General features: G+C 66.9%; 49 protein-coding genes (1 of these 49 cut by a window edge). 15 read left to right on the top strand and 34 right to left on the bottom strand.

The genetic code is table 11. The features are described 5' to 3' along the window. Positions 1-334, top strand: a 334-nt coding sequence (locus C5F46_RS04765) for an aminotransferase class I/II-fold pyridoxal phosphate-dependent enzyme (RefSeq protein ID WP_146160214.1), incomplete at its 5' end; no start/stop codon positions are given. 19 nt (positions 335-353) lie between these two features. On the opposite strand, the gene C5F46_RS04760 is transcribed toward C5F46_RS04765, so the two are convergent. After that, positions 354-1,727: an MATE family efflux transporter gene (locus C5F46_RS04760; RefSeq protein ID WP_107324212.1), complete on the bottom strand. Its 1,374-nt coding sequence runs from the start codon at positions 1,725-1,727 to the stop codon at positions 354-356. 73 nt (positions 1,728-1,800) lie between these two features. Next, complete coding sequence (locus C5F46_RS04755; RefSeq protein ID WP_107324211.1) at positions 1,801-2,403, bottom strand: SAM-dependent methyltransferase; 603 nt, start codon at positions 2,401-2,403, stop codon at positions 1,801-1,803. 120 nt (positions 2,404-2,523) lie between these two features. On the opposite strand from C5F46_RS04755, the gene C5F46_RS04750 reads away from it, so the two are divergent. The 3 genes from C5F46_RS04750 to parE all read left to right on the top strand — a co-directional run bounded on the left by C5F46_RS04750 (position 2,524) and on the right by parE (position 5,616). Then, complete coding sequence (locus C5F46_RS04750; RefSeq protein WP_107324223.1) at positions 2,524-3,183, top strand: glutathione S-transferase family protein; 660 nt, start codon at positions 2,524-2,526, stop codon at positions 3,181-3,183. A 68-nt stretch (positions 3,184-3,251) separates the two neighbouring features. Then, the gene (locus C5F46_RS04745) at positions 3,252-3,587 is read left to right on the top strand and encodes a transporter (RefSeq protein ID WP_107324210.1); all 336 of its coding nucleotides are present in this window, start codon (positions 3,252-3,254) and stop codon (positions 3,585-3,587) included. Between the two features lie 73 nt (positions 3,588-3,660). Then, the gene (gene parE / locus C5F46_RS04740) at positions 3,661-5,616 is read left to right on the top strand and encodes a DNA topoisomerase IV subunit B (RefSeq protein WP_107324209.1); all 1,956 of its coding nucleotides are present in this window, start codon (positions 3,661-3,663) and stop codon (positions 5,614-5,616) included. 93 nt (positions 5,617-5,709) lie between these two features. Here the strand turns inward: parE and C5F46_RS04735 are convergent, their stop codons facing one another. The 5 genes from C5F46_RS04735 to C5F46_RS04715 form a co-directional block, all read right to left on the bottom strand. Further along, positions 5,710-6,111: a c-type cytochrome gene (locus C5F46_RS04735; RefSeq protein ID WP_107324208.1), complete on the bottom strand. Its 402-nt coding sequence runs from the start codon at positions 6,109-6,111 to the stop codon at positions 5,710-5,712. Positions 6,112-6,172: 61 nt separating this feature from the next. Continuing rightward, positions 6,173-6,847 carry an ABC transporter ATP-binding protein gene (locus C5F46_RS04730; RefSeq protein WP_107324207.1) on the bottom strand — a complete coding sequence of 225 codons (675 nt, stop codon included), beginning with the start codon at positions 6,845-6,847 and terminating at the stop codon, positions 6,173-6,175. Continuing rightward, entirely contained in the window at positions 6,840-8,123 is a 1,284-nt protein-coding gene (locus tag C5F46_RS04725; protein WP_107324222.1) for a lipoprotein-releasing ABC transporter permease subunit, read from the bottom strand. Before C5F46_RS04725 ends, C5F46_RS04730 begins: the two co-directional genes overlap by 8 nt. A gap of 250 nt (positions 8,124-8,373) precedes the next feature. Then, positions 8,374-8,826, bottom strand: a complete 453-nt coding sequence (locus C5F46_RS04720) for a hypothetical protein (protein WP_107324206.1) — start codon at positions 8,824-8,826, stop codon at positions 8,374-8,376. Next, on the bottom strand, positions 8,823-9,011 hold the full coding sequence (locus tag C5F46_RS04715) for a hypothetical protein (protein ID WP_107324205.1): 189 nt from the start codon (positions 9,009-9,011) through the stop codon (positions 8,823-8,825). The genes C5F46_RS04720 and C5F46_RS04715 overlap by 4 nt, the downstream gene beginning before the upstream one ends. A 408-nt stretch (positions 9,012-9,419) precedes the next feature. On the opposite strand from C5F46_RS04715, the gene C5F46_RS04710 reads away from it, so the two are divergent. Further along, positions 9,420-9,974 carry a helix-turn-helix domain-containing protein gene (locus tag C5F46_RS04710; RefSeq protein WP_107324204.1) on the top strand — a complete coding sequence of 185 codons (555 nt, stop codon included), beginning with the start codon at positions 9,420-9,422 and terminating at the stop codon, positions 9,972-9,974. Between the two features lie 218 nt (positions 9,975-10,192). Here C5F46_RS04710 and C5F46_RS04705 read toward each other — a convergent pair whose 3' ends face one another. From C5F46_RS04705 to C5F46_RS04695, 3 genes are read right to left on the bottom strand one after another with little or no spacing between them, the layout of a single operon-like run. Continuing rightward, entirely contained in the window at positions 10,193-11,500 is a 1,308-nt protein-coding gene (locus tag C5F46_RS04705; protein WP_107324203.1) for an MATE family efflux transporter, read from the bottom strand. Next, positions 11,493-12,008: a PaaI family thioesterase gene (locus tag C5F46_RS04700; RefSeq protein WP_107324202.1), complete on the bottom strand. Its 516-nt coding sequence runs from the start codon at positions 12,006-12,008 to the stop codon at positions 11,493-11,495. Before C5F46_RS04700 ends, C5F46_RS04705 begins: the two co-directional genes overlap by 8 nt. Next, on the bottom strand, positions 12,008-12,451 hold the full coding sequence (locus tag C5F46_RS04695; RefSeq protein ID WP_107324221.1) for a PaaI family thioesterase: 444 nt from the start codon (positions 12,449-12,451) through the stop codon (positions 12,008-12,010). The genes C5F46_RS04700 and C5F46_RS04695 overlap by 1 nt, the downstream gene beginning before the upstream one ends. A 144-nt stretch (positions 12,452-12,595) precedes the next feature. Here C5F46_RS04695 and C5F46_RS04690 point away from each other — a divergent pair, with 144 nt between their 5' ends. The 7 genes from C5F46_RS04690 (at position 12,596) to C5F46_RS04660 (ending at position 19,718) form a co-directional block, all read left to right on the top strand. Continuing rightward, a complete protein-coding gene (locus C5F46_RS04690) occupies positions 12,596-12,985 on the top strand; it encodes a MerR family transcriptional regulator (protein ID WP_107324201.1) in 390 nt (129 codons plus the stop codon). Positions 12,986-13,186: 201 nt separating this feature from the next. Beyond that, on the top strand, positions 13,187-13,600 hold the full coding sequence (locus C5F46_RS04685; protein ID WP_107324200.1) for a MerR family transcriptional regulator: 414 nt from the start codon (positions 13,187-13,189) through the stop codon (positions 13,598-13,600). Positions 13,601-13,624: 24 nt separating this feature from the next. Beyond that, positions 13,625-15,403 (top strand): acyl-CoA dehydrogenase C-terminal domain-containing protein, encoded by a 1,779-nt coding sequence (locus C5F46_RS04680; RefSeq protein WP_107324199.1) that lies wholly within the window; start codon positions 13,625-13,627, stop codon positions 15,401-15,403. Between the two features lie 32 nt (positions 15,404-15,435). After that, positions 15,436-15,648: a hypothetical protein gene (locus C5F46_RS04675; protein WP_107324198.1), complete on the top strand. Its 213-nt coding sequence runs from the start codon at positions 15,436-15,438 to the stop codon at positions 15,646-15,648. Beyond that, positions 15,645-16,286, top strand: a complete 642-nt coding sequence (locus tag C5F46_RS04670; RefSeq protein WP_107324197.1) for a glutathione S-transferase family protein — start codon at positions 15,645-15,647, stop codon at positions 16,284-16,286. The genes C5F46_RS04675 and C5F46_RS04670 overlap by 4 nt, the downstream gene beginning before the upstream one ends. Positions 16,287-16,305: 19 nt before the next feature. Continuing rightward, positions 16,306-17,517, top strand: a complete 1,212-nt coding sequence (locus C5F46_RS04665; protein WP_107324196.1) for an acetyl-CoA C-acetyltransferase — start codon at positions 16,306-16,308, stop codon at positions 17,515-17,517. A gap of 11 nt (positions 17,518-17,528) precedes the next feature. Continuing rightward, the gene (locus C5F46_RS04660) at positions 17,529-19,718 is read left to right on the top strand and encodes a 3-hydroxyacyl-CoA dehydrogenase NAD-binding domain-containing protein (RefSeq protein WP_107324195.1); all 2,190 of its coding nucleotides are present in this window, start codon (positions 17,529-17,531) and stop codon (positions 19,716-19,718) included. Positions 19,719-19,735: 17 nt separating this feature from the next. Here C5F46_RS04660 and C5F46_RS04655 read toward each other — a convergent pair whose 3' ends face one another. The 5 genes from C5F46_RS04655 to C5F46_RS04635 form a co-directional block, all read right to left on the bottom strand. Further along, positions 19,736-20,662, bottom strand: coding sequence for a DMT family transporter (locus C5F46_RS04655; RefSeq protein WP_107324194.1), 927 nt, complete (start codon positions 20,660-20,662; stop codon positions 19,736-19,738). A 106-nt stretch (positions 20,663-20,768) separates the two neighbouring features. Further along, positions 20,769-22,055, bottom strand: coding sequence for a DUF3422 family protein (locus tag C5F46_RS04650; RefSeq protein WP_107324220.1), 1,287 nt, complete (start codon positions 22,053-22,055; stop codon positions 20,769-20,771). A gap of 191 nt (positions 22,056-22,246) precedes the next feature. After that, positions 22,247-23,680 (bottom strand): NAD(P)(+) transhydrogenase (Re/Si-specific) subunit beta, encoded by a 1,434-nt coding sequence (locus tag C5F46_RS04645; protein ID WP_107324193.1) that lies wholly within the window; start codon positions 23,678-23,680, stop codon positions 22,247-22,249. A 15-nt stretch (positions 23,681-23,695) separates the two neighbouring features. Beyond that, positions 23,696-25,267: a Re/Si-specific NAD(P)(+) transhydrogenase subunit alpha gene (locus C5F46_RS04640; protein ID WP_107324192.1), complete on the bottom strand. Its 1,572-nt coding sequence runs from the start codon at positions 25,265-25,267 to the stop codon at positions 23,696-23,698. A gap of 136 nt (positions 25,268-25,403) precedes the next feature. Then, positions 25,404-25,886 carry a methyltransferase family protein gene (locus C5F46_RS04635; RefSeq protein WP_107324191.1) on the bottom strand — a complete coding sequence of 161 codons (483 nt, stop codon included), beginning with the start codon at positions 25,884-25,886 and terminating at the stop codon, positions 25,404-25,406. A gap of 146 nt (positions 25,887-26,032) precedes the next feature. Here C5F46_RS04635 and kynU point away from each other — a divergent pair, with 146 nt between their 5' ends. Continuing rightward, positions 26,033-27,229, top strand: a complete 1,197-nt coding sequence (gene kynU / locus C5F46_RS04630) for a kynureninase (RefSeq protein ID WP_107324219.1) — start codon at positions 26,033-26,035, stop codon at positions 27,227-27,229. A 6-nt stretch (positions 27,230-27,235) separates the two neighbouring features. Here kynU and recN read toward each other — a convergent pair whose 3' ends face one another. The 12 genes from recN to C5F46_RS04570 all read right to left on the bottom strand — a co-directional run bounded on the left by recN (position 27,236) and on the right by C5F46_RS04570 (position 41,699). Then, positions 27,236-28,885: a DNA repair protein RecN gene (gene recN, locus C5F46_RS04625; RefSeq protein ID WP_107324190.1), complete on the bottom strand. Its 1,650-nt coding sequence runs from the start codon at positions 28,883-28,885 to the stop codon at positions 27,236-27,238. A 40-nt stretch (positions 28,886-28,925) separates the two neighbouring features. Beyond that, complete coding sequence (locus tag C5F46_RS04620; protein WP_107324218.1) at positions 28,926-29,771, bottom strand: outer membrane protein assembly factor BamD; 846 nt, start codon at positions 29,769-29,771, stop codon at positions 28,926-28,928. A gap of 114 nt (positions 29,772-29,885) precedes the next feature. After that, on the bottom strand, positions 29,886-30,854 hold the full coding sequence (gene lpxC / locus C5F46_RS04615) for a UDP-3-O-acyl-N-acetylglucosamine deacetylase (protein ID WP_107324189.1): 969 nt from the start codon (positions 30,852-30,854) through the stop codon (positions 29,886-29,888). Positions 30,855-31,118: 264 nt separating this feature from the next. After that, positions 31,119-32,759: a cell division protein FtsZ gene (gene ftsZ / locus C5F46_RS04610; protein WP_107324188.1), complete on the bottom strand. Its 1,641-nt coding sequence runs from the start codon at positions 32,757-32,759 to the stop codon at positions 31,119-31,121. A 190-nt stretch (positions 32,760-32,949) separates the two neighbouring features. Further along, the gene (gene ftsA, locus C5F46_RS04605; protein ID WP_107324187.1) at positions 32,950-34,284 is read right to left on the bottom strand and encodes a cell division protein FtsA; all 1,335 of its coding nucleotides are present in this window, start codon (positions 34,282-34,284) and stop codon (positions 32,950-32,952) included. Positions 34,285-34,300: 16 nt separating this feature from the next. Then, positions 34,301-35,734 carry a cell division protein FtsQ/DivIB gene (locus C5F46_RS04600; RefSeq protein ID WP_235820082.1) on the bottom strand — a complete coding sequence of 478 codons (1,434 nt, stop codon included), beginning with the start codon at positions 35,732-35,734 and terminating at the stop codon, positions 34,301-34,303. After that, the gene (locus tag C5F46_RS04595; RefSeq protein ID WP_107324186.1) at positions 35,722-36,645 is read right to left on the bottom strand and encodes a D-alanine--D-alanine ligase; all 924 of its coding nucleotides are present in this window, start codon (positions 36,643-36,645) and stop codon (positions 35,722-35,724) included. Before C5F46_RS04595 ends, C5F46_RS04600 begins: the two co-directional genes overlap by 13 nt. 45 nt (positions 36,646-36,690) lie before the next feature. Then, positions 36,691-37,641, bottom strand: coding sequence for a UDP-N-acetylmuramate dehydrogenase (murB, locus tag C5F46_RS04590; RefSeq protein ID WP_107324185.1), 951 nt, complete (start codon positions 37,639-37,641; stop codon positions 36,691-36,693). A 52-nt stretch (positions 37,642-37,693) separates the two neighbouring features. Further along, entirely contained in the window at positions 37,694-37,933 is a 240-nt protein-coding gene (locus C5F46_RS04585; protein WP_107324184.1) for a DUF2484 family protein, read from the bottom strand. Positions 37,934-38,014: 81 nt separating this feature from the next. Further along, the gene (murC, locus tag C5F46_RS04580; RefSeq protein WP_107324183.1) at positions 38,015-39,427 is read right to left on the bottom strand and encodes a UDP-N-acetylmuramate--L-alanine ligase; all 1,413 of its coding nucleotides are present in this window, start codon (positions 39,425-39,427) and stop codon (positions 38,015-38,017) included. Further along, positions 39,424-40,533: a UDP-N-acetylglucosamine--N-acetylmuramyl-(pentapeptide) pyrophosphoryl-undecaprenol N-acetylglucosamine transferase gene (locus C5F46_RS04575; RefSeq protein WP_107324182.1), complete on the bottom strand. Its 1,110-nt coding sequence runs from the start codon at positions 40,531-40,533 to the stop codon at positions 39,424-39,426. The genes murC and C5F46_RS04575 overlap by 4 nt, the downstream gene beginning before the upstream one ends. After that, entirely contained in the window at positions 40,533-41,699 is a 1,167-nt protein-coding gene (locus C5F46_RS04570) for a peptidoglycan glycosyltransferase FtsW (RefSeq protein ID WP_107324181.1), read from the bottom strand. The genes C5F46_RS04575 and C5F46_RS04570 overlap by 1 nt, the downstream gene beginning before the upstream one ends. A gap of 228 nt (positions 41,700-41,927) precedes the next feature. Between C5F46_RS04570 and C5F46_RS17045 the strand changes: the two genes are divergently transcribed. Together C5F46_RS17045 and chrA are read left to right on the top strand one after the other, a co-directional pair. Next, positions 41,928-42,860: an L-lactate dehydrogenase gene (locus C5F46_RS17045; protein WP_107324180.1), complete on the top strand. Its 933-nt coding sequence runs from the start codon at positions 41,928-41,930 to the stop codon at positions 42,858-42,860. After that, entirely contained in the window at positions 42,857-44,041 is a 1,185-nt protein-coding gene (gene chrA / locus C5F46_RS04560) for a chromate efflux transporter (RefSeq protein WP_107324179.1), read from the top strand. Before C5F46_RS17045 ends, chrA begins: the two co-directional genes overlap by 4 nt. A gap of 9 nt (positions 44,042-44,050) precedes the next feature. Here chrA and murD read toward each other — a convergent pair whose 3' ends face one another. From murD to rsmH, 7 genes are all read right to left on the bottom strand, one after another. Next, the gene (gene murD / locus C5F46_RS04555) at positions 44,051-45,460 is read right to left on the bottom strand and encodes a UDP-N-acetylmuramoyl-L-alanine--D-glutamate ligase (protein WP_107324178.1); all 1,410 of its coding nucleotides are present in this window, start codon (positions 45,458-45,460) and stop codon (positions 44,051-44,053) included. A gap of 113 nt (positions 45,461-45,573) precedes the next feature. Next, positions 45,574-46,656 (bottom strand): phospho-N-acetylmuramoyl-pentapeptide-transferase, encoded by a 1,083-nt coding sequence (gene mraY / locus C5F46_RS04550; protein ID WP_107324177.1) that lies wholly within the window; start codon positions 46,654-46,656, stop codon positions 45,574-45,576. A 36-nt stretch (positions 46,657-46,692) separates the two neighbouring features. Further along, positions 46,693-48,114 carry a UDP-N-acetylmuramoyl-tripeptide--D-alanyl-D-alanine ligase gene (locus C5F46_RS04545; protein WP_107324176.1) on the bottom strand — a complete coding sequence of 474 codons (1,422 nt, stop codon included), beginning with the start codon at positions 48,112-48,114 and terminating at the stop codon, positions 46,693-46,695. Continuing rightward, positions 48,114-49,595, bottom strand: coding sequence for a UDP-N-acetylmuramoyl-L-alanyl-D-glutamate--2,6-diaminopimelate ligase (locus C5F46_RS04540; protein WP_107324175.1), 1,482 nt, complete (start codon positions 49,593-49,595; stop codon positions 48,114-48,116). Before C5F46_RS04540 ends, C5F46_RS04545 begins: the two co-directional genes overlap by 1 nt. Positions 49,596-49,643: 48 nt before the next feature. Further along, positions 49,644-51,425, bottom strand: a complete 1,782-nt coding sequence (locus tag C5F46_RS04535) for a peptidoglycan D,D-transpeptidase FtsI family protein (RefSeq protein ID WP_107324174.1) — start codon at positions 51,423-51,425, stop codon at positions 49,644-49,646. Next, positions 51,422-51,769 (bottom strand): cell division protein FtsL, encoded by a 348-nt coding sequence (gene ftsL, locus C5F46_RS04530; RefSeq protein ID WP_107324173.1) that lies wholly within the window; start codon positions 51,767-51,769, stop codon positions 51,422-51,424. Before ftsL ends, C5F46_RS04535 begins: the two co-directional genes overlap by 4 nt. Further along, a protein-coding gene (rsmH, locus tag C5F46_RS04525; protein ID WP_107324172.1) for a 16S rRNA (cytosine(1402)-N(4))-methyltransferase RsmH crosses the window boundary here: on the bottom strand, positions 51,769-52,603 show its 3' portion. 143 nt of this gene lie beyond the right edge of the window; only the last 835 of its 978 coding nucleotides appear in the window; its start codon lies beyond the right edge, outside the window — the gene reads right to left on this strand; the stop codon is at positions 51,769-51,771. The genes ftsL and rsmH overlap by 1 nt, the downstream gene beginning before the upstream one ends.

Here is a 52,603-nt window from a genome sequence, read left to right as displayed (position 1 = left end):
TATCACAGAAAGCCGCGCGGCGTTTGAGCGGCGCCGCGATCTGGTGGTGGCGGCGCTGAACGACTGCCCCGGCATCACCTGCCCCACCCCGGAAGGCGCGTTCTACGTCTACCCTTCGATTGCCGGGCTGATCGGCAAGACCTCGACCGCGGGCGTCACGATCACCGATGACGAAACCTTCGCCACCGCCCTGCTGGAAGAGGCGGGCGTGGCGGTGGTGTTCGGCGCGGCCTTTGGCCTCTCGCCCAACTTCCGCATCAGCTATGCCACCTCGGATGCGGCGCTGACCGCGGCCTGCGCCCGGATCAAGACCTTCTGCGAAGGTCTGCGGTAAGGCCCGGCGTCGCCGGGGGTCAGACCTCTGGCGGCACCTGCACCAGCCGCCCGCGCCAGAACCGCGCCATCAACAGGACCGAGGCGCACATCAGCCCGATCACCAGCCCCAGCCACAGCCCCTGCGGGCCAAGGCCCAACGGGAACGCCAGCACATAGCTGGTCGGTATCCCCACCAGCCAATAGCTGAACGAGGCCAGCCACATCGGCACCGTGGTATCCTGCACCCCGCGCAGCAGGCCCAGCGCCATCACCTGCATCGCGTCGAACAGCTGAAACAGCGCCGCTACCGCCAGCAGACTTGCCCCCAGCGCCACGATTCCAGGCGCCTCGGGCAGGCTCAGGTCCAGAAACAAGGCCACCATCGGCTCGGGCAGGGCCAGAAACAGCACCACCACAGCCGCCGCAACCGCAACCGACAGCCCGATCGCCACGATCGCGCCATCGCGCAACGCCTGCGCATCGCCTGCGCCATCGGCTCGGCCCGCGCGCACGGTGGCCGCATTCGACAGCCCGACATGCACCATGAACGCCAGTGCCGTGATTTCCAGCGCGATGCCATGGGCCGCCAATGCCTCGGTGCCGATCCAGCCCATCATCAGCGCGGCGGCCTGAAACAGCCCGGCCTCGGCCAGCCCCGTCAGCCCGATCGGAAAGCCGATCCGCGCGACATTGGCAAAGGCCGGCCAGTCAGGCCGCCAGAACCGCTGAAACAGATGAAACCGGCGCAGCGCGGGCAGCCAGCCCGCATAGATCGCCAGCAGCGCCGCCCCCGACGCCTGCACCGCAAGGCTGGCCAGCGCCGCGCCGCGCACACCCAGTTCCGGCGCGCCAAGATTGCCGAAGATCAGTATCCAGTTCAGCCCGATATTCAGCCCGACCCCGGCCAGCGTCACCCACAGCACGACCTGCGTGCGTTCGTTCGCCGCCAGATAGCTTTTCAACACCATGATCAGCAGCGCCGGGATCATGCCCCAGCCTGCAATGCGCAGATAGTCCTGCGCCAGCGCGGCCAGCTTGGGGTCTTGCCCCGCCGCCAGCAGGATCGGCCCCGACCACCACATGACCGGCATCACCGCCGCACCATAGAGAATCGACAGCCACATCCCCATCCGCGTGGCGCGCCGGACCTGGGTTTCATCGCCCGACCCCAGCGCACCGGCGACCATGCCCATCACCCCGATCCCGAAGCCCGAGCCGAGGATGAACACCAGAAAGAAGCCCGCCGCCCCCAGCACCACCGCCGCCAGTTCGGCCACGCCATACCAGCCCAGCATCACCGTATCGGTGACATGCAGCGCCATCTGCGCCAGATGGCTGCCGATCAGCGGCACCCCCAACGCAAGGGTGGCGCGGGCGTGGGCGGGCCAGGACAGGCGGGGATGTGTGGTCATGGCTCAGCCATAGCCCCGCCCGCGCGGGCGGGCAAGATGGGCAGGCATGGGCGCAGAGCGCGGGGCTGGCGGCTCAGGGCTTGCGTGCGACAAAGTCGATCAGCGCGGCGCGGCCGCGGTGGCCCTCGCCTTCGTCCAGATCGGCGTCGTAATCGGCCTGATGCAGCACCACCCAACGGGGAAACGCCGCGTGCAACAGGTCAAGCGTGTAAAGCTGATCCAGCTGCCCCGGCCCGCCGGTGCCATAGCCGGGCTGGCGCGTCGCAAAACCATGCACCAGCAGCAGCCCGCCGGGCCGCAGCGCCTGCGCCATGCCCGCAAAGATTGCAGCGCGCAGCGCGGGCGGTGCAAACTGGATGAACACCGCCAGAACCGCGTCATATTCCGCCTGCGGCCAGCGCCATTGCGCCAGATCGGCCAGTTCGGTGGCAATCGTCACGCCGCGCGCCGTGGCCAGATCGCGCGCCTTGGCCAGCGCCACGGCAGAGCCATCCACCGCTGTCACGCGCGCGCCCTGCCCGGCCAGACAGACCGCATTGCGCCCCTCGCCCTCGGCCACCGACAAAACCCGCGCGCCAGGCGCGATCCGCCACAGGCTGCGCGCGACGAAAGCCGCCGGTTCCGTGCCGTAATGATACTGCGCCCCGGCAAAGCGCGCGTCCCAGGCGTTGGCCATCGCTGTCTCCCCTTCATGCCCCGGCAGGATGGCGCGGCGGGGCGGCGGGGGCAAGCGCGCGCCCCCTTCCCTTCGCGCCCGCACTCCGTCAGGATGGCGGCAGGCAACGGGGAGGCTGCGATGCTGAAGGTTTACGGGCTCTATCGGTCGCGGGCCACGCGGCCGCTGTGGTTGCTGGGCGAACTGGGCGTGCCGTTTGCCCATGTGCCGGTTACTCAGGCCTACAAGCTGGCTGATCCGCTGGCCGCGGATGCACCGCTGAACACACTGTCCCCCGCGTTTCGGGCGCTGTCGCCCGCGGGCGCCATTCCGGTGATCGAGGATGCGGGCTTCGTGCTGGCGGAATCGCTCGCCATCACCCTCTATCTGGCGAAAAAGCACGGCGGGCCGCTGGCCCCGGCCGATCCGCAGGAAGAGGCGCTGATGCTGCAATGGGCACTCTATGGCACCACCGCGATCGAGGAACCCGCGCTGGAGATCTCGTTCGCCTATGCACGGGGCGAGGCGGAAACTGAGGCGGGCCGCGCCAGGATCGCCGCCGCCGAGGGAAAACTGCTGCGCCCGCTGGCGGTGCTGGAGGCGCATCTGGCCACCACCGGGCAGATCGTGGGCGACCGTTTCACCGTGGCCGACCTGAACATGGCCGAGATCGTGCGCTACGCCCAACCCGACACCGCGCTGATGGCCCGATTTCCCGGCGTGACGCGCTGGCTTGAGGCGGCGCAGGCCCGGCCTGCGTTTCAGGCGATGTGGGCGGCCCGAACCGCCGAACCGGCCTGAACGCCCCTTCGCAGCGCCGCCGAGGCGTGGCACGATCCCACCCACAGGTTGAAGCATTGGGGGGTATCATGGGGGCGTTTCTGGGCTATGGCCTGTGCTTTGCGGCAACGCTGGTTGTCATTCTGGGCGATTATTTCATCAAGCTGGCCGCCGACCGCGACCTTGCGCTGACCTCGCCGCAGTTTCTGGCGGGCTGCGCGCTTTATGCGCTATCGGCGGTGGGCTGGTATCTGGCGATGCAGCAGATTTCGTTGTCACAGGTGGGGGTGGCGTTTTCCATGTTCACACTGCTGGCGCTGTGCGCGCTGGGGGTGGTCGTCTTTGGCGAAACGCTGCGCCCGCGCGAACTGCTGGGCATCGCAATGGCGCTGGGGGCACTGGTGCTGATGGCGCGCTTTGTCTGACCGGTTGTCCGGCTTGCCCCGCCTGCCTTGCATGGGCTATCCCTGAGGGAACCAAGAACAACGAGGCAGATGCATGGCGAACGACCTTCTCTCCGGCGCGGCCGAAACCTATAACGCCTCGTCAATCGAGGTGCTTGAGGGGCTGGAGCCGGTGCGCAAGCGGCCCGGCATGTATATCGGCGGCACCGACGAACGCGCGCTGCACCATCTGGTCGCCGAGATCCTCGACAATGCGATGGACGAGGCGGTGGCAGGCCATGCCAGCCGCATCGAGGTTGAACTGACCGCCGATTACAGCGTGATCGTGCGCGACAATGGCCGCGGCATCCCGATTGACCCACACCCCAAATTCCCCGGCAAATCGGCGCTGGAGGTGATCCTTTGCACGCTGCACGCGGGCGGCAAGTTTTCGGGCGATGCGTATCAGACCTCGGGCGGGTTGCATGGCGTCGGCGCCAGCGTGGTGAACGCGCTGTCGGATACGATGGTGGTGCAGGTCGCACGCAACAAGGAACTTTATGAACAGCGGTTTTCCCGCGGGGTGCCACAAGGCCCGGTGGAAAAGATCGGCGCCGCCCCGAACCGGCGCGGCACCACCGTCACCTTCCACGCCGACGACCAGATATTCGGCCACCACCGTTTCAAACCCGCCCGCATGATGAAGATGGTGCGATCCAAGGCCTATCTGTTCTCGGGCGTGGAAATCCGCTGGAAAACCGCCATCGACGACGGCGAAACCCCGGCCGAGGCGGTGTTTCACTTTCCCGGAGGTCTGGCCGACTATCTGACCGAAACGCTGGGCAAGGCCGCGACCTATGCCGACCGTCCCTTTGCCGGAAAGGTCGGTTTTCAGGAAAAATTCGGCGTACCCGGCAGCGTGGAATGGGCGATCAACTGGACGCCTGCGCGCGACGGCTTCATTCAAAGCTATTGCAACACCGTGCCCACGCCCGAGGGCGGCACGCATGAGGCAGGTTTCTGGGCCGCGATCCTGAAGGGCATCCGCGCCTATGGCGAGTTGGTGAAAAACCGCAAGGCCGACCAGATCACCCGCGACGACCTGATCGCCGGGGGCTGTGCGCTGGTGTCCACCTTCATCCGCGAACCCGAATTCGTGGGCCAGACCAAGGACCGGCTGGCCACCACCGAGGCCGCCCGTCTGGTCGAGGGCGCGGTGCGCGACCATTTTGACAACTGGCTGGCGGCCGACAACAAATCGGCCGGGGCGATCCTTGATTTTCTGGTGCTGCGCGCCGAAGAACGGCTGAAACGCCGGGCCGAAAAGGAAACCCAGCGCAAATCGGCGACCAAGAAGCTGCGGCTTCCCGGCAAGCTGGTGGATTGTTCCGCCTCCAGCCGCGAGGGAACCGAGTTGTTCATCGTCGAGGGCGACAGCGCGGGCGGCAGCGCCAAGATGGCGCGCGAACGCACCACGCAGGGCCTGCTGCCGCTGCGCGGCAAGATCCTGAACGTGCTGGGCGCGGCCAGCGCCAAGATGGGCGCCAACGAAGAAATCAACAACCTCTGTCAGGCTCTGGGCGTGGGCATGGGCAGCAAGTTCAACATCGACGACCTGCGCTATGAAAAGGTCATCATCATGACCGACGCCGACGTGGACGGCGCCCATATCGCCAGCCTTCTGATGACCTTCTTCTTCACCCAGATGCGGCCGCTGATCGACAAGGGGCACCTCTACCTCGCCTGCCCGCCGCTCTACCGGCTGACGCAGGGCGCGCGGCGAATGTATGTGTCGGATGACGCCGAAAAGGAACTGTGGCTGCAAAAGGGCATCGGCGGCAAGGGCAAGATCGACGTGCAACGCTTCAAGGGTCTGGGCGAAATGGACGCCAAAGACCTGAAAGACACCACGATGAACCCCGCCACCCGCAAACTGATCCGCGTCAGCATCGACGAGGACGCGCCTGGCGAAACCGGCGATCTGGTGGAACGGCTGATGGGCAAGAAACCAGAGCTGCGGTTTCAGTACATCACCGAAAACGCGCGCTTCGTGGAGGAACTGGATGTGTGAGGGCGCCCGCCGTCCCCGCGCCCGCTTCCCCGACCAGCGGCGGCTGAAGCGGGGGCGCCGGGAAAGAACCGAGTGACGGGCGGCGCAGCCCCCCTACCGCTGCAACCCCTCGATATATTCCTGTAACTGCACCAGCCGCAGCGGGGTAGGCGTGGCGATGCCGTCGCCGCTGTCATACAGCACCGTATCGCCTGCCAGCAGGCCGTCGAAGGCGGGCATCTGCGGGTGGCCGGTCTGGCCCTTGGCATAGCCCCAGATCTTGGTCATCACCTCGGCACGCGGGTAGCGGCCGCCGTTACGGGCCGCAATGCGGGTCAGGTCGGCGGGGCGGGCGGTCAGCATTTCGGCACCGGCGCCGTCGCCCTTGCCACTGGTGCCATGGCAGGCCACGCAGAACGTCTCAAAATCCTGCCGGGCGGTCGGCTCGGGCTCCAGCATCGCGCAGCCCCCGATCAGGGCTGCGGCAAACGGGGCGATCAGGATCAGCCTGCGCATCGGAAAACCTCCTTCATGGGCATGACGCAAACCTCGCATGGCGGCGGGGCGGCTGCAAGGCTCAGGCCAGCCGCCCCGCTGCAAGCCGCACCACCCGGTCCATCCGCGCAGCCAGATCAAGGTTGTGGGTGGCGATCAGCGCCGACAGGCCGGTTTCGCGCACCACCTCCATCAGCATCGAAAACACCTGATCCGAAGTGCCGGGGTCAAGGTTGCCGGTGGGCTCGTCAGCCAGCATCAGTTTGGGGCCGTTGGCCAGCGCCCGGCAAAACGCCACGCGTTGCTGTTCGCCACCCGACATTTCGCTGGGCCGGTGGCGGGTGCGGTCGGCCAGCCCCACCCGCGCCAGCAGCGCCTCGGCCCGCCGCGCGGCCTCGGCACGGGCAATGCCATTGGCCAGTTGCGGCAAGATGATGTTTTCAGCCGCCGAAAACTCGGGCAGCAGATGGTGGAACTGATAGACAAAGCCCAGATCGCGGCGCCGTGCCTCGGTCCGGCGCCGGTCCGACAGACCCGTCATATCCTGCCCCGCAATCGTGACACGGCCCACGTCGGGCGTATCCAGCAACCCGGCGATATGCAGCAGCGTCGATTTGCCGGCCCCTGACGGTGCCACCAGCGCCACCACCTCGCCGCGTGCCACGCTCAGGCTGACGCCTTGCAGCACCCGCACCTCGCCCGGCTTGCCCAGCATGTAGGATTTCTCGATCCCCGTCAGGCTCAGCACATCACTCATAACGCAGCGCCTCCACCGGGTTCATCCGGGCCGCCCGCCGCGCGGGAAAGATGGTCACGATGAACGACAGCCCCAGCGACAGCCCCACCGCCTTGAGAACGTCATTCATCCGCAGATCGGCGGGCAGTTCGTAAATGCCGCGGATCGACGGATCCCACACCCCGCCACCGCCAAACCAGTTCACGAAAGCCATGATCTGGTCGATGTAGATGGCAAACAGGCAGCCCAGCGCCACCCCCGCCGCGGTGCCGATCACTCCGGTAAACGCGCCGCACAGAAAGAACACCCGCAGGATCGAGCCTTCGGTCAGCCCCATCGTGCGCAAGATGCCGATGTCGCGGCCCTTGTTCTTGACCAGCATGATCAGCCCCGAGGTGATGTTCATCGCCGCGATCAGCACCAGAATCGACAGGATCACGAACATCACGTTGTCCTCGATATCCAGCGCCCGCAAAAATCCGCCCGAGGCATCGCGCCACGACCACAACAGCGTGTTTTCGCCAGTTCCCAGCAGCGATAGCGCCCAGTCGTCCACCCGTTCGGGGTCGGCCACATAAACCTCGATCTCGTCGGCGCCACCCTCGCGGTTGAAATAGCCCTGCGCCTCGGCAAAGGGCATGTAAACGCGGGTGCGGTCGATATCCCATCGCCCGGCGCTGAAGATATAGACGACCTCATAGGCATTGATCCGGGGGCTGGTGCCAAAGGCCGTGCGCACGCCGTTGGGCGAAATCATGCGCACCTTGTCGCCCACCATCACGCCCAGTTCGCGCGCGATACCCGAGCCGATGGCGATGCCGTCGCCAAACCGCGCGATATCGCCCTGCGCCTCGGCAGAGCCTGCCACGCGGGGGATCGTCTTCAGATCCTCCAGCGCGATGCCATAGACTTCGGCCACATTCGACCGCTCGCCCATCGTCAGCATCACCTGCCCGCGCACCAGCGGAGCCGCGCGCGTCACGCCCGCAATCGCGCGGATCGCCTCGGCCCGCGCCTCGTAATCGGTCATCAGCCGCGACATCTGCCCCGTCTCGGAAATAGTGCCCGAGGTATAGACGGTGACATGCGCGTTGGAGCCGAGGATGGTATCGACAAACTCGGCCCGGAACCCGGCGCGCACGGCCAAAGTGGCAATCAGCGCCATCACCCCCAGCGTGATGCCGATCAGGCTGATCCAGGTCATCACGCTGACCCCGCCCTCGGCGCGCCGCGCGCGCAGGTAGCGCCAGGCGATCATGAATTCGAAACGCGAAAACGGGGGGGTGCGGCTGGCCATCTGGTCCTTCCCTGAAAGCGCGCGCACCGTGGCGGGGCGCGCGCAAAAGGTCAAGGGCACCAAAGACACCGTCCACCAGCGACCGCCGCGCATCCGCCCGGCTGCGGACCCAGCCCCACCTGCGGAAGCCTCCGGCGGGGATATTTGAGCCAAGATGAAAGCGTGTTCTCTCATCTTGGAAAAAATATCCCGGGGGGTGAGGCGCGGCACGCGCCGAGGGGGGGCAGCGCCCCCCGGTGTCACTGTTCAACTAGTCTGTCCATAACAGGTCAGAAGGTTTGACCACAGCCGATGAATATCGGGAATATCTGGTGACAGCCGATATCAGCCGGTTGAGGGAAGCGACTTCTTGCCCCTTCGGTGCCACCAACGGTGGATACTGGACGTTGTGACGCGGCGTTCCGGGGGGGAAGTTCGCGGCGACTTGGGCGGCGACCTCGGGGAAGGTCAGGGTCAGGCAGCGGGCGCGGATGAAGGCTTGCAACTCGGGGTCTTGTTCGATCTTGCCGCGCTGGTGGGTGCGGATGGCCGCGTTTGGAAGGGCGTTGAACACCCCGTTAAACGGCCCTTCAAGCCCCTCCTGAATGATGCCTTCAAGGGCTTCCACGGCCCGGTTCAAGCCGTCCAGCGCGTCGGCCCCGGCGCGGGCTTGCGCGCGGATTTGCGCGAGGACGGCAAGGGCGGTTCCGGGCTGGTCTGTCATAGGGCGTCGGCATCTTCGGGAGTTGCGCCGTTCAAGGCGAGGGTCAGCCCTTCCCAAAGCAAGGGGAACATGTGCCGGTCTTCGGGCGAGGCCTCTGCCTCAAGGGCTTCCATAGCGGCTTCCGGGTCGGGGTGCGAAGCGGCCTGATTGATCAGGGCGCGGGCGCGGTCAAATACGTCGCTCATCCCTTCCTGTCCCTCAGCATGTTGCGAACCGATGTGTCTGATACCCGCAAGGTGCGGGCGATATGGGCGGTGGAATGGCCCTGCCAATGCAGCATGGCGGCAAGCCATGCCTTTGCCAAGGGGACGCGCCTTCCGGCCCCGCATGTTCCCGGCGGGAAGCAGGTGCACCCATTCGGGGGCCGTGCCACCGGGCGGCAGGGCGTTGTCACAGGTGGCGAGGGTCAGGCCGGACATGGGCGCGCCTTACAGGTAGGGGGTGACGATCAGTTGGGCGGTGCCCTTCCAGATGCCCAACGAAACCGGCGCGGACGCGCATATGGCGCTTCTCTAGGTTCTCTGTTACCTTCATGTCATCAACTATTTTCCACCCTTTAAGGTGGATATTGGCGCCTAATACGGTGGTCATCAATGGCTAAATCATTCGTAGCGACAGACCTCGCCGCGCGCCTTCGGACGTTGCAAGGCTCGCAAGATTGGACTGTTCAAGAGATGGCTGCGCTTGCAGGATTACCCAAGCGATCACTCGAAAACTACATGCGCAAGACTGGCCCGCAGATACCCAGTGCCGAAGTTCTAGCTAAGATGGCCGAAGCCTACGGCGTTCCTGTGGACTGGCTCCTATTCGGCGCTGAATCTGTCGCTCTGAATCAGGCTCGGCTTGTGCGCTTGTGTGCGCGTTCGGCATCTGTCGTCTTCACTGAAGCCTTTCAACGTGCGGCAGAAAGCCTATGCGCGGACCCAGCCAATGCATCGCTGTTAATGCCTGAGGGCAAGCTTCTCGGTATGACCCCTGAGGAATGGGCCATGGAAATTGCAACCGAAGCTGGAAAGCGGGCAGAGGGCATTGTCTCTATGCCCAACTTTATGAACCATCTTAAAGTCGGTGAGAGAGTGGTCAACGACCAAGCTGCGGTGATGAAAAAGCCACTGGCGCAGTCTTCCAAACCGCAAAGCGACCTGTAGCGTGTAGCGGAAAATCGCTATACCTCCAGATTTTGGCCTTTGATTTCATTAGATAATTTTTAGGCCATCGACCACTCCGGGCCAAATCCCCGCAAATGTGGTCAAACCATCTGAACAGCACCCACCGATAACCCTTTGAAAACGCTAGACTCGCCGCTCGTTGCGTGGTCAAACCTTTTGAGCCGCCTCACGCGCCGAGAGGGGGCAGCGCCCCCTCGCTACCCCCGAGCCAGCCGCTCGGCCCGCGGGTAAAGCGTGGCCATGGTCAGGCCGCGGGTGGCATTCAGCACCATCAGCGCGGCCCACAGCCCGTGATTGCCGAAGGCGGGCAGCAACAGCCAAAGCGCCGCGGCATAGACCGCGACCGAGATCAGCATGGCGTTGCGCATCTCACGCGTCAGTGTGGCGCCGATGAAAATGCCGTCGAACATCCAGCTTGCCACCCCGATCAGCGGCGCCGCCACCAGCCAGGGGAGGTAGTCGCGCGCGGTGGCGCGCACTTCCGGGGCGGTGCTCATCAGGTCGATGATCGCAGGGCCCGCCAGCGCGAAGATAAAGGCCAGCGCAACCGCACCGCCCGCGCCCCATTGCCCGGTCACCACCGCCGCGCGGCGCACCGCGGCCCGGTTACGCGCACCCACCGCCTGCCCCACCAGCGCCTCGGCGGCAAAGGCGAAACCGTCCAGCGCATAGGCGGTGATCTCCAGAAACTGCAACAACACCTGATTGGCCGCCAGCCGCACATCGCCCTGCCCGGCGCCCAGAAACAGGAATGTGGTGAAACAGGCCTGCAAAAGCACCGACCGGATCATGATGTCGCCATTCACCCGCGCCATCCGCAGCAGCGGCGCGCGGGCAAACACCCGCGCCCGGTCGCGCCAGTAGCCGCCCGCGAACGCGTCGCGCGCCAGCCAAAGGCCCAGCACCAGGCCCGTGGCCTCGGCGATCAGCGTGGCCGCCGCCACCCCCGGCACGCCCCAGCCCAGGCCCAGAACGAACCACAGATCAAGCCCGATGTTCAGCCCGTTCATCCACAGTTGCAGCAGCAGAACGCCCCGCGTGCGTTCCATCGCAATCAGCCATCCGGTCAGCGCGAAAAGCCCGATGGTGGCGGGCGCGCCCCAGATGCGGATCGACAGATAGGCGCGCGCCATCGCCTCGACCTCGACCGAGGCCGGGGCGATGAGGAACGCCGCCGCGATCAGCGGCGCTTGCGCCATGATCAGCCCCAGCCCCGCCGCAGCCGCCACCATCAGCGCGCGCATCAGATGCGCCGAAACCTCGGCTGCGTCGCCCGCACCACGCGCCTGCGCCACCATCCCCGAGGTGCCCATCCGCAGAAAGCCGAATACCCAATAAAGCGTGGCCAGCACGATTGCCCCGATCCCCACCGCCCCGATCGGCGCGGCGGCCCCCATCTGGCCCACCACGCCGGTATCGACCGCGCCCAGGATCGGCACCGTGGCGTTCGACAGAACGATCGGCCCCGCGATCTTGAGAACGCGGGCGTTGCTGATCCTAGTCATCAGTGCCGGGCGGCGGCGGCATCAGGAAATGGCCCGTGGCCTGCGCAAACAGGCGCGTGCGATTGTCTTGCCAGGCCTCGACGTGAACGCTGGCATAGCGCCGCCCCGACCGGTTCACCCGTGCCCGCGCATAGGCATCGCGCGGCAGACCTGATCGCAGGTAATCCACGGTGAAATCAATGGTCTTTGGCAGACGCGGCAGGTGCAGCGGATCAAGCGTGGCCAGATCAATCCGCCCCGCTTCCATATCTTCCCACAGCAGGCTCCATGACAGTTCGATGATCGCCGTCACCTCAAGAAACGCCGCCGTCACGCCGCCGTGGATCGCGGGCAAGAGCGGGTTGCCGATCAGCTTGTCATCAAACGGCAGCACCGCGGTCAGTTCATCGCCGCGGCGGTCAAATTCGATACCCAGAAACTGGATATAGGGCACCCCCGACACCAGCGCGCGCAGCGCGGCATCGCGGCGGGTTTTCACGACCTGAACGGGTTCCAGCGGCTTGCGCATCAGACCTGCCCCCCCTTCGGGCGTTCCACGGTGAAGGCGCCGGTCGCAGTGGCCACCGGGCGGGCGGTGTCGTCGTCATGGGCGGTGGCGCGCAGAAAGGCCACGGTGCGGGTGATGTGATAGACCTCGGCCCGCGCCACGATCCGCTGGCCGGGCGTGGCGGCACGCATGTAGTCGATGCGCAGGTCGATGGTGGCGGTGCCCGCAGCCGAGCCGGGATGGCTCATCACCGCGGCCCCACAGCAGGTATCCATCAGCGCCGACACCGCGCCGCCATGAATGACCCCGGTGCGCGGATCGCCCACCAGCCGCAGGTCATAGGGCATCGAGATTTCGGCGGCCCCTTCGCCCAGCGCATCAAGCCGCATTCCCAGTGCGCGCGAATGCGGGATCGCCTCGATGAATTGGCGGGCAAGCTGCAATTTGGCGTCAGGGTCGGTCATCGGCACCTCCATCGGGCTGGGCTGACTATCGGGCCAAGCCCCGCCCCCCGCAAGCCCCCCACCCAGTCGAGCCAAGCTGTTAAGCCAACCCCGTTGAGATTGCGCGGGCCGCGCGCTAGCCTGCGCCATGCGAAGGGGGCTGGGATGACCGAACGGCTGAGTTTCAAGGATATGTGCGCGCGGTTTGACGTCACACCGCGGACGCTGCGCTATTATGAATACATCGAACTTCTCAGCCCGATGAAAGACGGTCGCGCGCGCTATTACGGCCCGCGCGAACTGGCGCGAATGAAACTGATCCTGCGCGGTCGCCGCTTTGGCTTCAGCCTTGAGGAAATCCGCCAATGGCTTTTGCTGTATGACCAGAAAGGCACGCGCGAGCAGTATCAGGTCTGGGTCGATATGGCCGACCGCCAGCTTGAGGTGTTGGCCCGCCAGCGCGTCGAACTGGACGCCTCGATCGCCGATCTGCGCGCCCTGCGTGACGAAACCGCCGAGTCGCTGCGCCACGGCAGCCTGCCCGACACGGACTGATCGCCCCGCTTTTGTCACCGCTGGGCCGTGCCTCCGCGTCACGATGTTGCGCTGACGCTGCGGCAGGCTTTTTGGACATTACGTCACCATTTTCGTGACGCCACGTCACACTGACGCCCGCGTCAACTTGGCTTGTATGTTGAACTCAGCGGTTCGATTTGCCTGTGCATGACGCAACGACAGGCACTCGAAAGGCTGACGATGAGTGACGAGATGATGACCATCCGCGAGATGTGCGAAGCGTTCGATGTGACGCCCCGCACCCTGCGGTTCTACGAGGCGAAAGAGCTATTGTTCCCGATCCGTCGGGGCCAGAAGCGGCTGTTTACCCGGCGTGATCGCGCCCGGCTGAAGCTGATCCTGCGCGGCAAGCGCTTTGGTTTCAGTCTGGAAAGCATCCGCCAGTTGCTGGACCTGTACGACATGGCCGGCCAGCAGCATCTGCAACTGCCGCGCACGCTGGACGTGGCGCGCGAGCGGCTGGCCGAGATGACGCGCCAGCGTGATGATCTGGCGCAGGCGATTGCCGAGCTTGCCGAACAGATTGCCCAGGGCGAGAGGGAGCTTGCCCAGGCCGAGACGACCGAAGGGGAGAGGGTGCAATCCGCCGCCTGATCCCGCAACCACCGGGGGAGAACCATGCCTGCCTATACCGCGCCGATCCGTGACATGCAGTTCCTGCTGCACGAGGTTCTGAACATCGCCACCGCCGGGGTGCCCGGCTATGACGAGCTTGAACCCGATTTCACCGGCGCGGTGCTGGAGGCCGCAGGCAAGGTCGCCTCCGAGGTGCTGGCGCCGCTGAACCGCAGCGGCGATGCCGAAGGCTGCCGGCTGGAAAACGGCATCGTGCGCACGCCCAAAGGCTTCAAGGCGGCCTTTGCGGCGATGAAAGAGGGCGGCTGGACGGCACTGGACAGCGACCCCGAGTTTGGCGGTCAGGGCATGCCCTATCTGATGGGCACGGCGGTGGGCGAAATCTTTGTGTCCGCCAACATGGCCTTCAACATGTATCAGGGCCTGACCCATGGCGCGGTGTCGGCGATCGAGGCGCACGGCAGCCCCGAGCAGAAGGCCACCTACCTGCCCCCGATGATCGCCTGCGACTGGACCGGCACCATGAACCTGACCGAGCCGCATTGCGGCACCGATCTGGGGCTGATGCGCACCCGGGCCGAGCCGCAGCCCGATGGCAGCTATCGCATCACGGGCGAAAAGATCTTCATCTCGGCGGGCGAGCATGATCTGGCCGAAAACATCATCCATCTGGTTTTGGCCAAGGCACCGGGCGGGGGCGAGGGCACCAGGGGCGTGTCGCTGTTCATCGTGCCGAAGTTTCTGGTCAACCCCGACGGCAGCCTTGGCCCACGCAACGCGGTCAGCGCGGGCAAGATCGAACACAAGATGGGCATTCATGGCAATGCCACCTGCGTGATGAACTATGACGGCGCGACGGGCTATCTGCTGGGCGATCTGCACAAGGGCATGCGCGCCATGTTCACCATGATGAACGAGGCACGGCTGGGCGTGGGCCTGCAAGGCTATGCCGTGGCCGAGGCCGCCTATCAGAACGCGGTGATCTATGCCAAGGACCGGCTTCAGGGCCGCGCGGTGACCGGTGCGGCCAACCCCACCGGCCCCGCCGATCCGCTGATCGTGCATCCCGACATCCGCCGCACGCTGATGGACCAGAAAAGTTTTGTCGAGGGGGCGCGCGCCTTCACCTTCTGGGGCGCCAGCCTGATCGACCGCTCGCGCCGCCAGGGCGATGCCGGGGCCGAGGCGCTGATCAGCCTGCTGACCCCGGTGCTGAAAGGGTTTCTGACCGACAAGGGCTTTGAAACGGCGGTTTCGGCGCAGCAGGTCTGGGGCGGGCACGGCTATATCGAAGACAACGGCATGGCGCAGTTTGTGCGCGATGCACGCATCGCCATGATCTACGAAGGCGCCAACGGCGTGCAGGCGCTGGATCTGGTCGGGCGCAAGCTGGCGGCCGATGGCGGCAAGCCGGTGATGGCCTTCTTCGATCTGGTCAAGAGCTTTGTGAAGGAACACGAGGCCGACGCGGGCCTGAAGGCCGAGTTCCTCGGCCCGCTGAAGGCCGCCTCGAAAGACCTGCAAGCCGCCGCCATGATCTTTCTGGAGAAAGCCGCGACCGACCCCAACGGCGCGTTGTCGGGGGCCAGCGATTTCCTGCACATGTTCGGCCACACCTGCCTGGGCCTGATGTGGGCGCAGATGGCGGTGGCCGCGCAAACGGCGCTGACCGAGGGGCGCGGCGACCCGGCCTTTCTGAACGCCAAGATCGTGACGGGGCGGCATTACATGGCCCGCCACCTGCCCGCCACCGCGCTGCATCTGGCGCGCATCCAGGCGGGCGGCGACACCGTGATGGCGCTGGCGCCCGAGGCGTTCTAACCTTCTGCCCACAGGGATCGAAGGAGAACAGAATGCCCAAACGCCTGCGCCTGACGCGCCGCTTTCCCGTTGCGATGACGAACGATGCCCACCGCCGCCTCACCGGCTTTGCCGATGAGGCGGGGATCAGCGTCGATGAGGCGCTGACCTTCATCTTCGAGAATTTCACCTCGGTGATGAACCACGACAATCTGGCGCATCGGCTGCGACTGTTCCGCGCCGAGCTTGAGGATCGCAAGGCATGAAACCGCGGCTCTACTGCTTCCCGGAATCGGGCAATGCCTACAAGGCCGCGCTGACCATGCAGCTTGCGGGCTACGACTATGACCCCGTCTTCGTCGATTTCTTTGGCGGCGGCACACGCGCACCCGCCTTTCTAGCGCTGAACCCGATGGGCGAGGTTCCGCTGCTGGTCGAGGGCACGCGCCACCTCAGCCAGTCGGGCGCGATTCAGGTGCATGTCGCCGAACGCACCCGCCGCTTTCTGGGCGACACCCCCGAGGACCGCGACGAGGTTCTGCGCTGGCTGTTCTGGGACAATCACAAGATGTCGGCGCAGGCGGGCAGCCTGCGGTTCCTGATGAACTTTGCGCCCGCCGACCGCCGCCCCGCCGAGGTGATCGGCTGGATGACCGGGCGGCTGCGGCTGGCGCTGAAGACGCTGAACGCGCATCTGGAGACGCGCGACTGGATCGTGGGCACCGGACCGACGCTCGCCGATTTCGCCTGTTGCAGCTACCTTTACTACCCCGAGCCTTTCACCTTCGCCCGCCCCGACTGGCCCGCCATCGACCGCTGGCTGACCCGCATCGCCGCCCTGCCCGGCTGGCGCCCCCCCTATGATCTGATACCCGGCCCGCGCTTTGCGCCCGCCGCCCCCTGAACGAACCCCGGAGGAGAGCATGACCGAAGCCTACATCTATGACACCGCCCGAACGCCGCGTGGCAAGGGCCGCCCCGATGGCGCGCTGCACGAGGTGACGTCGGTCGCGCTGTCGGCGCGCCTGCTCGATACGGTGGCAGAGCGCAACGGGCTGCAAGGCCCGGTCATCGAGGATGTGATCTGGGGCAATGCAACCCAGGTGGGCGAACAGGGCGGTTGCCTTGCACGGTCGGCGGTGCTGGCCTCGAACCTTGATCAGGCGATTCCCGGCCTGTCGATCAACCGCTTCTGCGCCTCGGGGCTTGAAGCGCTGAACCTTGCCGCCAACCAGATCAAGGGCGGCGCAGGCGCGGCCTATATCGCCGGCGGAGTGGAAATGATGAGCCGCGTGGCGATGGGCAGCGACGGGGCGGCGATCGCCGTTGACCCGTCGCTGGCGATGAAGGCGGGCTTTGTGCCGCAGGGTATTTCGGCCGACCTGATCGCCACACTTTACGGCTTTACCCGCGATCAGGCCGACGCGCTGGCCGTCGAAAGCCAGCGCCGCGCGGCGGTGGCGATTGCCGAGGGCCGCTTTGCCCGCTCGCTCGTGCCGGTGCGCGACCAGAACGGGCTTGTGATCCTTGACCACGACCAGCACCCCCGCCCCGAAACCACCGCCGAAACGCTGGCCGCGCTGAAACCCGCCTTCAAGGACATGGGCGAGGTGATGCCCGGCTTCGACAAGGTGGCGCTGATGAAATATCCGCAGCTTGAACGGATCGAGCATATCCACCACGCGGGCAATTCCTCGGGCATCGTCGATGGCGCGGCAGCCGTGCTGATCGGCACCCGCGAATTCGGTCAGGCGCACGGGCTGACGCCGCGCGCGCGCATCCGCGCCAGCGCCCGCATCGGCACCGAACCCACGATCATGCTGACCGGCCCGGTGCCGGTGACAGAACGGGTGCTGGCTGCCGCAGGCATGGCCATTTCCGACATCGACCTGTTCGAGGTGAACGAGGCCTTCGCCGCCGTCGTGCTGCGCTTTTTGCAAGCGTTTGCGGTGGACCCGGCCAAGGTCAACCCGAACGGCGGCGCCATCGCGCTGGGCCACCCCTTGGGCGCCACCGGGGCGATCCTGATCGGCACCCTGCTGGATGAACTGGAACGCACCGGCAAGGGCGTGGGCCTTGCCACGCTCTGTGTCGCCTCCGGCATGGGCGCCGCCACCATCATCGAGCGGATCTGAGGGAGAACGCGATGACCGATTTCACCTGCACCACCGACGCCCAGGGCGTGGCCACCATCACCTGGGACGTGCCGGGCAAGTCGATGAACGTCATGTCGCTGGCCGGCTTTGCCGAACTTGACGCGCTGATCGACGCCTGTCTGGCCGACACCGCCGTCAAGGGCATCGTCATCACCTCGGGCAAGCCCGATTTCGCCGGCGGGATGGACCTGAACGTGATAGCCCGGATGAAGGCCGAGGCCGGCGACGACCCGGCCCGCGGCCTGTTCGACGGCGTGATGGCCATGCACGCCGTGCTGCGCAAGATCGAACGCGCGGGCATGGACCCCAAAACGCTGAAAGGCGGCAAGCCCATCGCCGCCGCCCTGCCCGGCACCGCACTCGGCATCGGCTATGAGTTGCCGCTGGCCTGCCACCGCATCTTTGCCGCGCCAAACCCAAAGGCCAAGATCGGCCTGCCCGAGATCATGGTGGGCATTTTTCCCGGTGCGGGTGGCACCACGCGGCTGGTGCGCAAGCTGGGCGCGATGATGGCGGCACCGTTCCTGCTGGAGGGCAAGCTGAACGACCCGGCCACGGCGCAGGCCATGGGCCTGATCGACGAACTGGCCGAAGACCCGGTGGCCGCGGCCCGCGCCTGGGTGCTGGCGGCGAAAGATGCCGATCTGGTCAAGCCCTGGGACCAGAAGAGCTACAAGATGCCGGGCGGCGCGCCCTATCACCCTGCGGGCTTCATGACCTTTACCGGCGCCAATGCCATGGTGACGGGCAAGACGATGGGCGTCTATCCGGCGGCCAAGGCGCTGCTCGCGGCGGTTTACGAAGGCGCGCTGGTGCCCTTTGACACCGCGCTGAAGATCGAGGCGCGCTGGTTCACCCATGTGCTGATGACCCCGTCGTCGGGCGCGATGATCCGCAGCCTGTTCATCAACAAGGAGGCGCTGGAAAAGGGCGCGAACCGCCCCGCCGTGGCCGATCAGAAGGTGCGCAAGCTGGGCATCCTGGGGGCGGGCATGATGGGGGCGGGCATTGCCTATGTCAGCGCCAATGCGGGTATCGAGGTGGTGCTGATCGACGCCGCCCAAGACGCCGCCGACCGCGGCAAGGCCCATGCCGAGGCGCTGCTGGACAAGGGTGTGCAGCGCGGCAAGGTGACGGCGGCGAAAAAGGCCGAGGTGCTGGCCCGGATCACCGCCACCACCGATTACGTCGCCCTTGCGGGCTGCGATCTGCTGGTCGAGGCGGTGTTCGAAGACCCCAAGGTCAAGGCCGAGGTGACGGCGCGCGCCGAGGCGGTGCTGCCCGACACCGCGATCTTTGCCACCAACACCTCGACCCTGCCCATTTCCAGCCTCGCCAAGGCGAGCAAGCGCCCAGCGCAGTTCATCGGCATCCACTTTTTCAGCCCGGTGGACAAGATGATGCTGGTCGAGATCATCAAGGGCCGCGACACCGGCCCCGAGGCGGTGGCCAAGGCGCTCGACTTCGTGCGGCAGATCCGCAAGACGCCGATCGTGGTGAACGATGCGCGCTTTTTCTACGCCAACCGCTGCATCATCCCCTACATCAACGAGGGCATCCGCATGGTGGCCGAGGGCGTGGCCCCCGCGCTGGTCGAGAATGCCGCGAAACTGGTGGGAATGCCGCTGGGACCGCTGCAACTGGTCGATGAAACCTCGATCGACCTGGGCGTCAAGATCGCCAAGGCAACCCGCGCCGCGATGGGCGCGGCCTATCCCGACGGCGCGGTCGATGACGTGCTGTTCTGGATGGCCGATCAGGGACGGCTGGGCAAAAAGGCCGATGCGGGCTTTTACACCTATGCGGGCGGCAAGCGGCAGGGCCTTTGGCAGGGGCTTGCCGCCCGCTTTCCCTTGGCCGAGGCGCAGCCCGATCTGACGCAGGTCCAGCACCGGCTGCTGATGGCGCAGGTGCTGGAGGCGGTGCGCGCGCTGGAGGATGGTGTGCTGACCGACATCCGCGAAGGCGATGTGGGCGCGATCTTGGGCTGGGGCTTTGCGCCGTGGTCGGGCGGGCCGTTCTCGTGGCTCGACATTATCAGCGCAACCCAGGCGGTGGACATCTGCGACCGGCTGGCCGCCAGCCACGGCGCCCGCTTTGCCGCCCCCGCACTGCTGCGCGACATGGCGGACAAGGACCAGACGTTCTACACCCGCTTTGCCCCGGCCAAAGCCGCCTGAAATCACCCGCGGGGGCGTCAGCGCCCCCGTGCCGCGATCATCAGACCAGCGGCAAAGATCAGCCCCATTCCCGCCAGCGCCGCAGGCCCCGGCACCTCGGACCAGATCAGCCAGCCCCACAGCGCCGCCGCGGGCAGCACGATATATTCGAAAACCGAGGCGCGGCTGGCCTCGGTCATCTGATACCCCTTCACCATCAGCCCGACACCCACCAGCGACCCCAGCGCCTGCACGAACACCCAAAACAGCACCGTGCCCGAAGGCCAGACCGGCCCGCGCAGAATAAACCCCGCGCCTCCCGGCGGAACCGGCTGCGGAAACAGGCTCAGCAGCGCCAGCCCGATCAGCCCGAATACCCCCAGCATCAGGAAAAAGCCGGTGGTCAGCGTCTCGGCACTTTCGCGGCCGCACCACTGGCGGGTGGCAAGGTTGCCAAGCGCGTAAAAGAACCCCGCCAGAACCGGCAGAACCGAAGCCGGGCCAAGCCCCGCCCCGGCTGCCGGACCCAGCACCAGCACGATGCCCGCAAACCCCGTGGCCACCGCCACGATCTGTAGCGGGCTGATCGGCTGACCATAGACCGCCCAGCCGATCAGCAGCACAAACAACGGCGCCGTGAACAGCCCCGCCGCCACCTGCGCCACCGGCAAAAAGCCCAGCGCGCCGAAATAGATCACCATCGCCGTGGCATGAACCGCCGACCGCGCCAGCACCGCGCCGGGCGACACCGGGCGCAGCCGCAGCCCGAACAACGGCACCGCAACCAGCAAGATCGCCACCACAAAGGCCGTGCGCGTGGCGTGAAACTGCCATAACCCGATTTCGGCTGCGATCACGCGCACATAATTGTCGGTAAAGCCGATGATCAGCGCATAGCCCGCAATCGCCGCCGCTGCCGCGGCGGTCTGGTCGCGCCGCACCGGCGCCTGATCTAGAACCGACATGATGCCCCCAAGGTCTCCCAAGCGTCAGGAGACCCGGTTTCCGGCGACCGTCGCGCCGGGAAACGACATGGTTTGCGACATTGTGCCCGGTGCGGGCAGCAGGCCGCTAATGCCCCATGCCGCGGCGGATTGCGCGCACCATCGCCCAGACCGACAGCACCACAAACGGCACCAGCGCCGCAGTCAGCATATCCTTGCCGATACCCAGAACCGTGGTCAGCGGATAGGCCAGATAAGCGGCCAGATTCAGCGCGTAATAGCTGATCGCCACCACCGACAGCCCCTCGACCGTGTTTTGCAACCGCAGTTGCAAATCGGCGCGACGGTCCATGCTTTCCAGCAGCTTCTGGTTCTGCGCCTGTCGCTCCACATCGACGCGGGTGCGCAGCAATTCGCCCGCCCGCGCCGCGCGTTCCAGCATCGCATTCAGCCGCGCCTCGGCCGATTTCACCGTCCGCATCGCGGGATCGTAGCGGCGCAGCATGAATTCAGCGAATTTCTGGCGCCCCTCGAACCGGATTTCACGCATCAGTTCTACCCGGTCATGCACGATCGCCTCATAGGCCGCCGTTGCGCTGAACCGGAAGGAATGCTGCATCGCCAGCGCCTCCAGCTCTGCCGAGATGCTCAGCAGTTCCTGCAATGTCGATTCGGCATCCGAGATTTCGGCAGTCATCGCCTCAACCAGATGCGACAGCTTCGGGTCCAACGCATTCAGCCGGTCAGCCAGCAAACGCGCCCGCCCCAGCCCCAGCATCGACATGGCGCGATAGGTTTCAATCTCGCACAGCCGCTGCACGATGCGCCCGATCCGGCCCTGCCCGGTGCCGGGGCGGGCAAAGACGGCAAAGCGCATCTGCCCCGCCGGGTCGATACGGAAATCGCCCGCCACCACCGCGGCCCCGTCCAGCACCTCGGCACAGACAAGGCTTTCGGGCACCAGCCAGTCGTCGATCTGCGGCAGGATCGCGGCAGGATCGGCGGGCAGTTCTTCGATGCGGATCGACACCGCCGCCAGCCGCTTGCCCTGCGCCGCCTCAATCCAGGAGGCCGGAAAAACCTCGGCTTCGGCCGGGTCAAAAGGCCGCGACGACACCCCCGGCGCAAAGGCCAGATAGGTGACAAACTCGGTATGGCTTTCCCATTTCAGCGCATGGCGGCCAATCTGGCCGCTGTAATGGGTGCTTCCCGGCTGCGGCAGCGGCGCGCCGTGACGCTCCAGCAGCGCGCAAAGATGGTCATGATCGGCCGAGTGATCGCGGTTGGCGGCATCGCGTGGCTCCTTGATCGCCAGATAGACCGCGTGGCTTGGCACGCTCAGCGTCGGAAAAGGGCGGGCGTGAAGCTCGTTCACAAGCGCGTAGCGCAAGGGGTGGTCGTCGATCGGGGGCATGATGATATCCGGGCGCATCGCGCAAATCCGCGCGCCCATATCATCTAATGCCGCAGGGCGGAAAAACAGCCCCCCATTCTTCGGGCGTGACAGCACACCGCAGCATACTGGCTTTTGTGCAACGCCCCGCCCCGGCAGCAAAAAGCCCCGTCGCGGGAACGGGGCTTTCAGAGGTTTGTCAGATGGCCGGATCAGTCGATCATCGGCAACAGGCTGTCGAGCGACTTCTTGGCGTCGCCATAGAACATCCGCGTGTTTTCCTTGTAGAACAGCGGGTTCTCGATGCCCGAATAGCCGGTGCCCTGCCCGCGCTTGGACACGAACACCTGTTTGGCCTTCCACACTTCCAGAACCGGCATCCCGGCGATCGGGCTGTTCGGGTCTTCCTGCGCGGCGGGGTTCACGATGTCGTTCGAGCCGATGACGATGGCCACGTCGGTCGAGGGGAAATCCTCGTTGATCTCGTCCATCTCCAGAACGATGTCATAGGGCACCTTGGCCTCGGCCAAAAGCACGTTCATGTGCCCCGGCAGACGCCCCGCAACCGGGTGGATGGCAAAGCGCACGGTCTTGCCCTTGGCGCGCAGCCGTTTGGTCAGTTCCGAAACCGACTGCTGCGCCTGCGCCACCGCCATGCCGTAGCCCGGAACGATGATGACCGAATCCGCATCGTTCAGCGCCGCGGCCACGCCTTCGGCGTCGATCGCGATCTGTTCGCCCGTCACTTCCATCGCCGGGCCGGTGGTGCCGCCGAAACCGCCCAGGATCACGCTGACAAAGCTGCGGTTCATCGCCTTGCACATGATGTAGCTCAGGATTGCGCCCGAGCTGCCCACCAGCGCGCCCACCACGATCAGCAAGTCATTGCCAAGGCTGAAGCCGATCGCCGCCGCCGCCCAGCCGGAATAGCTGTTCAGCATCGACACCACCACCGGCATGTCGGCGCCGCCGATGCCCATGATCAGGTGATAGCCGATGAACAGCGCGGCCAGCGTCATCACGATCAGCGCCAGCGTGCTGCCCGATTGCAGGTAAACCACCAGCAGCCCGACCGACAACAGCGCCGCACCCGCGTTCAGCACATGCCCGCCGGGCAGCTTTTTCGCCGCCGAGGTCACCTTGCCCGCCAGTTTGCCGAACGCGATGACAGACCCGGTGAAGGTGACAGCCCCGATGAATACGCCCAGGAAGGTCTCGACCCGCAGGATCGACAGCTCGACCGGCGACTTTTCCGCCAAGATCCCGGCGAACCCCATCAACGTGGAACGCAGGTTCTGATCCATCGCGAAAACCCGCGCCAGTTCCGCATGGGTGCTGAAGCCCACGAAAACCGCCGCCAGACCGACAAGGCTGTGCATCGCCGCCACAAGCTGCGGCATTTCGGTCATCTGGACCTTCTTGGCGACGATCCAGCCGATGATGCCACCGCCCAGAATCAGCAGAAGCGACAGCACCCAAAGCCCCTTGCCGGGGCCGGCGAGCGTTGCCGCCACCGCCAGCGCCATGCCGACGATGCCATACCAGACCGCGCGTTTCGCGCTTTCCTGCCCCGAAAGGCCACCCAGCGACAGGATGAACAGAACAGCCGCAACCACATAGGCTGCGGTGGTGAATCCGAATTCCATGTTCCGGCCCTCCCTTTACGACTTCTGGAACATGGCGAGCATGCGACGCGTCACCATGAATCCGCCGAAGATGTTGATACCAGCCATGAACACCGACAGCGCCGCCAGCACCAGAGCCAGGAAGCCGCCCGAGCCGATCTGCATCAGAGCGCCCAGGATGATGATCGAGGAAATCGCGTTGGTGACCGCCATCAACGGCGTGTGCAGGCTGTGGCTGACGTTCCAGATCACCTGGAAGCCCACAAAGACCGACAGCACAAAGACTATGAAATGCTGCATGAAGCTGGCCGGGGCCACCAGCCCCGCCGCCAGCAGCAGCCCCCCGCCGATCACCAGCAGCGCCACCTGATCGCGGGTCTGCTTGCGGAAGGCGGCCTTTTCGGCGGCCTTCTTTTCCTCGGGGGTCAGCTCTTTCGGCTTTTCCTTGGGCTTGGCGGCGGAGATTGCGGCCACCTTGGGCGGCGGCGGCGGGAAGGTGATCGCGCCGTCATGCGTCACGGTGGCGCCGCGGATCACGTCGTCTTCCATGTTGTGCACGATCACGCCGTCTTTTTTCGGCGTGAGGTCGGCCATCATGTGGCGGATGTTGGTCGAATACAGGGTCGAAGCCTGCGCCGCCATCCGGCTGGGGAAGTCGGTATAGCCGATGATGGTCACGCCATTGTCGCTGACCACCTTCTGGTCGGGCACGGTCAGGTCGCAGTTGCCGCCCCGCTCGGCGGCAAGGTCAACCACGACCGAGCCGGGCTTCATGGCTTTTACCATGTCATCCAGCCACAGCTTGGGCGCGTCGCGGCCGGGGATCAACGCCGTGGTGATGACGATGTCCATCTCGGGCGCCAGTTCGCGGAACTTGGCCAGTTGCTTTTCGCGGAACTCGGGGCTTGAAGGCGCGGCATAGCCGCCGGTGGCGGCACCGTCTTGCGCCTCTTCGAACTCCAGATAGACGAAATTCGCGCCCATCGATTCGATCTGTTCGGCCACTTCGGGCCGCACGTCAAAAGCGTAGGTGATGGCGCCCAGCGAGGTCGCGGTGCCGATCGCGGCCAGACCGGCGACACCAGCCCCCACAACCAGAACCTTGGCCGGGGGCACCTTGCCCGCCGCCGTCACCTGCCCGGTGAAGAAACGGCCAAAGTTGTTGCCCGCCTCGATCACCGCGCGATAGCCCGCGATATTGGCCATCGACGACAACGCGTCCATCTTCTGCGCGCGGGAAATCCGCGGCACCATGTCCATCGCCACGACGGTTGCCCCGCGCGCCTTGGCGCGCTCCAGCAATTCGGCGTTCTGGGCGGGCCAGAAGAACGAAATCAGCGTCTGACCCTTGCGCATCAGATCCACCTCGGCAGCGACAGGCGGGCGCACCTTGGCCACCACATCGACCGCGCCGAACAGCGCCGCCGCATCGGGCAGCACCGTGACACCGGCCGCGGCATAGGCCGCATCGGCAAAACCGGCCTTCGCACCGGCGCCGGATTCCACGAAACACTCATGCCCCAGCTTTTGCAGCTGAAGGGCCGAGTCGGGCGTCATGGCAACGCGTGCCTCACCCTCGAAAATCTCCTTCGGAGCCCCGATTTTCACTGTTTCTCCCCCTCGTTGCGGGCCAGCGGCCCGTAGCGACCAGTCATGACCGCAACGTCATAGCAGAGCGCAAGATTGTTTCACAAGCAAAACGCGGCAGTGCAGAAAGGATGCCTGCCTGCTGTGATCGCGCGGCCTAAAGCCAGCGCCGGGTGCGGGCCGCGTAGGCCGCCCATTGATCGCCAAAGGCGGCAGCGATGCGCGCCTCTTCTGGCTTGATGAAGCGATGCGTGATCAGCGCCATGAAGGCCAGCACCAGAGGCAGCGCGATCAGCGCATCGGCCCCAATCAAAATACCTGTCAGAACAAGCACATCACCCACATAAATCGGATTGCGCGACAGCCGGAACGCACCATTTGTGACCAGCGCGCCGGGCGCGCAATGGGGGATGAATGTGGTCTTGCAGGCGATCATCTGCAAGGCGGCCACCCCCATCACCGCCAGCCCCGCCACGACCAGCGCGCCGCCGATTGCCGCCCCGCCCGGCACCGCAATCGGCCACAACCGGCTGACCACCCAGCCCAGCGCGGCAAAAAGCATCATCCAGACAGGCGGCAGGTCGATGAAATGGCGCGTCGTCAGGTCGCGGGTTATGTCGCGGATGTAATCTTTCAGCATGAAGCACCCTGTTGGCCTGATCGCACCCCGCCGTTATCCGGGGTGCATGGACCAAAGGCAAGTCAACTGGCTGCGACGTGGCGGCGCTGGCCTTGCCCTTGGCCCGGCGTGCAGGCAGTCTGCGCCGAAACCAGCCGGAGCCCCCGATGACCACCGATTTTGCCACCACCCGCGCGATGTTCCATCTGCCCGAAGGCGTGATCTATCTTGACGGCAACTCGCTGGGGCCGATGCCCCGCGCCGCGGCCGCCCGCGTCGCGCGCACGATCGAGGCCGAATGGGGCGAGATGCTGATCACCGGCTGGAACAAGGCGGGCTGGATGGACCTGCCCAGCCGGCTGGGCGACCGGATCGCGCGGCTGATCGGGGCCGAACCGGGCCATGTGGTGCTGGGCGACACGTTGTCGATCAAGGTCTATCAGGCGATCGCCTCGGCGCTGGAAATGAACCCCTCCCGCCGGGTGATCCTGTCGGACTCGGGCAACTTCCCCTCCGATCTCTATATGGCCGAGGGGCTGTGCCGCACGCTGGGCGCGGGGTATGAATTGCGCGTGGTCGCACCCGAGGCGGTGGAATCCGCCATCGACGACAGCATCGCGGTGACGATGATCACCGAGGTTGATTATCGCACCGGCCGCCGCCACGACATGGCCCGCCTGACCGCCAAGGCGCATCAGATGGGCGCGCTGACGGTCTGGGATCTGGCGCATTCGGCGGGTGCTGTGCCGGTTGATCTGGCCGGTGCGGGCGCCGATTTCGCAGTGGGCTGCACCTACAAATACCTCAACTCCGGCCCCGGCGGCCCGGCCTTCATCTATGTCGCGCCGCGCCATGCCGAGATTGCGCGGCCCGCGCTGTCGGGCTGGCTGGGCCATGACGCACCCTTTGCATTCGAGCCCAGCTATCGCCCCGCTCGCGGGATCGAGCGGATGCGCGTGGGCACGCCGCCGGTGCTGCAACTGGCCGCGCTGGAGGCCGCGCTGGATATCTGGGACATGGCCGATATGGCCGATGTGCGCGCCCGCTCGCTGGCGCTGAGCGATCAGTTCATCGCAGGCGTCGAGGCCGCCTGCCCCGATCTGGCGCTGGCCACGCCCCGCGACCACGCCGCGCGCGGCAGTCAGGTGTCGTTCCGCCACGCCGAAGGCTATGCGATCATGCAGGCGCTGATCGCCCGTGGTGTGGTGGGCGATTTCCGCGCCCCCGACATCTTGCGCTTTGGCTTTACGCCGCTGTTCATCGGTGCCGACGATGTGGCGCGCGCGGTGGCGATCATCGCCGAGGTGATGGCCGGGCGGCTTTGGGACCGGCCCGAATACCGGCTTCGCGCGCGGGTGACCTGAGCCGCGCTAACCCGTGATCAGTTCCCGCGCAGCGGCGCGCGCGGCCTCGGTCACGCTTTCGCCCGCCAGCATCCGCGCGATTTCATCGACCCGCGCCGCGGGAGCCAGCGCGGTGACGGTCGATGTGGTGGCCCCCGCCTCTTGCCGTTTTTCCACCCGCCAGTGGTGGTCACCGCGCGCCGCAACCTGCGGGCTGTGGGTCACGACCAGAACCTGCGCCGTCTCGGCCAGACGGGCCAGACGGCGGCCGACGGCATCGGCGGTGGCACCGCCCACGCCGCGGTCGATCTCGTCGAAGATCATCACCAGCGCCTCGGCGCCCTGAGAGAGGCAGACCTTAAGCGCCAGCAGAAACCGCGACAATTCCCCGCCCGACGCGATCCGGTTCAGCGCCCCCGCCGGGGCACCGGGGTTGGTGGCGACCAGGAAGGTGACACTGTCCTGCCCCTCGGCGCCGGGTTCGGCGGGGGTAACTTCGGTGGTGAAGATTGCGCGTTCCATCTTCAGCGGCGCCAGTTCCGTGGCCATCGCGGCATCCAGCCGCCCCGCGGCCGCGCGCCGGGCAGCGCCCAGCCGATCTGCCACGGCGCCATAGCGGGCCTGCGCTGCGACGGTGGCGGCGGCCAGCGCGCGCAACTGCCCCTCGCCCCCGTCCAGCGCCGCCAGTCGCGCCCGCAGGCCACTCGCGTGATCGCCCAGATCATCGGGCAAAACCCCATGCTTGCGCGCCAGCGCCCGGATTGCGAACAGCCGTTCTTCCACCGCCTCCAACTCGCGCGGGTCATGCGCAAGGCTGTCCAGCGCGCGGTCTACCCCGTCAGCAGCCTCGCCCAATTCGATCCGCGCGCGATTCAGCGCGGCCATCGGCGCCTCCAGCGCGCCCTCTGCGCGGTCGGCCACACCCTCCAGCCAGCGCGCGGCATCGCGTAGCAGCGCCTCGGCGCCGTCAAGACCCAGTGCCTGCGCCGCGCGCGCCACATCGCCCCGGATCCGCTCGGCGGCCTGCATCTGGCGGCGGCGCGTGTCCAGGTCTGCCTCTTCGCCGGGAAGCGGGTCCAGCCGGTCCAACTCGGCCACGGCATGGCGCAGAAACGCCTCCTCGCCCCGCACGGCCGCCAAGGCCGCCGCCGCCTCGGCCTCGGCCCGGCGGGCCGCCGCAAGCGCACCCCACGCCGCGCGCAGATCGGCCAGCAACGCCTCATGCCCGCCGAACGCATCCAGCAGCGCCCGGTGCCCGCGCGGGTTCAACAAACCACGGTCATCGTGCTGGCCATGCAGTTCCACCAGCGTCTCGGCCAGCGCGCGCAGCACCTCGGCCGAGGCCCGGCGGTCATTGACAAAGGCGGTCTTGCGGCCCTCGGGCGTGACCTGACGGCGCAGGATCAATTCTGCCCCCCCAGGCAGCCCCGCCTCCGCCAGCAGCCGATGCGCGCCATGGTCGGGGGGCAGGTCGAACACCGCCACCACCTCGCCCTGCGCCGCACCCTGACGCACCAGATCGGCGCGGCCGCGCCAGCCCAGCACAAAGCCCAGACAATCCAGCAGGATCGACTTGCCCGCCCCGGTTTCCCCGGTAAGCACATTCAGCCCCGCCCGAAACTCCAGTTCGAGCCGGTCGATCAGCAGCATATCCCGGATTTCGAGGCTTCGAAGCATCACCTGCCCCCGTAGGGTGGGCGATCCGCCCACCGCCGACTTACAGCCATGCGCCTCGGATCACCTGCCGATAGACCTTGCTCAGCCAGTTGTCGCCCTTGGCCTCCGGTGCCAGCCCGCGGCCTTTCAGCAGCGCGAAACTGTCGGCGTAGAACTGCGAGCCCTGGAAGTTGTGGCCCAAAATCGCGCCTGCCGTCTGCGCCTCGTCGGTCAGGCCCAGCGCCAGATAGGATTCGACCAGCCGGTGCAGCGCCTCGGGGGTGTGGGTGGTGGTCTGGAAATCTTCGACCACCACGCGGAAACGGTTGATCGCGGCGGTGTAATGACCCTGCTTCAGATAATACCGCCCGATCTCCATTTCCTTCGCCGCCAGATGGTCGAAGGCCAGATCGAATTTCAGCATCGCCGACCGCGCATATTCGCTTTCGGGATATTCCTCGATCACCGCGCGCAGCGCCTGCAACGCCTGGAATGTCAGGCCCTGATCGCGACCCACCTCGTCGATCTGGTCATAGTAGGACAGCGCCAGCAGGTATTTGGCATAGGCCGCGTCTTCGTCACCGGGATAGGTGTCGATGAACCGCTGCGCGGTGCCGCGCGCCTCTTCGTATTGCTTGGCCTTGTGCTGGCTGAAGGCCTGCATGATCAACGCGCGCTTGGCCCATTCCGAATAGGGATAAAGCCGCTCCACCTCGGAAAAATAGCGGATCGCGGTTTCCGGCTTGCGCGGGTTACCCACCTCAAGCTCGTATTCGCCCCGCTTGTAGATTTCCTCGGCGGTGAAACTGTCCAGCGGCGGTTCCTTGGTGCCCCCGCCGCAGGCGGTCAAAGCCGCGACCAGCACGAGGCCGCCGACAAGTTGAGCCGCTGTTTTGCCGCGCGCCATGTCCTGCCCCATCCCGTCTTCGTTGATCTTCCCCTGCCCCGATCAGGGCTGTTTCGCCCGTCCTAGCACAGAAAAATCCGGGGCGCAAAATGCCTTTCGCAGATATCCAAAGGCTTAGGCAAAGGCGCGGCGGGCAGCAACAGGGGCACGCCCCGAGGCGCGCGGCGCGGTGCCGGGGCGCTGCGTCTTGCCCAGCCCGGCACCGGGCAGCGCATGCAGGCCACTGGGTGTCAGGTCTTCCCAGCGCCAGGCGCTGCGGTCAGCAAACAGAGCGCGCAGCAGTCGGTTGGTCAGTGCATGACCCGCGCGGCGCCCCCGGTAGCGGCCCAAAATCGGCGCCCCCGCCAGCGCCAGATCACCCATCGCATCCAGCATCTTGTGGCGCACCGCCTCGTCGGCGTGACGCAGGCCGCCGGGGCTGAGCACCCGGTCACCTTCGACCACCACGGCGTTTTCATAGCTGCCGCCCAGCGCCAGCCCGTTGGCGCGCATCGCCTCGACATCGGATTGACGGCAGAAAGTGCGGCTGTCCATCAACTCGCGTACAAAGGCGCCGTTGGCCATGTTCAGCGTCTTCTTCTGCTGGCCGATGGCCCGGTCGTCAAAGTCGATGGCAAAGTCGATTTCGAAACTGTCCGCGGGTTCCAGACGCGCCACCGCGGCGCCGTCCTGCACCTCGACCGGGGCCAGAATGCGGATCGCGCGCAGCGGCGCCGACATCTCGCGCAGGCCGCTGGCCAGAATCCCCTCGACAAAAGGTGCGGACGAGCCGTCAAGGATCGGCACTTCGGGGCCGTCGATCTCGATCAGGGCGTTGTGCACCCCCGCACCCGCCAGCGCAGCCATCACATGTTCGATGGTCGATACGCTGACGCGATCGGCGTTCTCGATCAACGTGCACAGCCGCGACGGCACCACCACATCCCAGCGGGCCGCGATATCGGGGGATACGCCCGTCACATCGGTGCGGCGAAACCGGATGCCGGTGCCCGCGGCGGCGGGGTGAATGGTCAGCCGCACCGGAGCGCCCGAATGCAAGCCCACGCCCTCAAAGCTGGTCGATGATGCGATTGTCGTCTGCACTGCCCGTCTCCTCATGGCCTTGCCGTCCTTGCTGGCGGCGGCTGTGGCGGCAAAGGCCCAAAGGCACTTTGTCGCAGCATCAGCTAAGCAAAGCTGCCACGGTTAACAATTCACAGATTGTAACGGGTTGAAACAATCCTGCCGCAGCGCGGCGCAATCCCGCCGAACAGGCATCAACGCATTGATTATAAAATCAAAAGAGCCGGGACAAACCGGCTCTTTCGCAAGACTTGTGAACGCTTTGTTACACTGCGTTCGCTGCGATCAGTTGGCCTGACGGCGCAGGAAGGCCGGAATTTCGATCCGGTCCTGTTCGGGGTCTGCCTCGGGTTCGTCATCATAGGCCGCTGCCAGCGACTGATTGCGCGCCACCGGCGCGGGCCGGTCAAGCGGGCGGTCGGGCTGCGCCTGATCGGCATGGCCGGTCATGCGGTTGATCAGCGAGTTGATCCCGAAGCGCGGCTTTTCGGCGCCGCGGGCAGCGCCGATGCCGCCCAGAGGCTGGCCTGCGGGCCGGGTTGCCGACATCGGCTGCGCTGCGGCACGGGGCTGCTGGGCAGAGGGAACCTTGGCCGCCGCCGCTTGCAGACGGGCCATCGTTTCGGGCGCGGGCGCGCCTGCCGCGCGCGGACGGGGCGCCACAAAGGCCCCTGCGTCGTCATCGGCATAAAGATCGCGCTGCGCCTGCGGCGCGGCCGGTTGCGGCCGATAGGCGGGCGGGGGCAGATCGCCCTCGCCCTCGAACCGGGCCGCCGGGGCGGCGGGTTCAGCGGGCTGGTCGAACAGACCGCGCTCTTCGGCGCGTGCGGGCTGCTGCTGATAAGTCATGTCCTGCACGGGGGGCTGCGCCGCTGCGGGTTGGGCCTGCGGTGCGGCATGGGGCTGGTGCAGCGGCTCGGCCAGACGGCGGCGGGCCACCGGCACCTCCGCCTGTGCGGGCGCGGCGTCGATCCCGGTCGCCACGACCGACACGCGCATCTGCCCTTCCATCGACGGATCGAGGGTAGAACCGACGATGATATTGGCCTCGGGGTCCACTTCTTCGCGGATGCGATTGGCCGCCTCATCCAGTTCGAACAGCGTCAGATCATAGCCGCCGGTGATATTGATCAGCACGCCCTTGGCCCCGCGCAGGCTGATTTCATCCAGCAGCGGGTTGGCGATCGCCTTTTCGGCGGCCTGCACCGCGCGGTCATCGCCCGAGGCTTCGCCGGTGCCCATCATGGCTTTGCCCATTTCGTCCATCACCGCGCGCACGTCGGCAAAGTCGAGGTTGATCAGGCCGGGCCGCACCATCAGGTCGGTCACGCCCTTGACGCCCTGATACAGCACATCATCGGCCATCGCGAAGGCTTCGGTGAAGGTGGTCTTTTCGTTGGCCAGACGGAACAGGTTCTGGTTCGGAATGACGATCAGCGTATCGACGACCTTTTGCAGCGCCTCGATGCCATCATCCGCCTGACGCATCCGTTTGGAGCCTTCGAACTGGAACGGCTTGGTCACCACGCCCACGGTCAACACGCCCAGCTCCCGTGCCGCCTGCGCGATGATCGGGGCCGCCCCGGTGCCGGTGCCGCCCCCCATGCCTGCGGTGATGAAACACATATGCGCGCCCGCCAGATGATCGACGATCTCTTCGATCGTTTCTTCGGCCGCCGCCGCACCGACCGAGGGCCGCGCCCCCGCGCCCAGACCTTCGGTGACCTTCACCCCCATCTGGATGCGCGCGGTTGACCGCGACTGTTGCAGCGCCTGAGCATCGGTGTTCGCCACGACGAACTCGACCCCCTCAAGCTGCTTGTCGATCATGTTGTTGACAGCGTTGCCGCCTGCCCCGCCCACGCCGAAAACCGTGATCCGCGGCTTAAGCTCTTCACGCTCGGACATCATCAGATTCAATGCCATTACCGTTTCCGCCTGTGTTTGTCCGGGCCTGAATGGCCGGTTTCCCCGATATTCCAGTAAATTTACCTGCGAACAGGCGATCCGTCACCTAAAAAACACAGGCCCGCCACAAAATCTGGCGCGCGGATTCAAAGCGTCGGCGGTATCTCGCGCATGGCGCAGCATCTGGTGGAAATCGAAACGCGACCCTTCACCAGTTGTCCTTGAACCAGCGCATCGCGCGTTTCAGCGACCGCGCCGGATAGCGCTCTGCGGGCACCTCGAAATCCCACCATTCGTCTTGCGGATGGGCGGCAAACAGCGCCAGCCCCACCGCGCTGGCGAATGCCGGGCCGGTGGCCGCCTGCGGCAGACCCTGCACCCGCAGCGGGCGCCCCAGCCGCACGTTCTGCCCCAAAATCCTGGCCGCCAGCATGTCAAGACCGGGGATCTGGCTTGCCCCCCCCGTCAGCACGATCTGTTGGCTGGGCAGATGATCAAACCCCGCCGCATCCAGCAGCGCGCGCACATCCTCCAGAATTTCCTCGACCCGCGGACGCATGATCCCGATCAGTTCGGTCCGGCTGATCCGGCGGCGGTCTTTTTCCCAGTCGCCACTGTCGCCGCCGATCTCGATCATCTCGCGGTCGTCCATGCCGGTGGCATGAACCCCACCGTGGATCGTCTTGATGCGCTCGGCCACGGCCATCGGCACCTGCAACCCCTTCGAGATGTCGGCGCTGACATGGTCGCCCCCCATCCGCACCGCATCGGCAAAGATCATGTGCTTCTTGATAAAGATCGAAACCCCGGTGGCCCCGCCGCCCATGTCGATGCAGGCCGCGCCCAGTTCCTGTTCGTCCTCAACGAGGCTCGCGATCCCGGCGACATAGGCTGACGAGGCGATCCCCGCCAGTTCCAGATCGCAGCGGTTGATGCAATAGATCAGGTTCTGCACCGCCGCGGCATCGACGGTCAGCAGGTGCATATCCACCGCCAGCCGGTTGCCGACATGGCCGCGCGGATCACCCAGCCCGGTGCGGTGATCCAGCGCGAAATTCACCGGCTGGGCGTGCAGCACCTCGCGGCCCGGCCCGAAATCGGGCAGGTCGCAGGCCGCCAGAACGCGCGCCACGTCCTGTTCGGACACTTGCCCCCCGGCCAGTTCAATCTCGCCCGCCAGCCCATAGCTGCGCGGCCCGGCGCCCGCGAAACAGGCGATCACATGGTCAACCCGGACATTGGCCATTTTCTGTGCCGCCTGCACCGCGGTGCGGATCGCACGTTCGGTCTCGGCCATCGCGTCAACCTCGCCAAAGCGCACACCGCGCGCCCGCGTCGTGGCCGCACCAATCACACGGAACGCCGACTGCCCCGCCATCGGGCCCACGCCGTCGGCTTCGCACAACCGCTCGGGTCCGTCAAAGCGCAGCACAAGACAGCCGATCTTCGAGGTGCCTACATCCAGAATGGCCACCACCCCGCGCTGCATCGCAGCCTGACGCATGGCTCGCATCGCGCGTTGCGACTGGTAAAAATCGGTCATCGCTGCACCTGCACGTTCATTGAACCACCCTCGTTTCCCGGATCTTGATCTGCCGGTATTGTTCCAACGCCGCCGCGCCAAGGCGCAGGGTCGGCCGGTCTTCGTTGCGCATGTCGAGATGCGTGAAATCGCGGGCGAGAATTTCTTCGGCCCGATCCAGCGCCACCACGCGTTGCAGCGCCGCCACTGCCCCCGTCTCGGGCAGCAGGATACGCTGGCCCCGATCCAGCACCATGTCCCAGCGCCGCTCGCCCACCCGCACCAGACCGCGTGTGCGTGCCAGCATCGGTTCGGCTGCCGCCAGCAGCGCCAGCGCCTCGGGCACCGCCCTGTCGGCGCCCGCCCCCGCGATCAGTGGCAGGTCGGCGCGCCCCTCGCGCGCAACCAGCGTGGCAACGCGGTGGCCGGTCGCATCCAGCATCTCGATGCCGGCCGCGCGGCGCCACAGCACCGCGGGTACACGTTCGGTGACCGCCACCTCCAACTGCCCCGCGCGGATCACCAGATCGACCCCTGCCACCGCATCCAGCCGCAGGATCATGTCGCGCAGCCCGTCGAGATCCAGCGCGAAGGACGACGCGGGCAGCTTGACCGGCATCATCGACCGGATCGCGGCATCGACCGGCGCACTCGCCCCTTCGATCCGCAGCAGGCTGACCCGGAATTCGGGGCGGTTCTGAAAATCATCCCGTAGCGTTTCATATTGCGCAACAATCGCAGCGCGGCGGCCCTCGTCGCCCAGCCACAGAGCCAGCGCCGCCACAACCGCCAGAACCGGCAGTCCCACATGCGCCAGACCGCGCACCGCAGGCGTCAGCCACAGCCGGTGCAGCCGATAGGCCAACCGCGAGGGGGCCGGATCACGCCGCACCGCGCGCACTGCCGGGGCACGCCGCGCAAACCACCGGCGCCGTGCGGCGGCAGCGGGCGGCGTCGGGGCCGGATCGGGCCGCGCAACCGACACCGCGTCAAAATCGGACATTATGGCCCCGAACCGCTCGAACAAGGCCGCTTCGGTCTGGTCGGGGTCGAAATCGACCTTGGCAGCATCCGCGGCGGCATGGTCGGCGGTCTCGCCAAAGATCCAACGCTCGGCATCCTCGGCGACCGAAAAGCCGGGCGCATCGGCGCCGTCGGCATCCCAGTGCCAGACCGGCTCTGGCTGCGGCACCGCCCGGCGCGGCTCATGCTGCACCACGGGTTCCGGCCCCACATCGGGCGCCACCTGCACAAAAGATTCGGCCCGCAGCACAGGCACCGCCCGAACGACAGGCTCGGCCCGCGGCACCGGCTCGGGGCGCGTGCCAGCCCCAAGGCCCAGCTTCTGCCACAGCCCGGCGCCGTGCCCGGCTGTCTCTGCGGCCTTCAGCGTGATCTGCGCGGCGGCGTGGCGCGGCTCGGCGCGCAGCACCGGGCGGCGGGCGCCACCCTCGGGCGTCATCGGCTGCATGAGGCATCCTCCACAATCCAGCGGCACAGATCGGGAAATGCAATGCCCGCGTGGGCGGCCTGCTCGGGCGAGAGCGAGGTGGGCGTCATCCCCGGCTGGGTGTTGGTTTCCAGCCAGATCAGCCCGTCGGCCCCCCGCGCCTCATCCCATCGGAAATCGCTGCGCGACAGGCCCCGGCACCCCAGCGCGCGATGCGCCGTGGCCGCATGGGCCAGACAGGCGGCGGTGATATCTGCGGGCAGATCCGCAGGCAGCACATGGCGCGACCCGCCGGGGGCATATTTCGCGGTGTAGTCATACCACCCTGCCGTGACGATCTCGGTCACGCACAGCGCACGGTCGCCCAGCACCGAAACCGTCAGTTCGCGCCCCGGCACATAGGTTTCGACCAGAACCGTCTCGGGCATGTCGTCGGACAGTTGCGGCGGCGAATTGGCCGCCTCGCGCACGATATAAACGCCGACCGAAGACCCTTCGTTATTGGGTTTCACCACATATGGGGCAGGCAGCACATGGCGGGCCATCACCTCGGCCCTTTGGGCCAGAACACCCGCCGCCACCGGCACACCATAGGCGGCAACCGCCGCCTTGGCGCGCATCTTGTCCATCGCCAGTGCCGAAGCCAGAACGCCGGAATGGGTATAGGGCAGGCGCAACCATTCCAGCAGGCCCTGCACACAGCCATCCTCGCCCCACCGGCCATGCAGCGCGTTAAAGACCACATCGGGGCCAATATCGAACAGACGTTCGCACAGGTCGGGGCCTGCATCGACCTCGACCACCTGATACCCCGCCGCCCGCAGCGCCGCGGCGCATTCGCGCCCCGATGACAAAGACACCTCCCGCTCGGCGGAAGGGCCACCCATCAATACCGCCACAAGGGGGGTTGCCCTGCTCGACACACCCGCCACGCCTGCCTCTCCCGGGGTTTGCCCCCGTGGACTGTTCTTGTCTGACTATTCGCCTGTTCCTGCCGCCGGTTCACCGACGCGCATGATTTCCCACTCTAACGAAATTCCGCTGTGCTGCAAAACCTTTTTGCGCACCGATTCGCCCAAAGCCTCCAGATCGGCAGCGGTGGCGGTGCCGGTGTTGATCAGAAAATTCGGATGCTTGGGCGACATCTGCGCGCCGCCCAGCGTGGCCCCCCGCAGCCCCGCCGCGTCGATCACCGCCCAGGCCTTCAACTCGTGGCTGTCATCCGCGCGTCCCGTCGAGGACGCCCCCGAGGGGTTGCGGAAGGTGGAGCCGGCGCTGCGGTCTTTGGTGGGCTGGCTGGCATCGCGCCGGGCGATCTGATCGGCCATCCGCGCGGCTAGTGCGGCCGGATCGCCCGCCTGCGCCTCGAACGTGGCTGAAATCAGCACCCAGCCCTCGGGCAAGTCGCTGTGACGATAGCCAAATTTCAGATCGGCAGGGGTCAGCACCACGCGACGACCCTCCCGTGTGACCACCTCGGCCTGCACCAGATGGTCAGCCACATAGGCGCCATAGCAGCCCGCATTCATCCGCACGGCGCCACCAATACTGCCCGGAATGGTGCGCAGGAAGGTCAGGTCCAGCCCCGCCTCGGCCGCGCGCCGCGCCACATGCGCATCCAGCGCCGCCGCCCCCGCGATGACCCGGTTGCCCACAACCTCGATCGCGTTGAAGCCCCGCCCCAGCCGGATCACCACCGCCCGGATGCCGCCATCGCGCACGATCAGGTTTGACCCCACACCCACCGGAAACACCGGCACCGCAGGGTCGAGCGCCGCCAGAAAGGCGCACAGATCGTCAGTATCCGCAGGTTGGAACACCCAGTCAGCAGGCCCGCCCACCCGCAACCATGTCAGATCGGCCATCGGCCGGTCCGGCGTCAGCGCGCCGCGAGGGGTATAGCCAGACAGGGGAAGCCGATGGGTCATGACGCGGGGATAATCTGCACAGGGGGCGTGAGGCAAGGGGATCGGCGGCGGGTCAACCCTTTCCGCGCAGGCGACGGATCAGGTAGATCACCGGCCAGCGCAGCACCGACATGCCCGCGATCATCACCACCAGCCCGACCCAGGGGCCGTGATCATAGGTGACCCAACCCAGCACCGGCACCCCCACCACCACCAGACCATAGGCAGCGGGCCAGTGGATGCGGGCGGGGGCCAGCGCAATCAGGCTGGCGGCCAGCGCCCAGCAGCAGGCAGAAATCAGCGATGCGGTCATCTGCTCCTCCTGCGGCGGGCACCGGCGGCGGACACGCCTGCGGCGCGCTCTGTCCGGGGTCTGGCCCCCATCCCCATCGGCTCAGGCCCCCAGCGCCGCAGGCAGGCCGTTGGCCCAGGTCGAAATCGTGCCCGCGCCAAGGCAGACCACGATATCGCCCGGCCGGGCCTGCTCGCGCACCAGACGCGCCAGATCGGCCTCGTCCAGAATGGCGCGGGCGTGGCGATGGCCATGCGCGATCAGCCCCGCCACCAGATCGTCGCGGCTGGCGCCGGGGATCGGGTCTTCGCCGGCCGAATAAACCTCGGCAATCGCCACCACATCAGCCTCGTTGAAGCAGGTGCAGAAATCGTCAAACAGCGAATGCAGGCGGGTATAACGGTGCGGCTGATGCACCGCGATCACCCGCGCGCCCGCATGCCCCGCCACCGCCTGCCGCGCCGCTTTCAGCACCGCGGCAATTTCCACCGGATGGTGACCATAGTCGTCGATGATGGTGACGCCGTTGACCGTGCCGACCTTGGTAAAGCGGCGGTTCACGCCGCCGAACTCGGCCAGCGCCTCGCGGATTTCGTCTTTCTTCATGCCCAGATGCCGCGCCACCGCCACGGCGGCCAGCGCGTTCGAGACATTGTGATCGCCCGGCATCGGCAGCGTGCAGCCCGCGATCACCGCGCCCTGCCCCTCGCCCTGAAGTGCCACGTCGAAATGCGCAACGCCCGCCTCGTAGCGCAGGTTCAGCGCGCGCACATCGGCCTGCGCGTTGAAGCCGAAGGTAACCACGCGGCGGTCGCTGAGACGGCCCACCAGCGCCTGCACCTCGGGGTGATCGGTGCAGCAGACCGCAAGGCCATAGAACGGGATGTTCGACACGAAATCGTAAAAGCCCCTGCGCAGCGCGTCAAAGCTGCCCCAGTGCTCCATATGCTCGGGGTCGATGTTGGTCACGATGGCAATGGTCGCAGGCAGCCGGTTGAAGCTGCCGTCGCTTTCATCGGCCTCGACCACCATCCATTCACCCGCGCCCGCCCGCGCGTTCGAGCCGTAGGCATGGATCACGCCGCCGTTGATCACGGTCGGGTCAAACCCGCCCTTGTCCAGCAGCGTTGCCACCATCGTGGTGGTCGTCGTCTTGCCATGCGTTCCGGCAATCGCGATGTTTGATCGCAGGCGCATCAGTTCGGCCAGCATCTCGGCCCGGCGCACCACCGGCAGGCCGCGCCGCCGCGCCTCTTCCAGTTCCGGGTTGCCCGGCTTGATCGCGGACGAGATCACGACCACGGCCGCCTCGCCGATGTTGGAGACTGACTGCCCCTCGAACACGGTGGCACCCAGATCTTCCAGCCGCTTGGTGATCTTTGATGCCTTCGCATCAGACCCCTGCACCCGGAACCCCTGCGTCATCAGCACCTCGGCAATGCCCGACATGCCGATGCCGCCAATGCCCACGAAATGGATCGGGCCCAGTTCGCCGGGCAGTTTGGTGGCGTTCATTGCGCCTCCTTCAGGGATAGGGTTTCGATCAGGCCGACCAGCCGCTCGGTGGCGTCGGGGATGCCATAGGCCAGCGCGGAACGCGCCATTTGCAGGGCCGCGGCGGGATTGTCCAGCACCAGCGCCACCTGTTCGGCCAGCGCCGCCGCGTCAAGCCGGGACTCGGGGATCAGGATTGCGCCCCCTGCGGCCACCAGCCCGCGGGCATTCGCGGTCTGATGATCGCCGGTGGCAGCAGCATAGGGCACAAGGATCGCAGGTCGCCCGATCACGCTGATATCGGCCACCGAACTGGCGCCCGCGCGGGAAATCACCAACTGGCATTCCGACAGCCGGCGGGCGATATCGGGAAAGAACGGCGCCACCTCGGCGTCGATGCCGGCGGCGGCATAGGCGGCGCTGGCGCGGGTGGCATCCTCGGCGCGGGCCTGATGGGCCACGCGCAGGTTGGCGCGCAGCGTCGCGGGCAGGCGGGCCAGCGCCGCGGGCACCACATCCGACAGGATGCGCGCGCCCTGACTGCCACCGATCACCAGCAGGCTCATGGGGTAATCACCGGGCGGAATATAGGGGGCGCCCGCGCGTTCCAGCACAGCGGCGCGCACCGGGTTGCCGGTATGCACCGCCGCGACACCGCCGGGCAGGTCGGTGGGCCAGGTGCCGCAGGCAAAGGCCTGCACACGGCCCGCAAAGACGCGGTTCACCCGGCCAAGCACGCCGTTCTGTTCATGGACCGCGCGCGGAATGCGCAGCATCAGCGCCGCAGCCAGCGCCGGAATGGTGGGATAGCCGCCAAAGCCCGCCACCACCGCGGGTCGGTCACGCAGCCCGCCCCACAGCGCCGCCAGCACGCCCTGCGCGATGCGGAACGGCACCGCAAGCCGGGCCAGCGCCCCGCCCCGCGCTGGCGTGGACGAGGCGACCTGCACCACCTGCACCACATGCGGAAAGCCGCCCGCATAGCGCGCACCGCGCGCATCGGTAGACAGTTTCACGCGCCAGCCGCGGCGCACCATCGCCTCGGCCAGCGCCTGCGCGGGGAACATGTGCCCCCCGGTGCCGCCTGCGGCGATCAACAACAGCGGTGACTTGGCCCGATCTGCCATCACCGCCCCCGCCGCGCCAGAATATCTCCGATCTGCCCCTGCGGGCGGGCGCGCGTCAGCGCCAGAAGCATCCCCAGCGCAATTCCCGACGCGATCACCGACGAGCCGCCATAGCTGACAAAAGGCAGCGTCATGCCCTTGGCGGGCAACAGCCGCACCGCCACGCCCATGTTGATCAGCGCCTGCACACCAAAGGCGCAAGCCAGGCCCGCCCCCGCCAGCCGGGTGAACGGATCACGCTCGCGCAATAACCGCCAAAGCGAGCTGAGCACGACGCTGGCATAAAGCGCGATGATCAGCAGAACCAGCACAAGGCCATATTCCTCGGCAGCCACGGCGATGATGAAATCGGTATGCGCATCGGGCAGCGACCATTTCACCGTGCCCTCACCCACGCCCACGCCGAAAAAGCCGCCTTCCTGAATCGCGTTGGTGGCATAGCCGATCTGCGTGCGCGGGTCGATTTCGGGGCTGAGAAAGCCGTTGATCCGGCGCGCGAAATGCTCGGATGCGTTATAGGCAAACAGCCCCCCCGCCACCGTCAGCCCCGCCAGCAGCGTCAGCAACAGGAACGGCGCACCCGCCACGAAATACATCACGCCCCAGGAAAACAGCACCAGGCTCGCCTGCCCGAAGTCAGGCTGCAACGCCAGCAGCAGCACGACGACAACCGCCAGAACGAAGGAATAAAACCGGCCCGGCGGGCCGCCCAGATCCTGCGCCGCCGCCATCAGCCAGGCCGCGATCACGACAAAACAAGGTTTCAGAAACTCTGACGGCTGCACCGAGGCGAAACCGAAGCTGAACCAGCGCACCGCACCCTTGCCGAAATCGGTGCCAAACACCGGCAGCAGCATCAGCGCCACAAAGGCCCCGACAAAGCCCAGCACTCCCAGCCGCCGCACCTGAACCGGCGACAGCATCGACACCAGCACCATCACCGCCAGCGCAACCGTGCCGAACACCGCCTGCCGCGTGACGTAATAGAACGGATCAAGCCCGTTCTTTTCAGCCAGCGGCACCGAGGCGGCAAGCCCCAGCAGCAGCCCCACCGCAAACAGCAACAACACACTGGACAAGGCCCAGCGGTCAACCGTCCGCCACCAACGGGGAAGAATAGGCTCACCGGCCCGCACGGGCACGGTGCCAAAGACCATTTCAGTCATGGAATACCGCCGTCACTGCTCTATTGTGCCCGTTTGCCGGGTCTGACGCGAAGTGTAGCGAAGAACGGCTCAGGTTTCCAGCGGAAGATGCGCGCACCGGGCCGTGAAACACTTGGCCTGGGGCCTGACCTGCGCGGTCGCGGCGCCCTGTCATCATAGCTTGACTGGACCGCGGCCACGCCGCGTGCCAGCATCGCGGCCGGATGCGATGAACCGGGACAATGGTCGATGAAGGTGGGAATCGTGGGGGCGGGCATGGTCGGCTCGGCGGCAGGCTCGGCGCTGGCGCTGCGCGGGGTGGCCAGCCAGATCGTGCTGGTGGATCGCAACGCGGCGCTGGCTGTGGCGCAGGCCGAAGATATCGCTCATGGCGTGCCCTTCGGCCCCGCCGTCAGCGTCTGCGCGGGCGACTATGCCGATCTGGAGGGCGCGGGGGTGGTGATCATCGCCGCCGGGGTGGCCCAAAAGCCGGGCGAAAGCCGCCTGTCGCTGTTGTCGCGCAACGTCGCGGTCTTTGCCGATGTGGTGGCCGCGGTGCGCACGGCCGCGCCTGATGCCATTCTGCTGGTGGCCTCGAACCCGGTCGATGTGATGACCGAGGTCGCCACCCGGCTGTCGGGCCTGCCGTCGGCGCGGGTGATCGGTTCGGGCACCATTCTTGATACGGCGCGGTTCCGTTCGTTGCTGGGCCGCCATCTGGGCATCGCGCCGCAATCCATCCACGCCTATGTGATGGGCGAACATGGCGATAGCGAGGTTCTGGCCTGGTCGGCGGCGCGGGCAGGTTCGGTGTCGATTGCAGCCTTCGCGGCGCAGGTCGGCGCCGCGATCACCGACGATGTACGCGCGCAGATTGATGCCGGTGTGCGCCGCGCCGCCTATCGCATCATCGAGGGCAAGGGCGCCACATGGTATGGCATCGGTGCCGGGCTGGCGCGGATCGTGCAGGTCATCGCGGGCGATCAGCGCGCGGTGCTGTCGGTGTCGATCCGCACCCCCGAGGTGGCGGGGGTGCGCGATGTGACGCTGTCGGTGCCGCGGATCGTGGGCGCCCGCGGGGTCGAGGCCGATCTGTTCCCCGATCTGTCGCCGCCCGAGATGCAGGCGCTTGCCCGCAGCGCCACGATCTTGCAGGAAACCACCGCGGCGTTGGCGCTGTGACCGCTGCCGCGCCGCGCGCGTCGGCGGCGCAGGTGTTTGCCGCCTTTCTTCGGCTGGGGCTGACCGCGTTCGGCGGGCCGGTGGCGCATCTGGGCTATTTCCGAACCGAGTTTGTCACCCGCCGCGGCTGGATCGACGACGCAGGCTTTGCCGGGCTGATGGCGCTAAGCCAGTTCCTGCCCGGCCCCGCCTCCAGTCAGTTGGGTTTTGCGCTGGGCTGGCATCGCGCCGGGCCTTGGGGCGCGGTGGCCGCCTTTGCCGGGTTCACGCTGCCGTCGGCGGCGCTGATGCTGGCGCTGGCACTGGGCGCGCCGCATCTGGGGCCGGGGGCAACAGCGGCGCTGGCGGGACTGAAGATCGTGGCAGTTGCGGTGGTGGCACAGGCCGTTCTGGGCATGGCGCGCAGCCTTGCGCCCGACCGGGCGCGCGCAGGCATCGCGCTGCTGGCGGGGGCCGCAGTTCTGGCTGCAGGGGCCGCGGGCGCGGGTGCGCTGGCACAGGTGGCGGTGATCGCCGCGGCGGGCTGGGTGGGCGCACTGGCCCTGCCCGCCCGCACCGGGCCGCAGAGCACCCTGCCGCATGGTCCGACACGCCGCTCCGGGCTTTGGGCGCTGGCGACGCTTGGGGCGCTGCTGGTGGCGCTGCCTGCGCTTGCGCCCCTGGCGCCGCTTTTGGCGCTGACCGATGCGGTGGCGCGGGCGGGGGCGCTGGTTTTTGGCGGCGGCCATGTCGTGCTGCCGCTGCTGGAGGCGGGCGTGGTGGCCCCAGGTTGGGTTTCGGCGCCCGAGTTCCTGGCAGGCTACGGCGCGGCCCAGGCCCTGCCGGGCCCGCTGTTTGCGTTCGCGGCCTATCTGGGCGCGCTGGCGGCGGGGCCTGTGGGCGCACTGCTGGCGCTGGCGGCGATCTTTTTGCCGGGATTTCTGATCCTGATCGGGGTCTGGCCATTCTGGGCGCAGCTTGGCCTGCGACCGCGGGCGCGCGCGGCGGTGGCCGGGGCCAATGCTGCGGTGGCGGGGGTGCTGGGCGCGGCACTGGTGAACCCGGTCATCCCCGCCGCACTCCACGGGCCGGGCGATGCGGTGCTGGCGCTTGGCCTGTTCGCCGGGCTGGTCTGGGGCCGCCTGCCGCCACTGGCCGCCGTGGCGATTGGTGCGGGTGCCGGTCTGCTGCGTGGGCTCTGACGCGGCGCGTCAGACGGCCGACCCAAGCTGCGCCACGACCAGCGCAGTGAAATGCTCGCCACGCTTTTCAAAATTGGGATATTGGTCGAAACTCGCGGCAGCGGGCGCCAGCAGGACGGTATCACCCGGCTCGGCCTCGGCCGCGGCGCGGGCCACGGCGCGATCCATCGTTTCGCAGATTTCCTGCGGCACATCCCCCAGTTCCAGCGCAAAATCGCGGGCCGAATGTCCGATAAGGTAAGCTTTCACCACCGCGCCCAGATAGGGTTTCAGCCCCGATATCCCCCCCTCCTTGCCCAAGCCCCCGGCGATCCAGCGGATGCGCGGAAAGGCTTGCAGTGCCTTGGCGGCACTATCGACGTTGGTCGCCTTGCTGTCGTTGACGAACCGCACACCGCCCGCCTCGGCCACGGTCTGGCTGCGATGCGGCAAGCCTGCAAAGCTGCGCAGCCCTGCCTCGATCTCGCGCGGGGCCAGGCCAAGGCTGCGGGTCGCAGCCCAGGCCGCACAGGCGTTCTGGTGGTTATGCGCGCCGGGCAGGCCCGCCATGTCGCGCAGATCGACCGAGGCCACCTGTCGCCCCCTGCGCCATTCGCTCAGGAACCCTTTGCGGGCAAAGACCGACCAGCCAAAATCGCCCAACTTACGCGCCGACGACACGCGGATGACCCGGTCATCCTCGCGCGCGGTGGCGATCTGGTTGGCCAGATACACCCCCTCGGGTTCATCCACGCCAATCACCGCGCGGTCGGGGCCGCCCTCGGCAAACAGCCGCCGCTTGGCGGCGAAATAGCCGCCGATGCCGCCGTGGCGGTCCAGATGGTCGGGGGAAAGATTGGTGAAAACCGCCACATCGGGCGTCAGCGCGCGGGCCAGATCGGTTTGATAGCTGGACAGTTCCAGCACCACCACCTCGCCCTCGGCAGGCGGGTCAAGGTCCAGCACCCCGCGCCCGATATTACCCGCCATCTGGGTGGGACGGCCGGCCGATTTCAGAATGTGGTGGATCAGCGCCGTGGTGGTCGATTTGCCGTTCGAGCCGGTGACGGCCACCACCTTGGGCGTCTGATCGAACCCGTCCCAATCATCAGTGGCGAAAGAGCGAAAGAACAGACCGATGTCATTATCGACCGGCACCCCCTCGGCCATCGCGCGGGCGATAAGCTTGTTCGGTGCGGGGTATAGATGCGGGATGCCGGGCGAGACGATCAGGGCCGCCACCTCGCCCCAGGCGGTGGCGCGGGTCAGATCGTGGCAGACAAAGCCCGCGGCTTCGGCGCGGGCACGCGCCTCGGGGCTGTCGTCCCAGCACAACGGCTCGGCCCCGCCCGCGCGCAAGCTCGCTGCGGTGGCCAGCCCCGAGCGGCCCAAGCCCAGCACTGCAACGCGTTGTCCCTGATAGCCCTGCACCGGAATCATCTGACACCTCTTGTCGCAAGCGGGGCGCTGCCCCGCACCCCGGGATATTTCAGCCAAGATGAACGGCAAAGCCCCCGTGGGGTGCGCCTTCAGGCGCACCGCTCACCCAACTTTCACCGCAGTTTCAGCGTGGCCAGACCGATCAGCGCAAGGATCAGCGACACGATCCAGAACCGGATCACCACCTGCGGCTCGGCCCAGCCTTTCTTTTCGAAATGGTGGTGGATCGGCGCCATCAGGAATACGCGCTTGCCGGTGGCCTTGAAATAGCCCACCTGAATGATGACCGACAGCGCCTCGACCACGAACAGGCCGCCGACGATGGCAAGCACGATCTCGTGCTTGGTGCAGACCGCGATCGCCCCCAGCGCACCGCCCAGCGCAAGGCTGCCAGTGTCCCCCATGAAGACGGCCGCGGGCGGCGCATTATACCACAAAAACCCGAGACCCCCGCCCACCAGTGCCGCTGTAAACACCAGCAACTCGCCGGTGCCGGGCACGAAATGCACGCCCAGATAGGTGGTATAGTCGATCCGGCCCACCGCATAGGCGATGACGCCCAGCGTCGCCGCCGCGATCATCACCGGCATGATCGCCAGCCCGTCAAGCCCGTCGGTCAGGTTGACCGCATTGGCTGCGCCCACGATCACGATCATCGCAAAGGGCACGAACAGAAAGCCCAGATTGATCAGCGCATCCTTGAACACCGGCATCGCAAGCTGATTGGTCAGGTTGTCGGGGTGGACCCAGGCCGCCAGCCCGCCGGCGACCGCCGCAATCACCAGCCCAGCCAGGAACCGGATACGCGAGGACACCCCCTTGGTGTTCTGTTTGGTGACCTTGGCGTAATCGTCAGCAAAGCCGATCAGCGCGAAGCCCAGCGTCACCCCCAGCACGATCCAGACATGGGGGTTATCAAGCCGTGCCCAAAGCAGCGTCGAGACGACGAGCGCCGAGAGGATCAGCAGCCCCCCCATCGTCGGTGTGCCCGCCTTGGCGAAATGGCTTGCCGGCCCGTCGTCGCGGATCGGCTGGCCCTTGCCCTGCTTGCGTCGCAAGATGTCGATCAGCGGGCGCCCGAACAGGAAACCGAAGATCAGCGCGGTAAAGAAGGCCGCCCCCGCGCGGAAGGTGATGTAGCGGAAAAGGTTGAAGAAATCTCCGCCATCCGAAAGGCTTGTCAACCAGTAGAGCATTGCTGCATTCCCTCTCTCGCGCGCCTGCGGCTGCGCTTAGCCCGCCTGCCCGAGTTTTTTCAGCGCGTCAACCACGAGACTGACCTTCGACCCTTTCGAGCCTTTCACCAGAATCACATCGCCCGCATCGGCCAGATGATGCGCCCGCGCGGCCAGATCGGCGGCATGGCCGTGCCATTCGCCCCGCCTGTCGCGCGGCAGTGCCAACCAGAGCGCGCGCATCCGCTCGCCTGCGCAATGCACCAGATGCACGCTGGCCATGGCCGGATGCGCGGCCAGCGCCGCATGCATCACCGCCTCGTCGGAGCCGAGTTCCAGCATGTCGCCCAGAATCGCGATGCGTCGGCCCTTTTCCACCCGGCCCAGCCCATCGCGCGGTTGGGCCGCGGCCAGCACCTCCAGCGCCGCCGCCATCGAGGCGGGGTTCGCGTTGAAGGCGTCGTCATAAAGATCAAAGCTCTGCGCCTCGTCGATGGCATCGAGCACCACGCGCTGACGCGCGCCGCGGCCCGCGGGCGGCGCCCATTGCCCAAGATCGCAGGCCGCCACCGCCGGGTCGGCACCCACCGCCTCGGCCAGTGCCAGCACGCCCAGCGCATTCATCGCAAAATGCCGCCCCGGTGTGAGCACCTTGAACAGCAAGGGCTGACCCGCGCGTTCGGCCTGAACGATGGTCACATCCTGCGCGATACGGGCAGCGATCAGGCGGTAATCATCCCCCGGCTCGGTGCCAAAGCGCAGCACCCGGCCCGCACCTGCGGCCGCCGCGGCAAGGATCGGGGTGACCGGCAGGCCGGAGGGGATCACCGCCACGCCACCTGGTTCCAACCCCTCGAATATCGCGGCTTTTTCATGGGCGATGGCATCGACGTTGGCGAACGCCTCCAGATGGGCGGCGGCGACGGTGGTGATCATCGCAGCATCGGGGCGGGCCATGCGGGCCAGGGGGGCGATTTCGCCGGGGTGGTTCATGCCGATCTCGATCACGGCAAAATCGGCGTCCGGCGGCATCCGCGCCAGCGTGATCGGCACGCCCCAGTGGTTGTTGAAGCTGGCCTCGGCGGCGTGAACCCGGCCTTGCGCCGCCAGCACGGCGCGCAACATCTCTTTGGTCGAGGTCTTGCCGACCGATCCGGTGACGGCGATGACGCGCGCCCGCGTGCGCGCCCGGCCCGCGCGGCCTAGGGCCTCCAGCGCGGGCAGCACATCGGGCACGATCAACAGCGGGTCAGCCTCGGAACAGCCCTCGGGGATGCGGCTGACAAGCGCGGCGCCAGCGCCCTTTTTCAACGCATCGGCCACAAATTCATGCCCGTCGCGCGCGTCTTTCAATGCCACGAACATCTCACCGGGGCGGATCGTGCGGGTGTCGATCGACAGGCCGGTGACGGCAAAGGGCCGCGTCGCGCGACCGCCGGTGGCGGTGGCAGCATCTGCCGATGTCCAGAGCGCGGGCATCAGATTTTGCCGTCCAGCGCGGCCACGGCGACACTGGCCTGTTCGGCATCGTCAAAGGGGTAGATGTCGGTGCCGATCACCTGGCCGGTTTCATGCCCCTTGCCGCAGATCAGCAGCGCATCCCCCGGCCCCAGCGCATCGACCGCGCGCAGGATCGCCTCGGCGCGGTCGCCGACCTCGCTTGCCTCGGGGCAGCCCTGCATCACGGCGGCGCGGATGGTGGCCGGGTCTTCGGTTCGGGGGTTGTCGTCGGTGACATAGACCACATCGGCATTTTCGGCGGCGGCACGGCCCATCAGCGGGCGCTTGGAGCGGTCGCGGTCACCACCGGCACCGACAACGGCCACGATGCGCCCCATCACATGCGGGCGCAGCGCCTTCAGCGCCGTTTCCACCGCATCGGGGGTATGGGCATAATCGACAAAGACCGCTGCCCCATTGGCCCGCGTCGCGGCCAGTTGCATGCGCCCGCGCACGGTGGTCAGCCGCGGCAGCACCGCCATTACCGCCTCGGCCCCGGCGCCGCAGGCAAGCGCCAGCGCGGCCGCGGTCAGCACATTGCCCGCCTGAAACCCGCCGATCAGCCCCAGCCGCACCAGATGCACCTGGCCCTGCCAGTAAAACCGCAAATCCTGCCCGGTGGCATCGAACCGCTGGTTCGATATCCGCATCTCGGCCCGGTCGGAATAACCAACCCCGATCACCCGATGCCCGCGCCCGCGCGCGGTCAGCGCGACCTCCATCCCCAGCGGATCGTCAAAATTCACCACCGCGGTGCCGTCTTCGGGCAGGATGCGGGTGAACAGGCCCAGCTTGGCCTCGAAATACGCATCCAGATCCGCGTGATAGTCGAGATGGTCTTGCGTCAGATTGGTGAAAGCCGCCGCCCGCAGCCGCACCCCATCCAGCCGCCGCTGCTCCAGCCCGTGCGAAGAGGCCTCCATCGCCGCATGGGTCACGCCTGCGGCGGCCATTTCGGCCAGCAGGCGGTGCAGGGTTATGGGTTCGGGCGTGGTATGGCTGGAGGCTGCGGTAAAGGCGCCCTCAACGCCGGTGGTGCCGATATTGGCGGCCTCCAGCCCCAGCGCGGCCCAGATCTGGCGGGTGAAACTGGCGACCGAGGTCTTGCCATTGGTGCCGGTCACCGCCACCACCGTCTCGGGCTGGGCGCCAAACCACAGCGCGGCGGCAAAGGCCAGCGCCTGCCGCGGATCTTCGGTCACCACCAGCGCAACCGACGACCCGGCCAGCGCGGGCGCCGCGATCTCGGCCCCGGCGCGGTCGGTCAAAATCGCCGCAGCCCCCCGATCGAGCGCCGCGCCCACATAGCCCGCGCCATGCACCGCAGCCCCCGGCAGGGCCGCAAACAGACACCCCGGCACCACCTTGCGGCTGTCAACCGCAAGGCCGGTCAGCCGCGCCTCGCGCCCGCCCTGCGCGGTCAGGCCCAGTTCGGCCAGAGATTTCACCGCTTCTGCCATATCTTGTGCCCCCTGCCCCCAAGGGGCCATAATCGGCCGCGCCGGGCCTTAGTTGTGCACAAGTGTTAGCGCATCCGGGGCAGCCGGTTCAACCTCGGGCCGCAGACCGAGAAGCGGCGCGGTGCGGCGGATGATTTCGGCACCGACGGGCACAGCCGTCCAGCCCGCGGTGCGGCGCGGCTCGTTGCCTGCGGTTTCCACCGGCTCGTCCAGCGTGGTGATCAGCACATATTTCGGCGCATGGGCCGGAAATACGCTGGCGAATGTGGCGATCACCTTGTCCTTGTAATAGCCGCCCGAGGGCTTGGCCTTGTCGGCGGTGCCGGTCTTTCCGGCCACGGCATAGCCCTTGACGTCACCGAACGAGGCGGTTCCGCGGGTCACCACCTGACGCAACATGTTCATCGACTCGCGCGCGACGGCGGGCGACATCACCTGCGGTCCCGGCTCGGCGCCCGCCCCGTGGATCAGCGTGGGTGACACCTTGCGCCCGCCGTTGGCGATGGTGGCATAGGCGGCGGCCAGATGCAGCGGGCTGGCCGACAGGCCGTGGCCATAGGAAATGGTCAGCGAGGAAATGTCGCTCCATTTGGCGGGCAACAGCGGCTTGCCGGTGGGTGCCTCGACCAGTTCGACCGGCGTAGGTTCCAGAAAACCGAGGCTGCGCAGGAACTGCTGCTGGCGTTCCGGGCCGACCATCATGGCGATGCGCGCGGTGCCGATGTTGGAACTTTCCACGATCACATCGGTGACCGACAGGCGCGGGCCGTAATCGTGGAAATCGCGGATGCGGTGACGGCCCCATGTCAGCGGGCCCTTGGTGTCGATCATCGTTCCGGGGTTCACCAACCCCAGATCCAGCGCCTGTGCCACGGCAAATATCTTGAAGGTCGAGCCCAGTTCATACACCCCCTGCACCGCACGGTTGAACAGCGGACTGTCAGAGGCATCGCCCTTGGTCAGCGGTGACGGGCGGTCATTCGGGTCATAGTCTGGCAGGCTGGCCATTGCCACGATCTCGCCGGTGGCCACCTCCATCAGAATGGCGGTGGCGCCCTTGGCGTTCATCAGCTTCATACCACCGGCCAGCACCTCTTCCATCGCCGATTGCACGGTCAGATCCAGCGACAGCGTCAGCCCCGCCCCGCCGTTGCCGGGGTCGCGCAACCAGCCATCAAAGGCCTTTTCCACGCCCGCCACGCCCACGATCTCGGCCGAACCCACGCCCTCGCGGCCAAAGCTAGCACCGCCCAGAATATGCGCGGCCAAGGCACCGTTGGGATAAAGCCGCATCTCGCGCGGGCCGAACATCAGCCCCGGATCGCCGATATCATGCACCGCCTGCATCTGTTCGGGCGACATTTTCTTTTTGATCCACAAGAACTTGCGTTCGCCGGTAAAGTCGCGCGTCAGGCGGGCGACATCCAGATCGGGAAACACCTTCGCCAGTTCTTGCGCTACCCGCACCGGGTCCACCATCTGCCGGGGCTGGGCGTAAAGCGAATGGGTCAGCAGGTTGGTGGCCAGCACCCGCCCCTTGCGGTCGGTGATGTCGGCGCGCTGGGTCAGGATCGCGGCGCCCGAGGTTGCCACGCGCGGCTCGGCCGGTTCGGTAGCGGCCAGCGCGCCCATCCGGGCGCCCACTGCGCCGAAGGCCACCAGAAACACTGCCGCCAGCACCAGAAGCCGGCCCTCGGCCCGGCCCTTGGCCTTGTCGCGCGCCTCTTCGCTGCGCAGGCGGCGATTTTCGCGCTCGATCGCATCGGGGTTTTCGCCCTTTTCGCGGGCTTGCAGAATACGGGCAAGCGGGCGCAGCGGTGTGCGGATCATGGCTGAACCTCCGGGCGGGCAGCGGTATCGACAGGATCAAGAACCAGCGGCAGATCGGGCACGGGGTGCGCCACCTGCGCCAGCGCACCGAATTGTTCGGGCGCCAGCGGCAGCAGCGCCAACCGTTCAAAATTCAGGTTTGCCAGTTCGCGCAACCGGTCGGGGCGGTTCAGATAGGCCCATTCGGCGCGCAAGACGCCCAGTCCCTCGCGCAGGCCCGCAATCTCGCCCTGCAACCGCTCCATCCGATCCAGCGACGAGCGGGTGCGGTAATTCTCGCCATAGGCCCAGAACGCCAGCCCCATCACCGAAACCGCGGTCATCAGGTAGATCAGGTTGCGCATCAGCGGGCTCCGGTCAGGGCGGGGGCGGGCAGGCCAAGGGTCGCGCGGTCGGCGCGACCCGCGGGGGCATCGGTGCGGCGGGCGACGCGCAGCTTGGCCGATCGCGCGCGCGGGTTTTCGGCCAGTTCCTGCGCATCGGGCGCGATTGCCTTTGATACATGGTCGAATGCAGGCGTCACCGCCGCACGGGCCGGGGCATAGCGGCTGCCCTGCGCCTCGGCGCCGGACCGGGCCTGAAGAAAGCGTTTCACCACGCGGTCCTCCAGCGAATGAAAGGTGACGACAGCCAGCCGCCCGCCGGGTTTCAGCGCGCGTTCGGCAGCCTCCAGCCCCGCGATCAACTGGCCGAATTCGTCATTCACCCAGATGCGAATGGCCTGAAAACTGCGGGTGGCAGGGTGACTTTGGCCCGGCTTGGGGCGCGGCAGGCACCGCTCGATCACCGCCACCAGTTGCAGCGTGGTTGCAAACGGGGCGGCGGTGCGCGCCGCCACGATCGCCCGCGCGATCCGGCGCGAGGCGCGTTCCTCGCCGTAATGATACAAGATGTCGGCCAGCGTCGCCTCGTCGACGGTGTTGACCAGATCGGCAGCGCTGGGGCCGCGGGCGGCCATGCGCATGTCCAGCGGCCCGTCGCGCAGGAACGAAAACCCGCGTTCAGCCTGATCAAGCTGCATCGACGACACGCCAAGATCAAGCACCACACCGTCCAGCGGTTCACCGGCCAGGGTATCAAGGTCGGAAAACGTGCCCTCGACCAGCCGCAGCCGCTCGCCCAAGCCCCCCGCCCAGGGCGCGGCCATGCGGAACACCGACGGGTCGCGGTCGATGCCG

This window comes from Phaeovulum veldkampii DSM 11550 (assembly GCF_003034995.1).
GTDB classification, from domain to species: Bacteria; Pseudomonadota; Alphaproteobacteria; order Rhodobacterales; family Rhodobacteraceae; genus Phaeovulum; species Phaeovulum veldkampii.
This window is presented reverse-complemented; position numbering and strand designations above follow the sequence as displayed.

What these genes read in the sequence shown, in the direction of transcription:
- C5F46_RS04760 (WP_107324212.1), bottom strand. Translation starts at nt 1,727, where the DNA reads ATGACCACACATCCCCGCCTGTCCTGGCCCGCCCACGCCCGCGCCACC.
- C5F46_RS04755 (WP_107324211.1), bottom strand. Translation starts at nt 2,403, where the DNA reads ATGGCCAACGCCTGGGACGCGCGCTTTGCCGGGGCGCAGTATCATTAC.
- C5F46_RS04750 (WP_107324223.1), top strand. Translation starts at nt 2,524, where the DNA reads ATGCTGAAGGTTTACGGGCTCTATCGGTCGCGGGCCACGCGGCCGCTG.
- C5F46_RS04745 (WP_107324210.1), top strand. Translation starts at nt 3,252, where the DNA reads ATGGGGGCGTTTCTGGGCTATGGCCTGTGCTTTGCGGCAACGCTGGTT.
- parE (WP_107324209.1), top strand. Translation starts at nt 3,661, where the DNA reads ATGGCGAACGACCTTCTCTCCGGCGCGGCCGAAACCTATAACGCCTCG.
- C5F46_RS04735 (WP_107324208.1), bottom strand. Translation starts at nt 6,111, where the DNA reads ATGCGCAGGCTGATCCTGATCGCCCCGTTTGCCGCAGCCCTGATCGGG.
- C5F46_RS04730 (WP_107324207.1), bottom strand. Translation starts at nt 6,847, where the DNA reads ATGAGTGATGTGCTGAGCCTGACGGGGATCGAGAAATCCTACATGCTG.
- C5F46_RS04725 (WP_107324222.1), bottom strand. Translation starts at nt 8,123, where the DNA reads ATGGCCAGCCGCACCCCCCCGTTTTCGCGTTTCGAATTCATGATCGCC.
- C5F46_RS04720 (WP_107324206.1), bottom strand. Translation starts at nt 8,826, where the DNA reads ATGACAGACCAGCCCGGAACCGCCCTTGCCGTCCTCGCGCAAATCCGC.
- C5F46_RS04715 (WP_107324205.1), bottom strand. Translation starts at nt 9,011, where the DNA reads ATGAGCGACGTATTTGACCGCGCCCGCGCCCTGATCAATCAGGCCGCT.
- C5F46_RS04710 (WP_107324204.1), top strand. Translation starts at nt 9,420, where the DNA reads ATGGCTAAATCATTCGTAGCGACAGACCTCGCCGCGCGCCTTCGGACG.
- C5F46_RS04705 (WP_107324203.1), bottom strand. Translation starts at nt 11,500, where the DNA reads ATGACTAGGATCAGCAACGCCCGCGTTCTCAAGATCGCGGGGCCGATC.
- C5F46_RS04700 (WP_107324202.1), bottom strand. Translation starts at nt 12,008, where the DNA reads ATGCGCAAGCCGCTGGAACCCGTTCAGGTCGTGAAAACCCGCCGCGAT.
- C5F46_RS04695 (WP_107324221.1), bottom strand. Translation starts at nt 12,451, where the DNA reads ATGACCGACCCTGACGCCAAATTGCAGCTTGCCCGCCAATTCATCGAG.
- C5F46_RS04690 (WP_107324201.1), top strand. Translation starts at nt 12,596, where the DNA reads ATGACCGAACGGCTGAGTTTCAAGGATATGTGCGCGCGGTTTGACGTC.
- C5F46_RS04685 (WP_107324200.1), top strand. Translation starts at nt 13,187, where the DNA reads ATGAGTGACGAGATGATGACCATCCGCGAGATGTGCGAAGCGTTCGAT.
- C5F46_RS04680 (WP_107324199.1), top strand. Translation starts at nt 13,625, where the DNA reads ATGCCTGCCTATACCGCGCCGATCCGTGACATGCAGTTCCTGCTGCAC.
- C5F46_RS04675 (WP_107324198.1), top strand. Translation starts at nt 15,436, where the DNA reads ATGCCCAAACGCCTGCGCCTGACGCGCCGCTTTCCCGTTGCGATGACG.
- C5F46_RS04670 (WP_107324197.1), top strand. Translation starts at nt 15,645, where the DNA reads ATGAAACCGCGGCTCTACTGCTTCCCGGAATCGGGCAATGCCTACAAG.
- C5F46_RS04665 (WP_107324196.1), top strand. Translation starts at nt 16,306, where the DNA reads ATGACCGAAGCCTACATCTATGACACCGCCCGAACGCCGCGTGGCAAG.
- C5F46_RS04660 (WP_107324195.1), top strand. Translation starts at nt 17,529, where the DNA reads ATGACCGATTTCACCTGCACCACCGACGCCCAGGGCGTGGCCACCATC.
- C5F46_RS04655 (WP_107324194.1), bottom strand. Translation starts at nt 20,662, where the DNA reads ATGTCGGTTCTAGATCAGGCGCCGGTGCGGCGCGACCAGACCGCCGCG.
- C5F46_RS04650 (WP_107324220.1), bottom strand. Translation starts at nt 22,055, where the DNA reads ATGCCCCCGATCGACGACCACCCCTTGCGCTACGCGCTTGTGAACGAG.
- C5F46_RS04645 (WP_107324193.1), bottom strand. Translation starts at nt 23,680, where the DNA reads ATGGAATTCGGATTCACCACCGCAGCCTATGTGGTTGCGGCTGTTCTG.
- C5F46_RS04635 (WP_107324191.1), bottom strand. Translation starts at nt 25,886, where the DNA reads ATGCTGAAAGATTACATCCGCGACATAACCCGCGACCTGACGACGCGC.
- kynU (WP_107324219.1), top strand. Translation starts at nt 26,033, where the DNA reads ATGACCACCGATTTTGCCACCACCCGCGCGATGTTCCATCTGCCCGAA.
- recN (WP_107324190.1), bottom strand. Translation starts at nt 28,885, where the DNA reads ATGCTTCGAAGCCTCGAAATCCGGGATATGCTGCTGATCGACCGGCTC.
- C5F46_RS04620 (WP_107324218.1), bottom strand. Translation starts at nt 29,771, where the DNA reads ATGGCGCGCGGCAAAACAGCGGCTCAACTTGTCGGCGGCCTCGTGCTG.
- ftsZ (WP_107324188.1), bottom strand. Translation starts at nt 32,759, where the DNA reads ATGGCATTGAATCTGATGATGTCCGAGCGTGAAGAGCTTAAGCCGCGG.
- ftsA (WP_107324187.1), bottom strand. Translation starts at nt 34,284, where the DNA reads ATGACCGATTTTTACCAGTCGCAACGCGCGATGCGAGCCATGCGTCAG.
- C5F46_RS04600 (WP_235820082.1), bottom strand. Translation starts at nt 35,734, where the DNA reads ATGCAGCCGATGACGCCCGAGGGTGGCGCCCGCCGCCCGGTGCTGCGC.
- murB (WP_107324185.1), bottom strand. Translation starts at nt 37,641, where the DNA reads ATGACCCATCGGCTTCCCCTGTCTGGCTATACCCCTCGCGGCGCGCTG.
- C5F46_RS04585 (WP_107324184.1), bottom strand. Translation starts at nt 37,933, where the DNA reads ATGACCGCATCGCTGATTTCTGCCTGCTGCTGGGCGCTGGCCGCCAGC.
- murC (WP_107324183.1), bottom strand. Translation starts at nt 39,427, where the DNA reads ATGAACGCCACCAAACTGCCCGGCGAACTGGGCCCGATCCATTTCGTG.
- C5F46_RS04575 (WP_107324182.1), bottom strand. Translation starts at nt 40,533, where the DNA reads ATGGCAGATCGGGCCAAGTCACCGCTGTTGTTGATCGCCGCAGGCGGC.
- C5F46_RS04570 (WP_107324181.1), bottom strand. Translation starts at nt 41,699, where the DNA reads ATGACTGAAATGGTCTTTGGCACCGTGCCCGTGCGGGCCGGTGAGCCT.
- C5F46_RS17045 (WP_107324180.1), top strand. Translation starts at nt 41,928, where the DNA reads ATGAAGGTGGGAATCGTGGGGGCGGGCATGGTCGGCTCGGCGGCAGGC.
- murD (WP_107324178.1), bottom strand. Translation starts at nt 45,460, where the DNA reads ATGATTCCGGTGCAGGGCTATCAGGGACAACGCGTTGCAGTGCTGGGC.
- mraY (WP_107324177.1), bottom strand. Translation starts at nt 46,656, where the DNA reads ATGCTCTACTGGTTGACAAGCCTTTCGGATGGCGGAGATTTCTTCAAC.
- C5F46_RS04545 (WP_107324176.1), bottom strand. Translation starts at nt 48,114, where the DNA reads ATGCCCGCGCTCTGGACATCGGCAGATGCTGCCACCGCCACCGGCGGT.
- C5F46_RS04540 (WP_107324175.1), bottom strand. Translation starts at nt 49,595, where the DNA reads ATGGCAGAAGCGGTGAAATCTCTGGCCGAACTGGGCCTGACCGCGCAG.
- C5F46_RS04535 (WP_107324174.1), bottom strand. Translation starts at nt 51,425, where the DNA reads ATGATCCGCACACCGCTGCGCCCGCTTGCCCGTATTCTGCAAGCCCGC.
- ftsL (WP_107324173.1), bottom strand. Translation starts at nt 51,769, where the DNA reads ATGCGCAACCTGATCTACCTGATGACCGCGGTTTCGGTGATGGGGCTG.